Genomic DNA, 56,670 nt, shown 5'->3' on the forward strand with positions numbered 1-56,670 from the left:
CTGTCCGGCCCGGGCCTGGCCGCCGAACACGGCCGACGCCATGGCGGCAGCCTCACCGCCGAGGCGATCGTCGCCGCCGCACGCACCGGCGACGCGCAGGCACGCGACACGCTCGCGACGCATCTCGACCGCCTCGGCCGCGCCGCCGCCCAGGTGGTCAACCTGCTCGATCCGGACGTGATCGTCATCGGCGGCGGCCTGTCCCGGATCCCGGAACTGATCGCCGGCCTGCCCGGGGCGATCGCCCCCCATGTCTTCTCCGACGCCTTCGACACGCCGGTGCGAGCGAGCTTGCACGGCGATGCCTCGGGCGTACGCGGCGCGGCCTGGCTCTGGGACGCGGAATGAGCGTCCGCCCCGGGCGGCGGCGGCGCGGCCGGCCCCCGACGCGAGATGCGAGCGATCGCGCCGTGCCCATGCACGCGGCCTTCCCAACACGATCCTGAACGGACTGCCATCTGCTACCCGATCAGCAGATCGCCCAAGTCATGCGACCTCGGTCGACAGCCGACTTGCATCTTGCTTCAAGTTTTTTGACATCATAACATTGGCAAAGCTTAGTGATTCGTTCCATTTTTCCGGTTTCATTGTCGCAATCCGGAACAGCATTCTGCTCGAATGCACAGAGATGCAGATATTTTAGCGCGACAGTCTGAAATTAGACGTCGTCAGGAGGAAAATCCAAGACGTGGCTCGACTCGATGATCGACGCCTTGGACACCCGTGATGCGCGTTCTCTTGGTTTCATCAGCCTTCAACAGCATGACGCAGCTGTTTTTTGTCGAGCTGTCTGATGCCGGATACGAGGTCGCGGTCGAGATCTACGGCGGTGACGAGCAGCGCCTTGAGGAGGCGTTCGCCGCGTTCCGGCCGGACCTGACGATCGCCCCGTTCCTGACCCGGGCGATCCCCGAGCGGATCTGGCGCGAGCATCTGACCCTGATCGTACATCCGGGCGTCGAGGGCGACCGCGGCGCCTCCGCCCTCGATTGGGCGATTCAGGAGAGATGGGACCAGTGGGGCGTGACCCTGCTGCAGGCGGAGGCCGAGATGGATGCCGGCCCGATCTGGGCGACGCGCAATTTCCCCCTGCGCCAGGCACCCAAGAGCAGCGTCTATCGGCGCGAGGCGATCGACGCCGCCGTCTCCTGCCTGTGGGAGGCGCTCGCCAATGTCCAGACGCCGGGCTTTCGACCCCGCCCCCTGGACTACGCCGCCCCGACCGCCCTGGGCCGCCTGCGGCCGTCGATGAAGCAGGCGGATCGCCGGATCGACTGGGGCCGGTGCGAGACGGCGGACGTGCTGGCTCGGATCCACGCGGCCGACGGCGTGCCCGGCGTACTCGACCAGATCTACGGCCTGCCGGTCTATCTCCACGCCGCCTGCGCAGAGCCGGAGCTGCGCGGCGCGCCGGGCGCGGTGATCGCCCGGTCCGAAAGCGGTGCGATCTGCCGGGCGACGGTCGACGGCGCGGTCTGGATTGGCCGGCTGAAGCCGAAGCTGGAGGGCGGCGGCGGGATCAAGCGCAGCGCCGTGGATACGCTGGGCGATCTGATCCCGGGCGACCTGCCCGTCGCCGCCACCAGGCTCGCCCATCCCAATCCGGTCGAGGAGGTGCGGCTCGATCGCATCGGCGACATCGTCCATCTGCACTTCGACTTCCACAACGGCGCGATGAGCACGGTGCAGTGTCGCCGGCTCCAGGCGGCGTTCCGCCAAGCGGCGGAGAGTTCCGCCAAGGTCATCGTGCTGGCAGGCGGCGACGACCTGTTCTCGAACGGCATCCACCTCAATGAGATCGAGGCCAGCGCCGACCCGGCCGCGGAATCCTGGGCCAACATCGTCGCGATGGACGATCTGATCCGCGAGATCATCACCGCCACCGACACGATCGTCATCGCGGCGCTCGGCCGCAATGCCGGCGCAGGTGGCGCGATCCTGCCGCTGGCCGCGGATTTCGTGCTGGCGCGGCAAAGCGTGGTGCTCAACCCGCACTACCGCAACATGGGCTGGCTCTACGGTTCGGAATACTGGACGTACCTGCTGCCCCGTCGGGTCGGCTGGGAGCGTGCCGTCCAGCTGACCGAGGCGTGCCTGCCGATCAGCGGCCGGCGGGCCGCGGAGATCGGCCTCGTCGACGAGGCGATCTCCGGCGACACCGAGCAGTGCGCCCGGGCCGTCCAGGCCTTCGCCGCCGCGCAGGCGGAGCGGCATGCCGCGCTCACCGACCGCAAGCTCCTGCAGCGCGCCGAGGACGAGGAGCGTCGACCGCTCGATGCCTATCGCGGGCAGGAGATGACGCAGATGTATCGCAACTTCTACCAGCCGGACGCGCCCTACCACCGCGCCCGCAGCGCCTTCGTCCAGAAGCGCCCCGCCTGCTGGTCCCCGCTCTCGGTGCGCATGCTGACCGCGTTGAAGCGCCTGGAGACGAACGGGTCGCCCGATCTCGTCCGGGAAGCGTCGGTCTAGGGGGCACGCTTCCGGCTTCGAGCCTCTCCGGACGGCTGTTCACGCCGTCATAGGGGGAGCGCCGGTCGACACAGGCCGGCCCGGCGGAAGCCCACACGAGCGCGTGTCCGGCAGGCCCCTTGTCGGCGCGCAAGGGGCAGGGCAGGAGAGCCCCGCCCTCGCCGCGAAGCCCCGATGATCGTCCGCACCCGGCCCAACCTGTTCACCCTGCTGTTCACCATGCAGGGCTCGATTCTGCCGCGCGTGGCCTGGAAGCTCGTCGGCATCGTCGCGGTCGCCTGCCTGGTTGTCTGGGCGGAGGCGCGCTGGCCCACCTTCTTTCCGGTGACGGCCGGGGTCGCGCCGTTCACCCTGGTCGGCCTCGCCCTGTCGATCTTCCTGAGCTTCCGCAACAACGCCTGCTACGAGCGCTGGTGGGAAGCCCGGAAGGCCTGGGGTAGCCTGATCGGCGAGGTACGCAACCTCGCCCGCCTCCTGCCGGCGCTGCTGCCGCCCGCCGAAGCAGCGCCGCAGCTGCGCCGCCTGTCCGCCTTCGCGCATGGCCTGCATGCGCGCCTGCGCGGCCTCGACGAGGCCCTGGCGGTGGACGGCAAGGCCCCCGGGGCGGATCTCGGCGGCCCGAATCCCACCGATTCGGTCCTGGCCGCGCTGACCCACGATCTCGCCGGGCTGATGCAGGCCGGCCGCCTCACCGACATCCAGTTCGGCCTCCTGGAGGCGCGGATCGAAGCGCTGTCCGGCGTGCACACGGCCTGCGAGCGGATCGCCAATACGCCGCTGCCCTTCGCCTACACCCTGCTCGTTTACCGAACCGCCTGGCTCTACTGCCTGCTTCTGCCGGTGGGGCTCACGGGCTCGCTCGGCTGGGCGACCCCCGTGGTGGTGGCGCTGGTCGGCTACACCTTCTTCGGCCTCGATGCCCTCGGGGACGAGTTGGAGGAGCCGTTCGGCACCGAACCGAATGACCTGCCCCTCGATGCGATGGTCCGCGCCGTCGACCGCATCGTCCACCATGCGCTCGGTGAGCCGATGCCGGTGCCGCTTGCGCCGGATGGATACTGGTTGCGGTAGGGCAGGGATCAGCCGGCCCAATTGCACAGAACCGGTTCGCCGCACTCATGCTCGTAGCCCAGCACACCAACGCTGGTTTTCCCGAGCACCCGTTGCACACCGCCCTCTGGCGGCAGGCCGATCCAGCGGGCGGCGCGCACGCGCAGGACATGCGCCCCGCCCGCTGCTCGCCGTCGACGCATCTGCGCCGACTCGGCACCGTGCGAGCGAGTCAGCGCGCCGCAGCCGAAACATCACCCTTGCGCGCTTGGAGAAACGGACATAAACATATCTTTATGTCTAACGCTGAGAGTCGCGCCGCGGGATTGATCCCTTTTCCGGAAGCCCTGGGTGTTCTGCGCGCCGCGGCCGAGGAGACGCGCCTGCGCATCCTGGCGCTTCTTACCGAAGGGGAGCTGTCGGTCTCTGACCTCACCGACATTCTCGGCCAGTCGCAGCCGCGCATCTCGCGGCACCTCAAGCTTCTAGTCGAGGCCGGTCTGGTCGAGCGCCACCGCGAAGGCGCCTGGGCGTTCTTCCGGCTGTCCGAGGCTCGCGCGGGCCTCGCCGACCCGCTCCTGTGCGGGCTCGACCGGGCCGCACCGCCGCTTTCGGAGGATCGGGCCCGGCTGGATGCAGTGCGCACTCAAAGGGCCGACGCGGCCCAGACGTTTTTCGCCCGGCTGGCGCCGAAATGGGACGAGCTCCGCTCCCTGCACGTCCCCGAAGCCACCGTCGAGGCGGCGGTGCTCGACGCTCTGGGCGAGCGCCCCCTCGGCAGCCTGATCGACCTCGGCACCGGCACGGGCAAGATGCTTGGCCTTCTCGCCCCCCGGGCCGCACGTGCGACCGGGCTCGATTCGAGCCACGCCATGCTATCCGTCGCACGGGCCAACCTGGAGCGTCAGGGCCTGTCGCGGGTGGACCTGCGCCAGGGCGACATCCATGCTCCGCCCTTCGCCCGGGCGAGCTTCGACGTGGTGGTGGTGCATCAGGTGCTCCACTATCTCGATGATCCGGCCCGCGCCTTGCGGGGCGCCGTGCGCCTCGTGGCGCCCGGAGGCCGGCTCTTGGTCGTTGATTTCGCCCCGCACGACCTCGAATTCCTGCGAACGAGCCAAGCCCACCGCCGGCTCGGGTTCTCCTCCGACCAAGTGTCCCACTGGCTGGCCGAGGCCGGGCTCACGACGGTCGCGACCCGCGATCTGGTGCCCCGGGAGGCTGGCCAGCTCACTGTCACGCTTTGGCTGGCACAGGAGGCGGGCCTTCAGCAGGCGGGCCTCGCCCGCGACGCGGCACCGCTTCAGCGCGCAGTCGCCTGACCTTCGGGCCGGACGACATCCACACAACTCTCTTCACCCAATTCGTCTGAACCGATCGACATAGAGGACGAGACCCGATGCGTCGCTCCACCCACCGCGCCAGCCGCGACGGCTACCACCCGATCCGCGTCTCGATCGAATTCTTCCCGCCCAAGACCGACGAGATGGAGAAGGTCCTGTGGTCCTCCATCGAGCGGCTGGCACCGCTCCAGCCGAAATTCGTCTCCGTGACCTACGGCGCCGGTGGCTCGACCCGGGAGCGCACCCACAACACGGTCGCCCGGATGATCCGCGAGACCACCCTCAAGCCGGCCGCGCACCTCACTTGCGTTGATGCCAGCCGCGAGGAGATCGATGCGGTGGTGCAGGCCTACTGGGATGTCGGCGTGCGCCACATCGTGGCCCTGCGGGGCGATCCGGCCGACGGCGTCGGCCACGCCTACAAGCCGCATCCCGAGGGTTACGCCACGACCGCCGAGCTGGTCGAAGGGATTAAGCGCATCGGCGATTTCAAGGTGTCGGTCTCGGCCTATCCCGAGAAGCACCCGGAGGCCGCCTCGCTCGACGCCGACATCGACGCCCTGAAGGCCAAGGTCGATGCGGGTGCTGACCAGGCGATCACCCAGTTCTTCTTCGAGAACGAGGTCTACCTGCGCTACCTCGAGAAGGTCCGGGCCGCCGGGATCACGATCCCGATCATCCCGGGCATCCTGACGGTGCAGAACTTCAAGCAGTCGGCCAACTTCGCCCGCCGCACCGGCGCCTCGGTGCCGTACTGGCTGGCCGCCCGGTTCGAAGGTCTCGACAACGACGTGGAGACCCGCCGCCTCGTCGCCGCCGCCGTGGCGGCGGAGCAGGTGCTCGACCTGGTGGACGAGGGCGTCCAGGACTTCCACTTCTACTCGATGAACCGCTCCGACCTCGTCTACGCGATCTGCCACCTGCTGGGCCTGCGCGCGCAGGCGCCGAAGCTGGCGGCGGAAAAGGCGGCGGCCTAAATTCATCTGCACCCACACGGCGCAGCAGGGGGCAGGACCATGGCTGAACCGCAGGATCTAATTCTTCCGCTTCTTCGGGAGATGCGGACCGACATTCGAGAACTCGGGCAGAACACTGCGCGCGAGTTCACTGTCGTTAAGCAGCGCCTGGATCAGATCGAGGGGCGACTGGCGAATATGCGCGAGGCAATCAACGGCGAATCAGTCCTTGGCCGCTACGCGGCCGCCGAGGTCGAAGAACGCCTCGACGCCATCGAAAAGCGGCTCGCCGTCTTGGAAAAAGCGGGCTGACCCGGGCGATTTCCCGGGCCGGTCCGAAACCAAAAATCCCACCCTCCGCCTCATCCTGGGTGCCGCGCAACGGCCTCGCAGGAAGGCTCCAGGGACCGATAAAAAATCTGGACGCCTCCTTCGAGGCCTCCGCTTCGCTCCGGCACCTCGGCTTGAGGTGGTCTGTTGGGACCGATCATGACTGACTTCCCCCCCGTCGACGGCACCGAGATCGCATCCGCGCTGCGTCAGCGCGCGTCAGAAAAGATCCTTGTCCTCGACGGGGCGATGGGCACCGTGATCCAGCGGCTCGGGCTGACCGAGGCGGATTTCCGCGGCGATCGCTTCAAGGATCACCCGAACGATCAGAAGGGCAACAACGACCTCCTGATCCTGACGCAGCCGGACGCGATCCGGCAGATCCATCTCGATTACTTCCTCGCCGGCGCCGATGTCTGTGAGACCAACACCTTCTCCGGCACCACGATCGCGCAAGCCGATTACGGTCTCGAATCGATCATTCCCGACCTGAACCGGGAGGGCGCGCGCCTCGCCCGCGAGGCCGCGCAGCTCGCCGAACGCCAAGATGGCCGCCGCCGTTTCGTGGCCGGCGCCATCGGCCCGACGAACCGCACGCTGTCGATCTCGCCGGACGTGAACAATCCCGGCTACCGCGCCGTGACCTTCGACCAGGTCAAGACGGCCTACATGGAGCAGGTCCACGGCCTGATCGCCGGCGGGGCCGAGCTGATCCTGATCGAGACGATCTTCGACACGCTCAACGCCAAGGCGGCGGTTGCCGCCTGCTGGGCCGTGTTCGAGGAGACCGGGATCCGCCTGCCGATCCAGATCTCCGGCACGATCACCGACCTGTCGGGCCGGACTCTCTCGGGCCAGACCCCGGCGGCGTTCTGGAATGCGCTGCGCCACGCGGACCCGCTGACCTTCGGCCTCAACTGCGCGCTCGGCGCCCGCGAGATGCGCGGGCACATCGCCGAGCTGTCGCGGATCTGCGACACCCTGGTCTGCGCCTATCCGAATGCCGGCCTGCCCAACGAGTTCGGTCTCTACGACGAGAGTCCGGAGGCCATGGGGAAGCTCGTCGGCGAATTCGCCGAATCCGGCTTGGTCAACATGGTCGGCGGCTGCTGCGGCACGACGCCGGACCATATCCGCGCGATCAGCGAAGCGGTCGCCGGCAAGACGCCACGGCAGATCCCCGAGATCCCGCGTCTGATGCGGCTGTCGGGGCTGGAGCCCTTCGTGCTGACGAAGGAAATCCCGTTCGTGAACGTCGGTGAGCGCACCAACGTCACCGGCTCGGCCAAGTTCAGGAAGCTCATCACCAACGGCGACTACGCTGCTGCGCTCGACGTGGCCCGCGACCAGGTCGCCGCCGGCGCCCAGGTGATCGACATCAACATGGACGAGGGCCTGCTCGACTCGCAGAAGGCGATGGTCGAGTTCCTCAATCTCGTCGCCGCTGAGCCCGACATCGCCCGGGTGCCGGTGATGGTCGACTCCTCGAAGTTCGAGGTGATCGAGGCCGGCCTGAAATGCATCCAGGGCAAGGCGATCGTGAACTCGATCTCCATGAAGGAGGGCGAGGAGAAGTTCATCGAGGCCGCCCGCGTCTGCCGCTCCTACGGCGCCGCCGTGGTGGTGATGGCCTTCGACGAGCAGGGCCAGGCGGACAGCTACGAGCGCAAGGTCGAGATCTGCACCAAGGCCTACCGGATCCTGACCGAGCAGGTCGGCTACCCGCCGGAAGACATCATCTTCGATCCGAACATCTTCGCGGTCGCCACGGGCATCGAGGAGCATAACGGCTACGGCGTCGCCTTCATCGAGGCGACCCGGACGATCCGCGAAACCCTGCCGCACGCCCATATCTCGGGCGGCGTCTCGAACCTGAGCTTCGCGTTCCGGGGCAACGAGCCGGTGCGCGAGGCGATGCACGCGGTGTTCCTGTACCACTGCATCCAGGCCGGGATGGATATGGGCATCGTCAATGCCGGCCAGCTCGCCGTCTACGACGAGATCCCGGCGGAGCTGCGCGCGCTGTGCGAGGACGTGGTCCTCAACCGCCGTGACGATTCCACCGAGCGCTTGCTGGAATCGGCCGAGCGCTTCAAGACCGGGGCCTCAGCCCAGGCCAAGACCGCCGACCTGACCTGGCGCGAGGCCCCGGTGGCCAAGCGCATCGAGCACGCCCTGGTCAACGGCATCACCGAGTACATCATCGCCGACACCGAGGAGGCGAGGGCCGGCGTCGAGCGCCCGCTCCACGTCATCGAGGGCCCGCTGATGTCCGGCATGAACGTGGTCGGTGACCTGTTCGGCGCCGGCAAGATGTTCCTGCCGCAGGTGGTGAAGTCCGCCCGGGTGATGAAGCAGGCGGTGGCCTATCTCGAGCCGTTCATGGAAGAGGAGAAGCGCGCCAATGGCGGCGACGGCAAGCGCCAGGCGGCCGGCAAGGTGCTGATGGCTACGGTGAAGGGCGACGTCCACGATATCGGCAAGAACATCGTCGGCGTCGTGCTGGCCTGCAACAACTACGAGATCATCGATCTCGGCGTGATGGTACCGGCTGCCAAGATCCTCGACGTGGCGCGCAAGGAGAACGTCGACATCGTCGGCCTGTCCGGTCTGATTACGCCTTCGCTCGACGAGATGGTCCATGTCGCGGGCGAGATGGAGCGCGAGGGTTTTTCCGTGCCGCTGCTGATCGGCGGGGCCACCACCAGCCGTGTCCACACGGCGGTCAAGATTCACCCGGCCTACGCGAAGGGCCAAGCCGTCTACGTCACCGATGCGAGCCGCGCGGTCGGCGTGGTGTCGAGCCTGCTGTCCAAGGAGACCCGCGACACGACGATCGAGAAAGTGCGCGCCGAGTACGCCAAGGTCTCGGCCGCCCATGCCCGGTCGGAACTCGACAAGCAGCGCCTGCCCCTGGCCAAGGCCCGGGCCAACGCGTTCAAGGTCGACTGGTCGGGCTACGCCCCGAAGAAGCCGGCCTTCACGGATGCCCGGGTGTTCGGCTCCTACGAGGTCGCCGACCTCGTGCCGTATATCGATTGGACGCCGTTCCTGCAGACCTACGAGTTCAAGGGCCGCTTCCCGGCGATCCTGGACGACCCGGACCAGGGTCCGGCCGCCCGCGCCCTCTACGAGGACGCGCAGGAGATGCTCAAGCAAATCGTGGCGGAGCGCTGGTTCAACCCGAAGGGCGTGATCGGCTTCTGGCCGGCCAACAGCGTCGGCGACGACATCGTGCTCTACAAAGGCGAGAGCCGCAGCGACCGGCTTGCGACCTTCCACGGCCTGCGCCAGCAATTGTCCAAGCGCGACGGACGGCCGAACACCTGCCTGTCGGACTTCGTGGCGCCCAAGGAGACCGGCATCGCCGATTATGTCGGCGGCTTCGTGGTCACGGCCGGCCTGGAGGAGGTGCGGATCGCCGAGCGGTTCGAGCGGGCGAACGACGATTACCGGGCGATCCTGGTGAAGGCGCTGGCCGACCGGATCGCCGAGGCCTTCGCCGAACGCATGCACGAGCGCGTCCGCAGGGAATTCTGGGGTTACGCGGCGGACGAGACCTACACGCCCGCCGAACTGACAAGCGAGCCCTATGACGGCATCCGCCCGGCCCCCGGCTACCCGTCCCAGCCCGACCACACCGAGAAGACGCAGCTGTTCGATCTTCTGAAGGCCGAGCGGCGGATCGGGGTGAAGCTCACCGAGTCCTATGCCATGTGGCCGGGTTCCTCGGTCTCAGGCCTCTACCTGGCGCACCCGCAGGCGCACTATTTCGGCGTCGCCAAGGTCGAGCGCGATCAGGTCGAGGACTATGCCCTGCGCAAGGGCATGGATATCCGCGAGGTCGAGCGCTGGCTCGGGCCGATCCTGAACTACGACCCGACGCGGTATCTGGCCGAAGCCGCGGAGTAGGGGGCTCGGCAGGCATCGATCGTCCGCGATGCCTGCCGTGCTTGGACACCCGCCCTGTCGTTCCGGGGCTCGCTGCAGGCAAGAACACGGAATGATGGAGCATCTCAGCTCCGTCGACGCGACTTAGATGAGCCGGATCAGCATGTCCCGGCGCCGCGGGTGTTGACGTAGAGCGCGTAGACCGCGTGCGAAGCGGTCATCAGCAGCAGGTTGCGGTTGAGGCCGCCGAAGCACAGGTTGGCGCAGCGCTCGGGCAGGCGGATCCGGCCGATCGGCTTGGCCTGCGGCGACAGAACGAGCACGCCGTCCTCGGTCTCGCTCATGCCCCAGCCGCACCAGAGGTTGCCGTCGACATCGACCCGGAACCCGTCCGGCGTGCCAGTGCCGGCGGCAAAAAAGACCCGGCCGTTGGCAGTCTTGGTGCCGTTCTCGACCATGTCGTAGACGCGGATCAGGCGGTTCGGCTTGGCGCGGGCCTCGATGACGTAGAGCTTCGACTCGTCCGGGGAGAAGGCCAGCCCGTTCGGTCCCGCGAGGCCCCCCACCGCGAGGCTCGCCTGCCCAGTAGCCGGGTCGATCCGGTAGACGTTGCCCGGAAGCTCCGGAGATGCCATCGACTCATGGGGGTTGGGGCCGAAGGTCGGATCGGTGAACCAGATCGCGCCGTCGGAATGGCAGACCACGTCGTTGGGCGCGTTGAGCGGCTTGCCGTCGAACCGATCGAGCAGCGTGGTGATCGAGCCGTCATGCTCGGTCCGGGTGACGCTCCGGGTCTTGTGCTGGCAGGTGACGAGACGCCCCTGCCGGTCCCGGGTGTTGCCGTTGGCGTAGGAAGAGGGTTTGCGGAACACCGTGAGCGCACCGGACGCCTCATCCCAGCGCATAATCCGGTCGTTGACCACGTCGCTGAACAGCAGCGCTCCCATGTCGCCGAACCAGACCGGCCCCTCGGCCCAACGGAGACCGGTGGCGACGCGCTCCACGGTGGCGGAGACCAAGCGGTACTTGGCGAAGGCCGGGTCGAGCACCTCGACCGCCGGATCGGGCACGCGCTGCGAGGGCTCCCATCCCGCTCCGACCGCCCGGACCGCGCCGAGCAACGCCGCGCCCGCGAGCAGCCCCCTGCGTGCGATCATCGCCATGTCTCCTCCCTGTCCGTTCGGTCGGCGAATGTCGCCACGACTCGCGGATCGTTGTTTCGTCGCGCTGGCTTGCGCCGGGCTGAGACGGCTTTCGGGCAGGACGCGCGCAGATCAGTGGATCTCGGGTTCGGGGATGCCGCCCGCGCCCTCCAGGAAGTCGAAGTCGCAGCCCTCGTGCGCCTGCCTCACGTGCTGGGCGAACAGGCGGTTATAGCCGCGCGGATAGGCCCGGTCCGGCGGCACGAACGCCGCCACCCGCGCGGTGATCTCGGCCTCGTCCAGGTGCAGGTGGATGCGCCGCTCGGATACGTCGACGGTGATCAGGTCGCCGTTGCGCACGGCCGCCAGCGGGCCGCCGGCCGCCGATTCCGGCGAGACGTGCAGGATGCAGGCGCCGTAGCTGGTGCCGCTCATGCGCGCGTCCGAGATCCGCAGCATGTCGCGCACGCCCTGCCGGAGCAGCACCTTCGGGATCGGCAGCATGCCCCATTCGGGCATGCCGGGACCGCCGATCGGGCCGGCATTGCGCAGGACCATGACGTGGTCCGGGGTGACGTCGAGGTCGAGGTCGTTCACCGCCGCGCTCATGGCATCGTAATCGTCGAACACCAGGGCCGGACCGGTATGCTTGAGGAAGCGCGGGTCCGCGGCCGGCGGCTTGATCACGCAGCCATGCGGCGCGAGGTTGCCGTACAGGATCGCGGTGCCACCGCTCGCGACGATCGGCTTGTCCAACGGGCGGATCACGTCGTCGTTGTAGACGCTCATGCCGGCGAGCCCGTCGCCGATCGTGCCGCCGGTGACCGAGCGGGCGTCGAGGTGGAGGAGGGGGGACAGCCGCACCATCAGCGCCCGGATGCCGCCGGCGATATGGAAATCCTCCATCAGCCACTGGCCCGAGGGCCGCAGGTTGGCGATCACCGGCACCGTCTGGGCGAAGTCGTCGAACTCGGACAGCTTGATCGGGATCCCGGCCCGGCCCGCCATCGCCACCAGGTGGATCATCGCGTTGGTGGAGCCGGCCAGCGCGTTGTGGACCACGAGGGCGTTCTCCACCGAGCGCCGGTCGAGGATGTCGGACGGCTTCAGGTCCTCCCAGATCATCTCGACGATGCGCCGGCCGCAGGCGCTCGCCATGCGCGGATGGTCGGCATCGGCCGCCGGGATCGAGGCTGCGCCGGGCAGCGACAGGCCGAGCGCCTCGGCGATCGACGTCATGGTCGAGGCGGTGCCCATGGTCATGCAGGTGCCGAAGGTGCGGGCGATGCCCGCCTCCATGTCGTTCCACTGCTGCGTGGTGATGGTGCCGGCTTCCTTCTCGGCCCAGTATTTCCAGACGTCGGAGCCCGAGCCGAGGATCTTGCCGCCGGAATGCCCGCGCATCATCGGCCCGGCCGGCAGGAAGATCATCGGCAGGTTCATGGAGATGCCGCCCATCACCGTGCCGGGCGTGGTCTTGTCGCAACCGCCCATCAGCACCGCCCCGTCCACCGGGTGCTGGCGCAGCAATTCCTCCACCTCCATGGCGAGGAGGTTGCGGTAGAGCATCGTGGTCGGCTTGACGAAGTTTTCTGACAACGAGAGCGCCGGCAGCTCGATCGGGAAGCCGCCCGCCTGCCACACGCCGCGCTTCACTTGCTCGACCCGCTCGCGGAAGTGGAGGTGACAGGGGTTGATGTCGCTCCAGGTGTTGATGATGCCGACGATCGGCTTGCCGGTGAAGTCGGCGCGCTCGTAGCCCATCTGGAGCATGCGCGAGCGGTGGCCGAAGCTGCGCAGGTCGGTGGCGCCGAACCAGCGCTGGCTGCGCAGGTCGCCGAGGGTCTTCCTGTGTGCGGTCATCAGACGGTCTCCGGTCTCACGCGCTCGGTCGCGGCGGCCGGTCGGCCAGCCGTGCCGTTCCGGCTCCCCTTCGCGCCCGGCGGGACCGCCAGGACGGTGATCGTCGCGGAGGCGAGCGCACAGGCGGCGAGGAAATACAGGCCGGCCTCATAGGTGCCGGTGGCGTCCTTCAGCCAACCCAGGACGTAAGGCCCGACGAAGCCGCCGAGATTGCCGATGGCGTTGATCAGGGCGATGCCCCCGGCCGCGGCCGGCCCCGACAGGAACTCCCCTGGCATCGCCCAGAAGGCGGGCTTGGTGCCGTAGAGGCCGACCGCCGCCACCGACATCGCCGTGAGCGCCCAGAGGCTGCCCAGCATCGGTCCCGCGGCGACGAGGCCAAGCGTGGCGATCACGCCGGCGACCACGAAGTGCCAGCGCCGCTCGTTGCGCCGGTCCGACGACCAGCTCCAGGCGATCATGCCCACCGTGCCGATGACGTAGGGGACCGCCGTGGCGAGGCCGGTCTCCCAGTCACTGAGCTTGAGGCTTTTCAGGATCGGCGGCAGGAAGAAGGTGATGCCGTAGGTCGCCGTGCCGATGCAGAAATAGATCGCCGCGAGCGACAGAACCCGGCCATCGGTCAGCGCCTGCTTGAGGGTGAAATGCCCGTGCGTCCGGACCGTGCTCCGGCGCTCGGCTTCCAGGGTATCCTCCAGCCAGGCCCGCTCCTCGGACGTCAGCCAGTCCGCCTTGGCGGGCCGGTCGGTCATCAGCGCAAGCACGACGAAGGCCAGCAGGATCGAGGGCACCGCTTCCAGCAGGAACAGCCATTGCCAGCCATGCAGGCCCAGCACCCCGTCGAGCTGGAGCAGCGCCCCCGAGATCACCGCCGTGAGGGCGTTCGAGCCCGGCACCGCCAGGAACAGGGCCGCCACCACCCGGGCCCGGTAGCGCCGGGGGAACCAGTAGGTGAAGTACAGGATCATCCCCGGGAAGAACCCGGCCTCGGCCACTCCCAGCAGGAAGCGCATCGTCAGGAAGCTCACCGGACCGGTGATGAAAGCCATCGCGCCCGCGACGAGGCCCCAGGTGACCATGATCCGGGCGATCCAGAGCCGCGCCCCGTTGCGCTCCAGGAGGAGGTTGCTGGGAATCTCGAAGATGACGTAGCCGAGGAAGAAGATCCCCGCGCCCCAGCCGTAGACGGTCGCCGAGAATCCAAATTCCCGGTTCAGCCCGAACGAGGCGAAGCCGACATTGGTGCGATCCATGTAGGCGATGAAGTAGATCAACACGATGAGCGGCAGCAGCCGCCACGAAACCTTGGCGACCGTGCGCCGCTCGATCTCGGGCAATGCTGAGACCGTCGATATGCCCCCCGACATAGCGCTCCCCCACCCCTGAATGTTTTGCGCCGGCGATTCGCCGATCTGTATCGAGCGCCGTCAGCGCCCGTTCTGCTTCCGCCACGCGGCGAAGTCGGCGAGACTCTGCTCGTCGGTGGCTGGATAGAGGCCGAGGATCGAGCGGCCCTTGCGCACCTCCTCGGTGACGAAATCCTCGTAGGCGGTCATCTCGACGGCCTCGTCGGCGATCGCGTCGGCGAGATGGGCCGGGATCACGGCCACGCCGTCGCCGTCGCCGACGATCACGTCGCCGGGGAAGACCGGGGCGTCGCCGCAGCCGATCGGCACGTTGATGTCGATCGCCTGGTGGTGCGTGAGGTTGGTCGGCGCCGAGGGGCGCACGTGGTAGCTCGGCATGTCGAGCCGGGCGATCTCGTCGGCGTCGCGGAAGCCGCCATCGGTGACGAGCCCGGCGCAGCCCCGCACCATCAGGCGGGTCGCCAGGATCGAGCCGGCCGAGGCCGCCCGGGCATCCTTGCGGCTGTCGATCACGAACACGGCGCCGGGCGGGCACTCCTCCACCGCCTTGCGCTGCGGATGCGCCCGGTCGCGGAACACCGTGATCGGGTTCAGGTCCTCGCGGGCCGGGATGTAGCGCAGGGTGAACGCCTCGCCGACCATCGTGCCGCCGCCGGTCTTCAGCGGGCGGACATCCTGGATCATCTGATTGCGCAGGCCGCGCTTGAACAGGGCGGTCATCAGCGTCGCCGTGCTGACCGTCTTGAGCTTGTCGCGGGTTTCCTGGGACAGCCCGGGCATCCGCATCTCCTCCCCCTGAAGGCGGTCGCCGTCGATTCCGGATCGTCGAGGATCCGGCCGGCGCGGATGCACCCTGGGCGACACCTGATATCTCAGGGCTTGAGTAGGACGCTGCCTGCATCCATTGTCAACTGCAGCAGGCAAGAGCTTCGAGACAGGCGAGGGCGGGTTGGCCGAAGCGCGGATTCCGACGGCAGGCTCCAAGGCGAGCGGAGCCATGGCCGACGCGAGGCGGCCGCGATCCCTCGCCGAGACTGCCTACGACGCGATCGAGCAGATGATCATCAGCCGGCACCTTGCGCCGGGCGCGATGGTGTCGGAGGGCGAACTCGGCGAGGAATTGGCGCTCGGGCGCACCCCGGTCCGCGAGGCGCTGGCCCGGCTCAAGACGATCGGCTTCGTCGAGGTCCATCCGCGCCGCGGCGTGCTCGTCACCCCGGTCGACATCATCAAGCATCTCGAATTGCTCGAAGTCCGGCGCCCGCTCGACGAGACGGTGGCCCGCTGCGTGATCGCCCGCGCCTCGGATCAGGATCTAGCGACTCTGCAGGCGCAGACCGAAGGTTTGCTCGTGGCCGCTGCCGCGCGGGACCGCGAGGTCTATTTCCGCCACAAGCGCGCCCTGCACGAGGCGCTGGTCGGGGCGGCCTACAACCCGACCCTGACCAGCACCATGGGCCCGCTCCACGCCCAGTCCCGGCGCTTCTGGTACACCTACGAACCCACCGCCAGCTTCCTCGACTGCGCCGGCATCCACGCGACGATCGTGGCCGGCATAGCGGCCCGCGAGTCCGATCAGGCCCTTGCCGGAATCGGCACGCTGTTCGACCTCCTCGACCAGATAACCCGTCGGGCCCTCGACCGCCGGCCCTTGGTCTGACAGGTTGACCCGGCCACCCGCGGCCCTATCCTGGGACTGAGATATCAGTCGCATCCCAGGACACGGCAGCGGTCAGGTTCAAGGCCGCGACAGGACGGTCGGCTGCCCCTGGAGACATCCTCCGGGGGGCGCATCGCCAGGGAGAAACGGCTTGAGCGGATTGCCCCCACGCACCGGCGCGCAGGTGCTCGTCGATCAATTGCTCGTCCAGGGCGTCGAGCGGGTCACCTGCGTGCCCGGCGAGAGCTACCTCGCGGTCCTCGATGCCCTGCGCGACAGCGGCATCGACGTGCTCGTCTGCCGGCAGGAGGGCGGCGCCGCGATCATGGCCGAGGCCGCCGGCAAGCTCACCGGCCGCCCAGGCATCTGTTTCGTCACCCGCGGCCCCGGGGCTACCAACGCCTCGGCCGGAGTTCATATCGCCCGCCAGGATTCGACGCCGATGATCCTGTTCGTCGGGCAGATCGCCCGGGCGATGCGCGACCGGGAAGCGTTCCAAGAGGTCGATTACCGGCAGATGTTCGGCGGCCTGGCCAAGTGGGCGGTGGAAATCGACGATGCGGCCCGCATCCCGGAGATCCTGGCCCGGGCCTTCAGGGTTGCGCTCCAGGGTCGGCCGGGGCCGGTCCTGAGCGCCCTGCCAGAGGACATGCTCGACGACGTGGCGGCGGTCGCCGACGCCCCGCTTGTCGTTCCGGCCGAGCCTGCCCCGTCGCCGGCGGATGTGGAGCGGCTGGGCACGATGCTGGCCGCGGCTCGGCGCCCTGTAGTCCTGGTCGGGGGCGCGCGCTGGACAGAATCCGCCCGCGCCACCCTGGCCGCTTGGGCCGAGCGCCACGACGTGCCGGTGGCGGTCTCGTTCCGGCGCGCCAACCTGTTCTCCGCCGACCATCCTAATTTCGCCGGCGAGCTCGGGATCGGGCCGAACCCGGCGCTCCTGGCGCGGATCAAGGAGTCCGACCTGCTGCTCATGGTCGGCGGCCGCCTCTCCGAGATGCCGGCCCAATCCTACGGCCTGCTGGGCATCCCCGATCCCGGCCTGCCGCTGGTCCACGTTCATCCCGACCCGGCGGAGCTCGGCCGGGTCTATCAGCCGGCTCTGGCGATCCAGGCGACTCCGGAAGCGTTCTGCGCGGCGCTGCCCGCCTACGATGCGCCCCGGACCGGACGCGCCGCCGAGGCCCATGCCTCCTACCGGGCTTGGTCGGAGACCCCGGAACCGAAGCCCGGCGCGTTCCAGTACGGCCAGGCGATCACCTGGCTGCGGGAACGGCTGCCGCCGGAGGCGGTGATCTGCAACGGCGCCGGCAACTTCGCCACCTGGATCCACCGCTACTACCGGTTCCGTGCCTTCGGCACGCAGCTCGCCCCGACCTCGGGCTCCATGGGCTACGGGCTGCCGGCGGCCGTGATGGCCAAGCGCAGCCTGCCGGAGCGGATCGTCGTGGCGCTCGCGGGCGACGGCGACGTGATGATGACCGTGCAGGAATTCGCCACGGCCGTGCAGTACGGCATCGCCATCGTGGTCGTGGTCCTGGACAACGGCATGTACGGCACGATCCGGATGCACCAGGAGCGCGAATATCCCGGGCGCGTCTCGGCGACCGAGCTGCGCAATCCTGACTTCGCAGCCCTGGCCCGCTCCTGCGGCGGCCACGGCGAGCGCGTCGAGTGCACCGCGGACTTCGCCCCCGCCTTCGAGCGCAGCCTGGCCGCCGGGATCCCGGCGATGATCCACTGCCTCGTCGATCCGGAGGCGCTCACCCCGACCATGACCCTCGCGGCGATCCGCGCGAAGGCCCTGGCGGCACGTGAGGGCTGAGAGGCCCCCAACACCGACCCGGTGCGGAAGACCCGCACCCGTTTCGAACAGGAGTCGATTATGACCGTGCGTGGCGAAAACCTGATCGGCGCTCAGGCCCGGCGAGGCACGCAGGCCGCGTTCCAGGCCGTGGAGGCGGTCACCGGCAACACCCTGGAACCCGAGTTCCCGGGCGCGAGCCTCGAAGATCTGGACCTGGCCTGCGCCCTGGCGGATTCCGCCTTCGACACGTACCGCGAGACCGCGCCGGAGGCCCGGGCGGCTTTCCTCGAGGCGATCGCGGCCAACATCCTCGACATCGGCGATGATCTCGTCACCCGCTGCATGGCGGAGACCGGCCTGCCCCGGCCGCGGATCGAGGGCGAGCGCGGCCGGACCGTGGGTCAGCTGCGCCTGTTCGCCGGCGTCTTGCGCGAGGGCAGCGCCTTCCAGATCCGCATCGACCCTGCTCTGCCGGACCGCAAGCCGCTGCCGCGGCCGGACCTGCGCTTGCGGATGCTCGCCCTGGGACCGGTGGCGGTGTTCGGCGCCAGCAACTTCCCGCTCGCCTTCTCGGTGGCCGGCGGCGACACCGCCTCGGCGCTGGCGGCCGGCTGCCCGGTGATCGTCAAGGCACACCCGGCCCATCCCGGCACTTCGGAACTGGTCGGCCGGGCGATTCAGAAGGCTGTCGCTGCGAGCGGCCTGCCGGAAGGGGTGTTCTCGCTGCTGTTCGATGCCGGCCAGTCGATCGGGCAGGGGCTGGTGGCCGATCCCCGCATCGCCGCGGTGGGCTTCACCGGATCGCGCCGGGGCGGCACCGCCCTGATGGAGATCGCGGCCAAGCGTCCCCGCCCGATCCCGGTCTATGCCGAGATGAGCAGCATCAACCCGGTCCTGCTGTTCCCGGGCGCCCTGGCGGCCCGGGGCGAGGCGATCGGCCGGGCCTTCGCGGCCTCCCTCACGCTCGGCGCCGGACAGTTCTGCACCAATCCCGGCCTGATCCTGGCAATGCCCGGCCCCGGCCTCGACGCGTTCCTGGCCTCGGCCACGGCCGCCCTGCGCGAGAGCCCGGCCGCGACCATGCTGACCCCCGGGATCCACCGCGCCTATTGCGACAGTGTCGCGCAACTCGCCGGCCACGCCGCCGTCACGCGCCTCGCCGAAGGGCCCGAAGGTTCCGCGAACCAGGGCCGGGCGGCCCTGTTCGCCACCGATGCGGACGCCTTCGTGTCTGAGCCGGAACTGCAGGAGGAGATGTTCGGTGCCGCGGCCCTGGTGGTGCGCTGCCCCGACCTCGCGGCGATGCGGAAGGTCTTGGAGCATCTCGAAGGCCAGCTCACCGCCTCCCTGCACATCGCCCCTGAGGACCATGCGGCCGTGCGGGACCTGCTGCCGCTGCTGGAGCGCCGGGTCGGGCGCATCCTGGTCGACGGCTTCGGCACCGGGGTCGAGGTGGCGCCCGCCATGGTCCATGGCGGGCCGTATCCGGCGACCTCCGACGGACGAACGACCTCGGTGGGCAGCCTCGCGATCGACCGCTTCCTGCGGCCGGTGAGCTACCAGGACTTCCCCGACACCCTGCTCCCCGAGGCCCTTCAGGAGGCCAATCCCCTCGACCTGCCACGCCGGATCGACGGCACCCTCGAACGCCGCTGACAAGCCCCGGCGTGCGGGACCCGGCGCAGGCCGTCCACATCCGCGCGCCGTCGGCTCAAACGGTGCCCTTCGAACCCCATCGACCGCTTGCCGGGCCTGGGCTGCGCGTCTAGACAGCCCCGGCACATGGTGGGGCGTCGCCAAGTGGTAAGGCAGCGGTTTTTGGTACCGCCATTCCCAGGTTCGAATCCTGGCGCCCCAGCCAAATTCCTGGCCAATCGCTAGACTTCCGAGATCTGAGCCCAGTAGATCCGTCGCTAGTCTGGCGTCTCCTCAATCCTGCACAATCGGCCTTCGACGTCATTTTTGAGTTGCAGCGAAGCAGATCCACGGCGGTCGTGCTCTGTGTGAGTTCCTTGGCCTCGCGAAAGCGCGATGGCCATCCCAGGCTTGAAAGCCATCCGATCGAGCAGCTTTCCGCAGCCCGGACCGAACGCAGCTGATGCCTACCATAAATGCATCAAGATATTGGAAAACTTGGTGAACCAGCTGGTTGACGCGGTTTGCCTCGCTTCGACATGGTTGAACTTCTCCATCACGGCAATCGCCGCTTTTCGCTGGCTCTCGGGGATGGAGAACGTCTGATACTTGGAAGCTTTGCTGAGCGTCGGGGCGCCGGCGGAGCCGTGCGTACTCGCAGTGGGCGCAGCTGTGGGGTGAGGCGCGTTCGGCGCGCTGATTGGACTGTTGGTGGCAGACGCTGCGATCGTTGAGCTGCCATTCGACGCTTGGAAGTTCTGGTTAGCAACGGGTGAACGGGTTGCACCCGCAGCGCTGGCGAGCGCCGCCTGGGGGCTGTTGGTCGAGCCCGTCGCCGGACCGGTCGAGACGGTGGCCGCCGTCTGCACCGGGACCGCGGGCGTGCCGGGTGGATGGGTGGCCACAGTCGACGTGCTCGCGACACTGCTTGCACGGGTTGTTATGCCGCTCGAGCCAGAAGGCGCCGAGCTCGTCGCAATGGGGGCTGCGTTAACGGGCGTCGGCGAGCCGGGGGCGCTACCGCCGGCGGATGTGGAATCGCCGCCGGTCGAGGCCGCCATACCTGCAGAGCTCGGGGTCGTACTCGCTGCGCCGCTCGTGCTCGCCCCCGCGGTCAACGTGTTGTCCGTGCTGACGGCGGACGTGGTCGAGGGGGTGGCGCTCGCAAAGTTGGCGGATGAATGCGTGGCCGCGTTGGAAACGACCGTATTTGATGTGCTGGTCGCGCTTGCGGGAACGCTGGACGAAGTGGCCGAGCTCGAAGTCGTGATTGTCGTTCGCCCAGACGCCGCTGGCGGATTTACCGCCGAGGGCAGCGCCCCAGCCATGGCCGAAGGTGTGCTCCCCGTCGAACCGCTGTTCACCGGGCTGGTCGAACCCACCGACGCATTGGCTGGAGCAAGCGAGGCAGGAACGCTCGCGGGCGGAGTCGTGGTGGTGCCCGTGGAATTCGTGGATGACGCTGTGGCGGAGGGCGCCGCACCGGCTGCGTTCGAAGCAGCATTGACCGGAACCGGAGAAGCGGTGCCGCGCGCAGCCAGGCTGGTCGTACCGGCAGCGCCCGTTGTCGAAGCTGCAGCCGGAGATGTGGTGCCCGCATCAGCCAGTCGCGAACCTCCCGTTGTGCCGCCACTTGCCGCGTTCCGCGCGTCGGTAGCGCTGGGAGCGGTGCTGACTGAAGCCTTCGCGACGGTTGAGCTCGGCGTCGCGGTCGTCGTCCCCCCGGAGCCCGTTGTCGAAGCTTGTGTACCGACAGCCGAATTCGTTGTCCCCGGGACGGTGCCCGTTGCCGACGCGGTCGCGGGTTTGGCCGCCGTCGTGCCGGTCGTTGTCGCGGGGGCGGTCTGGCTGCCCGCGCTCTGCGTGGCACTGGCAGGTGTCGCAGTTACTCCAGCGCTCGTGCTGCTGGAAGGAGCGGCGCTTGTGGCAGCTGCAGTTGGCGTGGCCGAGCCAGCCGTGGTCGTCGGGTTGGTCGCGCTGACCGAACCTTTCACAGCACTTGCGGTGGTCGCGGCTGGGGTATTCGTCGACACCGCCGCGGACGTAGCACCGTACAGTCCTGGATCCGCTCCCGCTGGGCTGGAGACAGTATCCAGCCTGACGGCGACGGCGGCAGGATCTTTCGAATAGGCGCGGACGTAATCGATCTTCGATGTGATCGGCACGCCGGCGAGGTCGGCGTTGTTGCTGCCGCCGCCCTGCGTGGCCAGATTGACCAGCATGTACATCGGGCTATGCAGGTCCGAGGGGGTGGCCTGCGAGCCGGTGAGCTGACCGTCGACGTAGAAGCGGAGCCGGTCGGCCTGCCAGTCCAAGCCGTAGGTGTGATAGCCGGTCTCGTTCGGCATCACGCTGGTGACCTGGCGGTTCTGCTGCCAGGGAATGTTCGGCGTCTGGTCCGTGGTGTGGATCGTGCTGTAGACGGTCTTCGGCCCATCGCCGTACCGCTCGACGACGTCGAGTTCCTGGTGCTGGCCGGCATTGTTTGGATCCGGCTTCTGCTGGTTTGGTAGCAACCAGAATGCATCCCAGGCGCCGACCTGCTCGGAGAAGTCGGCCCGGATCTCGAAATACCCGTAAGTCTGCGAGAAATTGCCCTGGGTGGTCAGCAGGCCGGATTCCCAGCTACCGGGAACGCCCGACGAGGTCCTGTCCGGTACCGCCGTGATCGAGAGTGCGCCATTCTGGACCTGGAACGGGTCGTAACCCGAGCCTTTGTCCACGAAGGACGAGTGGCCGAAGCCGACATCGGCGTTCGCGTCGCCGCGATCCTGAGCGCGGATATCTGCCCAGGTTGTGCCGGCCCCTGTCTGCGAAATGCTGCGCGTGTTGAATTCGTCGTCGAAGGTCAGCTTGTAGCCGGTCAGATCGACCATAAATATTCCCCCCAGACTTGCAGCAAGGCGCGATTCTTCGATCGCAGCACAAGAACGCTTGCCTACGTAGATCAGGACCGTCGGTTGCCAGACGGGCCGATCAGCAATGTTTTCCTATTTTTAACCCTGTGGAAACATTACTTACGTGGTTGCGATGCTGTCAAGATTTGTATCTGAGCAGATTTCAGGATTCGATTTTTGATGTATGCAGATTAGGCACAATCGACGCCGTGTCGGGGATTGACAGTGGCAGGTATGCGTCAATCGCCAATATGCATATCATCCTACCATCGAGCCTGGCGGAGCCGTTGGGATGCCTGCCACGAGAGATGTCGGTGGAGGCGGCGCCCGATGGGCATTCGATATTGCGCGGACGGAACGCTAGCCGGTCGCGGCTTACGCAACAGGACCGTCGCACTGCATGAACGCCGCGAGGATCCGCTTCACCATTGTGCGGCTTGGACTCGTACGGGACGGGGTAGGCTCGGCAGGTCGGGGAGAGCGCCTAAATTTTGGGCCCGTAGTTTCCGTAGGCCTGTCACTTGATCAGGGCTGGGCGCAGGATCTCAATCCGTCGCCGCAAGACGCGGGCTCCGTTCAGGCTTCCGCCAGGAGGCGTTCGTACTCAGCCTCGGCCGGTCCGTAGGTGTCGCCGGCCAGATCCTTAAGCTTGTCGCGATTGAGCACAGTGATGCGCCCCTCGCTCGCCCGGACCATGCCGGCACCCGTCAGGACATATAGGGCAGCGGTCACACCGGTTCGGCGCACGCCCAACATCATGGCCATGAACTCGTGGGTGAGAGGCATCGCCCCGTCGTTGAGCCGGTCATGGGTCATCAGGATCCAGCGGGCGAGACGAGCCTCGACGTTCAACTCGGCGTTGGCGTAGACGGTACACCCCATCTGGATCATCAGGCTCAAAACGTAGCGGCTCAAAACGTTTCGAAGGGCGGGACTCGCGTCGATCGCCTCGCGCAAGGCACCTGCCGGAACGCGCAGCGCCTCGCCCCCGCCCTGCACGATCCCCAGGAAGGGACCGCGATCGGTCCCGAGGACCAGCGGTACGCCAGCCAGTCCCTCGCAGCCGATAAGGCCGATCTCGATCCGCCCCCCCTCGGTAGCCGCCACGAGCGAGACTAAGCCGGTCTCGACGAAATAGGCGTGTGACAGCGGTTCGTGAGCATGAATCAGCGTTTCGTGCAGGTGGAGTGGCAGCCTTTCCAAAGCCGGGGCCAGGCGGGCGAAATCCTCCGGGGCCAGGGCGCCGAGCAGCCGATTGCGACTATCGGATTGCCGAAGCTGAAACATGGCTCTGCTCCCAATCAGGGCAAGAGCACACGGTCTCCCAGTCGTCCGCGCCCAAAAATTCCGGCGGACAATCACACAATGATAGTACTATTTCACACAGAAAAATAAGTTTCTGATAAGGGTACGATTTCGGACACAGCGATATCCCAGCTATCGAAATCTGATCTAAATTCATTCAGCGGCTTTGTATATATGCGACGAACGATATTTGTTGATCCGATACTTGACGCCTGAATCATAGATAGACTGGACCGCACGAATGCTCACCGCTCGCCCGGCCGACCTGACGGCCTACGCGACCCATCCCAAGAGCCTCACGAACGAACTCGGATTTTCGCTGCGGGAGCGCGCGGTTCCGAAGCAGAACGAAATCCTGGTTCCGGGGTCTACGCCGAACGTCGCTCACCTGTTGCTGGCCGGCCATACATGCCGCTACCGTATGCTGCAGGACGGTCGACGCCAGATCACCGCCATCCTGGTTCCGGGTGATATCTGCGATTTGGAAGCGATCTTGGCGGGGCGCTCCAGCTATGCCGTCAGCACGCTCACCCGCTGCACGCTCGGCGAGATCCCGCTGTCGCGGTTCGCAACAACCAACGATCCCGCTCTCACGACATCTCTGCAACGCCGCCTGCGCCGCGACGAGGCCATAGCCCGCGAATGGATCGTCAGCCTGGGTCGCCGGGATGGGATCGAGCGTACGGCGCATCTGATCTGCGAATTACGCTGGCGGCTTGCTGAAGTCGGACAGGCGACGGAAGACAGCTACGAATTGCGCATCACCCAGCACGATCTGGCGGATGCGCTGGGCCTGACCTCCGTGCACGTGAACCGCGTGCTGATGAATCTGCGTGCCGAAGGGCTCATCCACCTCAAGGCCGGCCGACTGACGATCATGGACCGCACACGCCTAAAGCACTTGGCACAGTTCGATCCAGCTTATCTAATTCAGTGATTGCAGTCCTGACGGGCTGCATCGGCCTCGATCCTCCGGTGCATCCCGGCGCAAGTTCCGGGACGCACCGTCGATATCGGCCGGCTCGCATCAGCGGGTCGGCATCGCGGTCGCGGTGACGACCCGAGTCGCGGCCAGAGCGGTTGGAACCAGCCGCGGCGTGGTCGCCAGTTCGGTCGCAGGACGCACCACCGAGGTCGCGCGGGCCTGTTCGCGGTAGAGCGGTGGCGTCAGGGCAATGGCCTCATCCGCCAGGGCGGAGCCGATCATCGGCAGGAAGGCCAGGGTGGCGATCAGGAAGGGTCGCAGGGTCATCGTGTGAAAGCCTTTCGCTGTCCGGGTCCGAAGCCCGGTGTCGAGGCACTATTTACGTTGCAGCGCACCATGGTTCAAACAGATCCGATCGATATCAGAAATCGATTTGATCAATGATGCGTTGAGCCATGACGGTCGGCTCATGCGGCCCGCGTTCCGCCTTGAGGCTGATGCGGTTCTTGGACCATCATGGTAGGCGTCTCCGCTCCATCGAATTCGCACGGATACTGGTCCTCGAACCGAGACGTCGCATGCTGGGCTGGTTTCGTGCGCTGATGCCGAGGGAAGATCGTTTTTTCGACCTGTTCGAGCGTCATGCCGCAACGATCGTGGGCGGCGCAGCCGCTCTTCGGGCATTGCTTGACGGCACCGAGGACGTGCCGGTGGCCTGCCAGGCGCTCGCCGATCACGAGGACAAGGCCGACACTATTGCCCGAGAGACCCTCCTGGCCGTTCGCCGGACCTTCATCACCCCGTTCGACCGGGGCGACATCCAGGCCCTGGTCGGCTCCCTGGACGATGCCATCGACCAGATGCTCAAGACCGCCAAGACGGTCCAGCTGTTCGAGGTCACCGCCTTCGAACCGTCGATGCGCGAGATGGGCGCGGTGATCCAGGAGGCGGCTGCCGCGACCGCCGAGGCGCTCCCGAAACTCAGGGCGCTGGGCGAGAACGCCACCGTGCTGAACACCCTGACCGAGCGGGTCATCCAGCTCGAAGGCCGGGCCGACGATCTGCACAATGCCGGGCTGAAGGCGCTGTTCAAGGCGTCCCGGCAGGATCCCATGGCCTTCGTGGTCGGGTCCGAACTCTACGATCACCTGGAGAAGGTTATGGACAGGTTCGAAGATGTCGCGAACCAGATCAGCAGCATCGTGGTCGAGCATGTTTGAGCCGATCGCGTGACGCTCCTGATCGTCCTCATCGCCGTTGCCCTGTTCTTCGACTTCTTGAACGGCCTGCACGACGCGGCCAATTCGATCGCCACCATCGTGTCGACCCGGGTGCTGGCCCCCCGCTACGCCGTCATCTGGGCGGCGTTCTTCAACTTCGTTGCGTTCCTGATCTTCGGTCTGCACGTTGCCGGTACGGTCGGATCCGGCATCGTCGATGTGACCGTCGTGACCGACCGGGTCATTCTGGGTGCGCTCGGCGGTGCGATAAGCTGGAATCTGATCACGTGGTACGCGGGAATCCCATCCTCGAGCTCGCACGCGCTGATCGGGGGCCTGTTGGGGGCCGGCATCGCGAAGGCAGGTCTCGGCGCGATCGTCTGGCCCGGCGTGATCGCCACCAGCGCCGCCATCGTGCTCTCGCCGGCGCTGGGCTTCGGCCTCGGGCTTCTGCTGATGCTGGCCGTGTCGTGGATCTTCGTGCGCTCGACACCTCACGCCGTGGATCGGTTGTTCCGGGGGATGCAGTTCATCTCGGCCTCGCTCTACTCGCTCGGGCACGGCGGCAACGACGCGCAGAAGACCATGGGGATCATCGCTGTGCTGCTCTATGCGCACGGGGAGGGGGGCGGAGCGTTCCACGTCCCGCTCTGGGTGGTGCTTTCCTGCCAGACCGCCATGGCGCTCGGTACCCTGCTGGGCGGTTGGCGCATCGTCCACACGATGGGCTCAAAGATCACCCGGCTCACACCCATGCAGGGCTTCTGCGCCGAGTCCGGCGGGGCCGTGACCCTCTTCGCCGCCACCGCGTTCGGGATCCCGGTCTCGACCACCCACACGATCACCGGGGCGATCATCGGAGTCGGCGCGGCCAAGCGCGTATCGGCGGTGCGCTGGAACGTCGCCCAAGGAATCGTGGTCGCCTGGGTGATCACCATGCCGGCCGCGGCCCTGGTGGCGGCCCTGGTCTACGGCGCCTCGGACTTCGTGCTGCCCTGACTATTTCAGCCCTCGGAGGGCTGAGGGTCCCGCTGAACCGGCAGCGCCGACGCTGCGGCCGAAAATATTTGCCCTATCAAATTCACTAAATTTGCATCTGCAAATATGGCGGATTGCAAAGGATTGCGGTATAAATTTTACTGTTCTACCGTATAGGGGCCAGCTTGTTGCTTATCGCGGCCCTCTTATTCGTGGCTGGCGTTCTGGAAGGCTTGTACTACCGAGCCCAGATCGTTGTGGCCAGCTCGATACTCATCGCCCTGGTCTGCCTACCGCTCTGGGCGCTCACATCCGCGATTGACCTCGAGAAGGCCCTAATGCTGTTCGCCTATCTGACGGCGCATCAGTCCGGCTATCTTGTGGGCGCCTATGCCGGGGCCGGCACCCATCACGACCCGTGACACGGCTCACCAAGTCCAGACGACCCGGCCGGTATAGCGATAGATTACCACCCAGATCCCAATCGACACGAACAGCGATGCGACGACAACCGGGAAGGGTGGTTTCCAGCCTTCCACGCGGCGCAACCTCCCGAATGCGTCCTTCACCATCAGCCTCCCGGGCGCACCCTACGCAGCGAGCCCGAACGGAGGGGAACCGGAGAAAGTTTCAGGTTGCGGCTCTCGCGGCTCAGCGGCCGAACTGCACCGGGACGCTGAGGTCGGCGACTCCGGTTTCCGCCAAAAGCTCGGCCGGAGGAGCCGTGAACGGGCTCGCTCCCTGCACCGCCCGGAGCGCACGTTGGTCCAGACCGCGCGAGCCCGAGCTATGCTCGATCTCGACCTGACGCACCGAACCGTCGGCGGCGATCTCGACTCGTACTAGCACCGTGCCGGACGCCCCACGCGTGTTCCCGTGGCGGTCGGTGCGATCGACCGCGTCGATCCGCGTGACGAGGGCGGACAGCCAGTTGCGCACCGCGGGGGAGACACCTGTCCGGGCCTCCGCCAGCCAGGGCATCAGCAGGAGACCGAGGATGACGGTTCCGTAAGTCCACACGCGTGACGACATGCAGGAACAACGACCCTATGGCTGGTTGGTGGCCCGGTTATCCTTACCCTGAAGGGTTTACCGGTCGTCACCTCCGAGCCCAGGCCGCTGGCGTGCGAAATTCTCGCCCTGGCCCGGTTCGTCAGTTCGGCAGACGGATACCTTGATCCATGATGGGAAACCCGCCAAGCGTGACGCTTATGATGGTTGATCGTCCAGCTTCAACACAGGCCGTCGCCGCGGACTCCGGACCGGACGCGGGCCGCATGCGCGGTAGCGTTTGAAGCAACCTCGCCCAAGGGCATTCAGGCCCCCGGCGAGGCCGCCAACATCCCACCTTGATTGAGGAGTGAGCCTACATGACCCGATTGGCGGAGTTGCAGAGCGACCCGGCATTCCAGCAGGCCGTGCTCGCGGTCCGCGGCGCGGCCAGCACGCTGAGCGGCCGGGCCGTCACCGCGGAGGAAGCCAGCTTCTTGGTCGGTATCGCGCTAGCCACCTACGCCAATGCCGGCGGCCTGACCGAGCCGAGCGTTAGTCGCCTCGCCCGGTTCTCCGACACGCTGGGTCAGGATGAAACCCTCGACAGCCTGACCAAGCACTGAGAGCGGCGCAAGCCCCGAGCGTCGAATCGCGTTCGCAGCTACCGCAGCGCAAGGGCGGACCGGCTACAGAAAGCCCGTCCGCCGTGCCAGCATCACGCCAAAGGCGAGACAAGCGGCGAGGCTGACGACCAGCATGGCGAAATTCGTCCAGAACCGGACCGGCCGGCTGGAGCCCTCGATCCCGCTGGCACGCAGCCTGACCCAGGGCACATAGAGGAACAGCGCCACCACCGTCAGGATCATGAACGCGAAACTGGGAATTCGCCCGGAAAACAGCGCGATCCCGGCCAGGACGACCCAGCCGAGTACGATACCCGCCATTGTGAGAAGGGCCGTCATATTCACGTCCGCCTCATCCTCCCATCGGAAGTATCGGCGCGCAGCCGCCTGCAGGACGGAGGGCGGACCGGGCGTCTCGAATTGTCTTTCGCAGGGTCAAGGATCAGCGCAGGCGTTCAGACAGAAACGCCTGCAGAATGTGACCCAAATAGGCTGCTATCAGAATATCTGGTGCTGCGAGAGAGGATTGAACTCTCGACCTCTTCATTACCAATGAAGTGCTCTACCACTGAGCTACCGCAGCAAGCGCCGTGGCGACCCCGCTTGGGGGCGTGTCCGTCCGGCTGAGAGGGGCCATAAAGGATCGGCGGCGGCTTGGCAACGGTGGGTTACGCGTCTGGCACGTTTACTTGCTGGCAGGTGGCCCGAATGATCGCAGCGAGGCCGGGCTCGGACACGGCCTCGGCAGCTTCAGCAGGGGTGAACCAGCGCAGCTCGCGCTGATTCATTTCGGGGAAGGTCTTGAGCTGCTTGCGCACCTTGAGCGGAAACACCTTGACCTGGCAGAGGACGGCGTCGAGGTTCTTCAGGCGCTTCTGGTAAAAATAGTAGCCGAGCGGGCGCTTGCCGACATCGCCGCGCAGGCCGGCCTCTTCGTAGGCTTCTCGGGCTGCCGCTTCGAACGGCTTACGGCCCTTCATCGGCCAGCCCTTCGGGATGACCCAGCGTCGGCTTTCCCGAGACGTCACCAAGAGAATTCGGTTCTCGCCATCACGGCCCAGCTGGAACGGCAGGACGCCCACCTGCCGCCGGGGCTCGGCTTCGTCTTCGACCGCGCTCGTCACGGCTGCACCGGGCGGGCCGGAGCCCCTGTCGAACCCTGCCGGATCAGCGAAACGGCTGGGAGATAGAACGGAGAACAGATGATCGGACCCTCTGACGGCGGCTGGCCGTATCAGCAACAAAATACGCGGTATCAGCAACTTCCGTCAACATAACCGCGCGATGCGGGGAAACGTTCAGCCAAGACTGATATCTCCCTGCATCCTCTTCCATTGCTGGCTAACGCCACATCCGTCGTCTGATCATGCGGTCCGCCGCACTCCACCCGAGCTGGCGGCTGGAACCGCAGCGGCGGCCATGCCGGCAGAGACCGGATCGGCAGCCGGCGTCGCGGTCGTGTTCGTTGCCGGCATGATGGTGGGAAGCGGGGCAGCCGATGTCGGACCGGCCGGAACCAGCGCGGGCTGCGCCGCCTCAGGTTCCTCCGGCTCTACCACGGGGGCGGGTGCAGCCAGCGTGTTCGGCGGCTCGCGCCAAGCGAAAGCGTCGAGGCGACCGGTGACCGGCGAGACGGGCGCCCAAGTGTCGGAGGCGATACCGTCGGCGATCCAGACCGGATCGCGTGGCGCCCGGGCCGCGCGGGACAGCCACTCGCGGGCCTGCCCCGACGCCGCGCCGTGCTCAGCCTCTTCGATCGCTGCCATCATCAGGCTGGTGCGCACGGTGGGGCGGTCGGCAAGCAGCGGCTTCACCGCTTCCCGGGCGCGGCCGTAATCGCGCGCATCGAGCGCCGCCTGCGCCACGGCTATGCGTGCCTCTGGGTCCCAGGAGGACAATTTGGCCAGGGTCTCAGCACGAGCCAGGCGGTCGCGGACCGAGTCGCCGGTGCGTAGGCCGAGATAGACCATGGCCAGGTCCGGATGGGGGTTGGCCTTCCAGGCCGTCTCGACGATTTTCGCGGCCTTTCGGAGATCGCCGCGGCGGGACAGCAGCCGCCCTGCGATGCAAGCCGCCGGAACCAGATCCGGGGCGAGCTTGACCGCCTGCAGAACGCGCTCCGTGGCGAGTTCGGGTTCGCCGGCCTCGCGCTCGCCGGCGATCGCCGTCAGAAGCACCGCCCGCTGGCGGCGGGCGGTCGGCTTGTCGATCAGGCCGAGCGAGGAGCGCCGCTCGACCGTCTCCAGGGCCGAGGCCCAATCGCCGTCGGCCGAGTGTGCCTCCAGCACCGCTTCGTTGGCCCAGGTGACGCTCGGAGCAAGGCGGGCCGCTTCCACCGCGTAGGCACGTGCGGCGGTCTCGTCCTCGCGGCGGCGCGCTTCCACAAACAGGCCGCGCAGGCCGAGCACCCGGGTCTCGGGATCGTCGACCATGCGTTGGAAGGCGCTCTCAGCGGCATCCCGGTCGCCGGAGATCTGTGCGGCCTGAGCCTTGAGCAGCAGGGTCAGCGGCTCGGGGCCGAGCAGCCGCTCGGCGTCCCCGGCGTAGCGCCGGGCCGCGAGCGGATCGCCCGAACCCACCGCCACCATCCCGCGTGAGAGGGCGGAGAAGCCCTTAGCCCGACGGCGTTCGGCCGAGCCCCGGACTAACGCCTCGGGCAGGCCGATCACGCCGCGCACGATCGCCCAGAGCAGTCCCAAGACGATCGCAGCTGCGATGACGCCCACAAGGGCGACCGCGAGGCTGGTGCCGATCTGGTAGCCGTTCCAGACGACGGTGACAGTGCCGGGCCGGTCGGCGATCCAGACCGCCCCGAAGGCGGCAAGTGCGAGCAGGGCCAGGAAGGCGAGGGCGCGCCACATGAGGTCAGTGTCTCCTGTCGATGGCCGTCGGGCGGCCGCCGCTGGGTGCGGAAGGGGCGGAGCAGCTATGTGCCCGCCCGGCGTTGATGCAGCCGCGCGGCGCGCGGATCGGCGCCGTCACGCCTAGCGGCCGGGTGCCGCCACCGGAGCGGCACTGGCGGCCTGATCCGTCGGCAGAGCCTTGAACGCGCCAGCGAGCAGCGTCCGGATGGCCTCCTCGGCGGCAGCCCGGGCCTTCAGCTTGGCCGCGAAGTCGCCCGTCTGGTCCCGGATCTCGGCTGGCAGGGCTGCAAAGGCCGCGGACGCTCCCGGCAGGTCGCCACGGTCGAGGGCCGCCTGGACCTTGGCTTCAGGCTCGTCCGAGGCCTCCGGGGTGGAGGCGGGCGCGTCGACCTTGCGCACCTGCACGAGACCGTCGGCCATGCTCAGGAGCTTGGTGCGGAAATCGCCGGTTTCGGCCGCGCTCTTGGCCCGCAGCGACCAGCGCTTGGCGGCGATCTGCTCAGCGATCGGCCGGAAGTCGTTGGCGAGTTGGGCCGTGGTCGGCGCGCCGGTCTCGGCGTAGGGCGCGAGCGCCACCACCCGAGACTCCGCACCCGGATCGAGCTTGCGCAGGGTCGCCAGCGGCTCGGCGTAGGGCATGCCGGCCGCCAGGGCGGACGCCACCCGGTCGGCGACCACGACCCGAAGGGCTGCCTGAACGGTGGCGACCTCGGCGCGCTGGGCCAGCCCCTTGTCCAGAGCGGCGATCTTGTCCGCCTGCTCCTGCAGGCGGCGATCGACCGCCTTGGTGGCTTCGGCGGCCTGGGCCTGCCCGGCCCGGCTGGCGGTGCGGCTCGCCTGTGTCGCCGCCTGGACCGCCTCGGTCGCCGCCTTCACGCGGGCATCGAGGGCCTGCTGCAGACTGTCGAGACGCTGACCAAGGGCGGCATCGGCGTCCGCATTGGCCTTGGTCCGCTGCTCGACCTCGCCCTGCAGGGCAGCGATCTTTTTCGATGCCCCGGCGAGTTCGCCCTTGCCGGGCTGATCGGCTTCGAGCGCCTTCACACGCGCATCGAGATCGGCGACCTGCTTGGGATCGGCCGCCTGGGCAACGCCAAGTTTCGAATCGGCCTGTTGATCCCGGCCGGGCTCCTCCTGAAGCGCCGCAACACGCTGATCGAGGCTATCGAGGCGCGCAGCGAGATCAGCCGGCAGAGCAGACGCAGGGGAAACCGCTGACCCGTCCGTCGCGGCGGCGCCCGGCGCCGGAGCCTTCTCCAGCGCCTGCCGGGCCGCAGCTTCGGCGGCGGCGACGCGCTTGTCGAGATCGGCAACGGCAGCGCGTGGCGCGAGAGCGTCGACGCGCTTGTCGAGCGTCGCGACCTGCCCGGACAGGTTCGGATCGGTACCGTTCGGTCGCACGAAGCCGCCGAGTCCGGCGCGCTCGACACCGAACAGGGCGCTGGCCCCGATTAGGCCACCGAGCAGGCTGGCCGCCGCCAGGGAGCCGAACCCGGCCCGGGCGCGTCCGGGCGGCGCAATCGCCGCCGGGGAGGCGACGCCGGGAACCGGTCCTTTCGGAAGGCCCTTGGCAACGTCTTTCGGAGCGTCCTTGGGGGTTTCCTTGGAAGGCTCCTTTCCGGGTGTCGGCGGATCTGGAATGCGCTTGGCCTTCAAATCAAGGATCGGGCCGGCTGTCACCGCGGCGGCCGCGGCACCGGCCGCCGTCGCGCCGGGACGGGGACCGCTGCCCGGCTGCGGTCCTGTTCCCGGCTGGCCGGGCTTTGCGGGATCCGGTTTGGCACCCTCGGGCTTGCCGGGGTCGGGCTTGCCGGGGTCGGATTTCACGCCGGCGGCCATCGAAGCCGCCCTGGCGGATTCCGGACCGGACGAGGCCGTGGCGCCGGTCGGGGAGGCCTCGGTCTTGCCGAGACCCGAACCCCCGGGTGCTCCCCCAGCCAGCTTCGTGCCGCCCGCGGCGCCGACGCCGAAAGCGGGTTTGCCGGCTTCGGGCTTACCATCGGGGACACCGAGTCCACCCGGCTTGGCCGTCACAACCGGGTCGGTTGCCGGCTTGGGCGGCGTGGTCGGCTGGGTCCCGGAGGCGGGATTCGAAGCCTGATTCGAGGGCGTCTGCGCGGGCTTGGCGCCACCGACTGCGGGAGCCGGCGACTTCGCCTCGGGCTTGGCATCGCCTAGCTTGGCATTCGTCCGCGTGGGATCGGGCTGCGCGGGCGATGACGGGGTCGCCGCCGGCTTCGGGCTGCCGGCTCCAGGCTTGTCGGCGTCGCTGGGTGGTGGCGTCACGGGCAAGTCCTCCAACTCTTCGGCGTCGCCGCGCCCCCGTAGCACCACGGCGGCACCGGGCGCGAGGGCGAGATACGGCGGCTCTGTCTCGCTGTCACCGCGCGCCGTCACCACGGTATGACGCGAGGGCATCGAGCAGATCCGTTTCCCGCGGTCGTGCCGCGACGAAATGGACCGGGACACCGGCGGCTTCCAGGGGGAACGCGACATCAGCCGACAGGCAGTAATGCCTCAGGCGGCGGAAAGCTCCGCCGTGATTTGATCCGTCGGCCAGCGCGAGCGCGACGGCTGCGCTGCGGCGGGAATAGTGCAGGACGGCATCGAGCGCTCCGGCCGCGAGGGCATCCTGCGCCGAATTCGGCAGGGCGGGCAGCGCATCCGCCGCATAGGCGACGAAGAGAGCGACGGAAAACCCGGCGGCGGCCAGACTCGCCGCGGGCTCGGGTTTGCGCGCGGTCCCGGTGGCGTGGAGCAGGCGCGACCCCGCGGGCAGCACCTGCGCCACGAGAGCGGCGAGCCCGGCGGCGTCGCCCGGTCCCTCCCGGACCGGGCCGAGCCCGGCCTCGATCGCCAGCGCGGCGGTTCGGGCGCCGACCGCGAAGACCGGCAGGCCGCGTAAGGCAGCGACGTCCCGCAGCGCCGGCACCGCGTTGGCGCTGGTGAGCAGCAGGCCGTCGAAGGGCCCGTCCGGGGGCGGCGCATCGGTCGAACGAACCACCAGCACGGGTGCGACGAGGGGGATATGCCCGCGTGCCGCGAGAGCCGCGCCGGTTCGGGCGGCGCCGGGCTCGGGCCGGGCGACCCAGACGCGCAAGCGCTAGCCTTCCAGGCTCAGGCGGACGCCGTGGCGCGCCTGCGCCCCCGGCGGCAGCAGGCGTTGCGAATCGCGCGCTTGGAGCGGGCCGGAGAAATCCGCCCAGTCGGCGTAGCCGGTCCAGCATTCCAGCGACAGGAACGGCGCGGTCGGCTTGGTCCAGACGGCGAGGTGCGGGAAATCATCCATCTCCATGCGGATCGCCGTCTCGGGCCCGGTGAACCGCATCCACCGGCTCGTCGCGTTCCGGAGCACGAAGGCTTCGGTGAAGATCGCCGGGTCGAGCGGCAGGGTGTCGCCGGTCAGCGGGATCGGCTGCTCGTCGCGCAGCAGCAACCCGCCGGGGCCGACCTGAGGGGCAAACGGGCGCTCGGCCTGCTCGAATTCCACCGCGTAGCCGCCATCCCTGGCGCGCGTGCCGCCCGCGAAGGGCCACGGGAAGGCCGGGTGGAAGCCGAGCGCGTAGGGCAGGGGGGCGTCGCCGGGATTGGCCACGGTCACGGTGAAATCCAGGCCGGCCGGGCGCACCCGGGCGGCGATCTCGAGACGGAACGCGAACGGATAATGCGCCCGCGTCTCGGGGCCGTCGGTGAGCTGCAGGATCACCGCGTCGGCGCTGCGCTCCACCACCGCGAAAGGCAGGTCCCGGGCGAAGCCGTGCTGGGCCATCGGGTAGCTCTCGGACCCGACCCGCACCTGCCCGCCGGACGAGGCGCCGACCACCGGGAAGAGCCAGGGGGCGTGCCGGTTCCAGTGCGCGGGGTCGCCGCTCCACAGATACTCGGCCCCGCCGACCCGCCAGGAGACCGGCTCGGCCCCATGGGTGGCAAGTGTCGCCGTGGTCCCATCGGGCGCGGTCAGGTCGATGCGCGAACTCAAGCGGGCCTCCCGGGCGATCCTCGGACTGTCGAGGTAACGGACCCGGGCCGGGACGCAAGGGGCGCGGCGGAACGGATGGTCCGTCTCTCCGCCCCGTATCCCGCCCCGTATGCCGCCGACGCGCGGGATCGCGATCGGAGGCTTGCGACGGGTCCCGAGGCTCTAGGGAGCGTAAACACCTGTTCGTCCGCTTCCGTACAGGGACTGCGCAAGTGGAGCGGTCTGCGATAAGGTCACGGGGCGGATCGCCATCGCTCGGTAGCGAGAGACTTGGAGCGCGACAGCCTCGGTCGTCTCGTCGGACCGGCGGCCTGAGAACGGCGCGTCGCTCAAACCTGCAACCCAGCGCCTGCAGCAGCTACAACCCAAGATATTATAACGCGGCTTATTGGCACTCGCTTTCGCAGGATGCACTACGTGAGATTAACGGTCTGAACATGAGATAGCTATAGCCAGAGGGCGGCATCCCCTCCCTGGTTTAAGCTTATGCTGAAGGTCGCTGGTTGCTTCGTCGACTCCCATGATGTCTGGCTCGTCGGTCTGGCGGCTCTGACGTGCGCCCTGGCGGCGACCACGTGCATCGAGCTTCTGCGGCACGCCCGCAAAGCGATCCCGAGGATCCGCGCGGTCTGGCTCGGCGTCGCGGCGGTGGCTGGGGGATCCGGCATCTGGGCGACCCACTTCATCGCCATGCTGGCCTTCGAGCCGAACCTGCCGAGCGCCTACGCTGTCGGCCTCACGGGCCTCTCGCTCGTCTACGCCATCGCGTTGACCGGGCTCGGTCTCGCCATCGCGATCACCCCCACCCTGCCGTTCGCGGCCGCGCTCGGCGGCACCGTCCTCGGGCTCGGCATCGCGGCCATGCACTATACCGGCATGGCCGCGTTCGAGATCGCCGGGCACATCCGGTGGGATCGCGCCCTCGTGGCGGCATCCCTGATCTCCGGCGCGTCCTTCGGGGCGGCCGCCCTGCCGGTGGCGCTCGCCGTCGACCTCGACAGAGGGCGCATGACCGGCGCGCTGCTGCTGCTCATCGCGATCTGCAGCCACCACTTCATCGCCATGGGCGCGGTCACGATCGTGCCCGATCCGGGCGTCCTGATATCGGAGAGCGCCATCCCGGCGCGCTGGCTCGCCGCCGGCGTAGCCCTGGCGAGCCTGGCCATCCTGTTCCTGGCCGGTGCGGCGCTGACCCTCGACATCCGCGATCGCCGCCAGGCGGCGCTGGAACGGGAGCGGCTGCACAGCCTCGCCAACGCCGCGGTCGAAGGCTTGGTCGTGTGCCGCGGCGATCGCATCGTCAGCGCCAACGACAGCTTCGGCACCCTCGTGGGCTTCGCGGCCGCCGACCTGTCGGGAATCCCGCTGTCGCGGTTCCTGCCGGAAGCCGCGACGCGCCTCGCGCTGGCCACCCCGGCGGATCAGCCGGTGGAGACGGAGCTGCGGCACGCCGAAGACGCCTCCCAGATCCCGGTCGAGCTGATCATGCGGCCGGTCACCTACGGCAACCAACCGCATTACGCCATCGCGGTCCGCGATCTGCGTGCCCGGCGCCGGGCCGAGCGACAGATCGAGTTCCTGGCGCACCACGACGCGCTGACCAGCCTGGCCAACCGGGCGCGCTTCAACCAGCGCCTGGATCAGGAACTGAAGGTCGCCAAGGTCACCGGCCGGCGGCTCGCGGTGCTGTGCCTCGATCTGGACCGGTTCAAGGAAGTCAACGACCTCTTCGGCCACGCGGCCGGCGACACCATGCTGATCACGGTCGCGAAGTCGGTGAGCGCGCTCCTCGACAAGACCCAGCTGATGGCCCGGCTCGGAGGCGATGAATTCGCGATCCTCATGCCCTGCGATCAAGCGATCGCGGCCGGGCGCCTGGCCGAGCAGATCCTGGACGCCCTGCGCAACAGCGCCGAGGGAACCGGCCCGACGATCGCCACCAGCGTCGGCATCGCGCTCTTCCCCGACGACACGGATGAGCGGGCCTCGCTCCTGAGCTACGCGGACACGGCGCTCTACCGCGCCAAGTCCGAGGGCCGCGGCACCTACCGGTTCTTCGAGGCGCGCATGGGCGCACAGATCCGCGAGCGGGGCCTCCTCGAGCACGACATGCGGCATGCCGTGGCCCGCGGCGAGATGCACCTCGTCTACCAGCCGCAGACCGACGTGCGGGACGGGTCCGTGCTCGGCTTCGAGGTGCTGCTGCGCTGGCAGCATCCGCAGCGCGGCGCGGTGTCGCCGGACCTGTTCATTCCGATCGCGGAGGAGAGCGGCGCGATCCTGCAGATCGGCGAATGGGTGCTGCGGGAAGCCTGCCGCGAGGCCGCAGGCTGGCCGAACCCGCTCACCATCGCCGTCAACGTCTCGGGCCTCCAGCTCCACGCGCCGCACTTCGCGCAGCTGGTCCACGAGGTCCTGTTCCAGACCGGGCTGAAGCCCGAGCGCCTGGAGATCGAGATCACCGAGACGGCCCTGATCCGCGATCCCGCCCGAGCCCAATCCACCCTGCGCCAGCTCAAGGCCCTGGGGGTGCGCATCGCCATGGACGATTTCGGGACCGGCTATTCATCCCTGTCGAACCTCCGGACCTACCCGTTCGACCGGATCAAGATCGACGGCTCGTTCATCCGGGCGGTAAACGGCAACGCGCAGGCCGCCGCGATCGTGCGATCCGTCCTCGGACTCGGCCGAGGCCTGGGCCTTCCGGTCCTGGCCGAGGGCGTCGAGACGGAAGCGGAGCTCGATTTCCTGGTCAGCGAGCATTGCGACGCCGCGCAGGGCTACCTGATGGGCCGGCCTTCCGCGATCGCGGCGTTCACCGCGCACACGCACGGCACGGAACCCGATGGCGCGGGGCAGGCCCTGGTGGCCTGACCGCCTCCGCTCAGGCCACGGCTCCCAACCCCGGCAGGATCGTCTCCGGCGGGCCGGAGGCGACCAGCCGGCCGGCCTCCAGCACATGGACCGCGTCGGCCCCCTCCAGGGTGGACAGGCGGTGGGCGATCAGGATCAGGGTGCGCCGGCCCGACAGCGCCCGCAGGGCGCGCATCACCGCGGCTTGGGTCTCGTCGTCCAGCGCCGAGGTCGCCTCGTCGAACACGATCACGTCGGGGTCGTGGTAGAGCGCCCGGGCGATGCCGATGCGCTGCCGCTGGCCGCCCGACAGCCGCGCCCCGCGCTCGCCGACGCGCTCGCCGTAGCCCCGGGGCAGGGCGGCCACGAAATCGTGGGCGCCGGCGAGCCGGGCCGCGCGCTCGACCGCGGCCAGGTCCGGCGCGTCGAGGCCCAGCGCGATGTTCTCGGCCACCGTGCCGTCCACCAGAAACACATCCTGCGGGACGTAGCCGATGCGGTTCTGCCAGGCGGGGAGGGCGCTCGCGTCGAGCACACGCCCGTCCACGGTGATCCGGCCCGTCCCCGGAGTGAGCACGCCCAGCAGCAGCCCCGCCAGGGTCGACTTGCCCGAGCCGGTGCGGCCGGCGAGACCGACCGTGGTGTTGACCGGGATGGTCAGGTCGATGTCGGCCAGCGCCGGGCGGCCGGTGCCGTAATCGAAGCCGATGCCGTCCAGCCGGATCTCTCGGGCGAAGGGCAGGCGCTCGCCGGTGCGGGGCCGGGCCTCCCGTTCGTCGGCAAGCTCGTCGACGATCACCTGCACCACCGGGCTGTAGAACCGCATCAGCGAGACGGAGGTAAAAATGTTCTGGAAGGCCGGCAGCATCCGGTAGCCCGCAAAGGCGAACAGGCCGAGCAGCGGCAGGATCCCGGCGACGTCGAGCCCCTGGGCCAGGGCGAACAGCACCACTACGATCACCCCGCCGAAGGCCAGGGCCTCGATGACGAAGCGCGGCATCTGGCCGGTGAGCAGGCTCGCCGCCGTGGCGACCGCGTAGGCCCGGGCCGGGGCGTCGAACCGGCCGGCAAACGCCTCGGCCCGGCCGTAGAGCTTCAGCTCCGTCAGCGCTCCAAAGGTTTCCTGGACGATCCGGAACCGGGCCTCGTTGTCGGCCACCGAGCGGCCACCGAGCCGGGCGAGCCGGGCCCGCATGATCAGGTAGATCCCAACATAGAGCCCACCGAAGCCGCCCCCGAGGATCAGGGCGAGCTGCGGCGCGTAGGCCAGCAGGAAGGCGATCACCGCGAGCGCGGAGGTCGCCCGGGAGGCCAGCACGGTGGCCGGGGTCAGCACGCCGACCACCAGCCGGTCGGTCTCGGACAGGACGTTCTTGGCGAGCTCGGCGCTGTTGGCCTGGGCGAAGAACAGCCGCTCGCGGTCGAGGTAGCGGAACAGCAGCCGCCGGCCGAAGCCGTAGCCGGCCAGATGCGTGAACAGCAGCTGCGCGTAGGTGAGCCCGGCATTGACCACGGCCGTGGTCAGGATCGCGAGCAGTGCCGCCCCACCGGTGACCAGCAGAAAACTGCGCTCGTCGGCGAGGCCGAGGGCTTCGCGAGCCTGGGCGAGGTAGGGCACCCTTGTCGCCGCCGAGGGGTCGCCGACCAGGGTCAGGAACGGGATCACCGAGGCGACGCCGACCACCTCCAGCAGGGCCGCGACCGCGAGGCCCAGCGCAGCCGGGCCCAGCCGCCGCCGGTCGCGCGCGCGCATGAGGCGCACGAGGTCGATCAGCGCGCGCATGGTTCGGGACGGGTCGGCGGAGGGGCTCGCATGGCCGGGCCGGGCTTAGAGGGCCCGGCGCCGGAGGGGAAGGTGGTCGGGGGCGGTTGGGTGGTTCGAGCCCCAAACCTCCCCCTCATCCTGAGACCGGGTGAGGCTTTCGATCGGCTGCCCTTCGACACGCGAAGGCTGGCGGGGCCCGCTCGGGCCTGCGCGTCAGGCTGATCGGCGAAGCGCCACGCGCGCTCCTCCCCCTTGCGGGGAGGAGTTGGAGGTGGGGGTGGTCCCGGAAGAGGTGCAGCAATGCCTCCTGCACCGCCCCCACCCCTACCCCTCCCCGCAAGGGGGAGGGGAAAACGCGTGGTGTTTCCAGCGCTTGCTGCCGAGCGCGACGTGTGAATCCGCTGGTCCGCATGGGAGAGGCGGCCGTCGCACTCCGTCGTCGACCTCGCCTGCGAGCCGATGCGGACCGTCAGTCGAGCTTCTTCAGCGAGCCCAGATCCACGTCGCCGTTCTGGCTGGAGAAGGTCAGCGACTTGGTGCTGCCGTCCGATTGGGAGACGCCGCCGATCCGGTGGTCGCCGCTGTCGTAGGTCGAGACCTGGCCGTCGCGCTCGATCAGGAGCCGGTGCTTGTCCGGGAAGAACGCGTATTTCATCCCGTTCTGCGAGCCGCTGGTCGAGGGATCGCCCAGGTCCTTCGGCCAGAAGGGCTCCATGCCCTTCATCGGCTTCATCGGTTCCATGGGCTTCATGGGTTCCATCGGCTTCATCGGTTCCACGGCGCGCCTCCTGTCGAAGTGAGTGACAGGAGGACGCGGCAGGGCGGAAACGGTTGCATCACCCCGTCAGAGGCGGGCGCCCGGGACCGGCCGCTCGCGGACCTGGCCGTCGAAGCCGACATGGAGCTGGTGCTCACGCCCGTCGCGATCCTTGGCGGCGACCTCGAGGTGGCGCGGTCCGCGGCCGGTCACCCGCACGTCGCCGTAGCCGGCGGCCTGGACGGCGGCGGTCAGGGCCGGCACGTCCGGCGTCGGCCCGAGGCCGAGCTTGTCCTTGGCCCAGTCGAGGCTGCCGGTGGGCGGCCCGCCGGCCGGGCCGATCACCACCTTGCGGCCATCGCCGTGGGTCAGGACGCTGGCATGCAGGAACCCGGTCTCGAAGCGGCCCTGCACAGTCACGGCCTCGCCCTTGCTGACGAGCTTGCCGCTCTCGCCGGCGGGACCGGTCTCGACCAGCGCCCGGCCGGTGGGGTCCTGGACCACGAACTTGTTGCCGAAAATCTCGGCGACCTCGCCCTTGATCGCGGTGGCGCTCGACGGGGCGAGCGCCTGGATCGCCACAGGGTCCACCGGCGTCGGCTGGACGGCATTGCCCTGCGCCAGGGACAGGCCGGCCGCACCCAGCGCCAGGGGCGCGGCGATCGCGGCCACCACCCAGGTCCGCGCCGGGATTCTTTTGGCCGTCTTGGCGGCGGGCGCGGGCTCGCGGATCTCGCGGGCGGTGCCGTCGATGGTGTTTGTCTCGTCGCTCATCGGTGTCGTCCTCTTGAAGGGTTCGGGACCCGATCGGTCCGTGGCTCCTTCGTAAGGCGCGCCCGCCAATCCGGTCTGAACCACCCGGTTCAGCCCCGGTTAAACCCGCCCGCTTATGGCCGAGACGCGCGGGCGATCAGACACTTGGCGCCGCCGGCCGATCCGGGACGCCGGATTGATGGGCGGCGTGAGAAGCCGGCCCTAACTTGCCGCGGCGGCATGATTTCCGGCAAGCCGAGGTACGAGAGGGCGAACCTTTGAAAATCCTGCTGGTGGAGGACGACACGGCCCTGGCCACCGAATTGGCCAAGGTCCTGCGCGCGGAGAACTTCGTCCTCGACCGGGCCGCCACCGGCGAGGACGCGCAGCATCTCGGCGAGACCGAGGGCTACGACGCGGTGGTGCTCGATCTCGGCCTGCCCAGGGGCGACGGCGTCTCGGTGCTGCGCGCCTGGCGGGCGGCCGGGCGGACCCTGCCGGTGCTGGTGCTCACCGCCCGGGACGGCTGGAGCGACAAGGTCGCCGCCTTCAAGGCGGGGGCGGACGATTACCTGGTCAAGCCGGTGCGGGTGGAGGAGCTGGTGATCCGCCTGCGCGCCCTGGTGCGCCGGTCGCAGGGCGGCGGCGCCAGCCGGATCGCCTGCGGCCCCTTGAGCTTCGACACCGGCCTCGGGGCCTTCGAGCACGAGGGCCTGCCGCTCAAGCTCACGGGCCTCGAATGGCGGGTCCTGTCCTGCCTGATGCTCAACCGCGACGCGGTGGTGCCACGTCCGCACCTGATCGAGCGGGTCTACGAGGGCGACGCGGATGTCGATTCGAACTCCGTGGAGGTGATCATCACCCGCCTGCGCCGGAAGATCGCCCCGGCCCGGATCGAGAGCGTGCGCGGCCACGGCTACCGCCTGCATGCGGATCCGGCCTGATGCCGCCGACGAAGAAGCCCCCGCCACCGCACCGCTCCCTGCGGACCCGCCTGCTGGCCGCCGCCGCGGTGCTGGTGCTGGCCGCGCTCGTGGTCGCCGGTCTCGCCATCGGGGTGATCCTGCACCGCTTCGTCCGCGGGCAGATCGAGGGGCATCTCGACGCCCAGATCGTCGCGCTGCGGGCCGGGCTGGAGGCGGGGCTGCTGTCCCAGAATCGCGACGCGCCGCCCTTCGACCGGGACGGGCCCGGCTGGGCCTGGGAGGTGCGCCGCGGGTCCGAGACTTTCGGCTCGGACTCTCTGCGGGGCGGCCACATCACCGTCACCGCGCCGGGTCCCGACGACGATCCCGGCCACCCGCACCCGGCGGACGGCACCGGGCCGCGAGGGGAGCGGCTGATCCTGCGCGTGCTCACCGTGCCGGGCACGCCCCCCGCCACGATCGTCGCGGCTGCCCCCCAGGCGGCTCTCTACGGCCCCCTGCGCGAGGCCCTGACCAGCCTCGCGCTGGCCCTCGGGATCCTCGGCCTCTGCCTGATCGCCGGTTTGGCGCTGCAGGTCCGCCTCGGCCTGGCACCGCTGCGGCGCCTGCGGGCCGACCTCGCCGCCGTGCGCGCCGGGCGCCGGGAGCGGGTGCCGGAAGAGCAGCCCGCCGAGATCAAGCCGCTGGTCACCGAGCTCAACGCGCTGCTCGACCAGAACGCCCAGAACCTGGAACGCGCCCGCGGCCACGTCGCCAACCTCGCCCACGCCCTCAAGACCCCGCTGGCGACCCTGTCCATGGCCCTGGCCGATCCCGCCCGCGACCCCGACGGGGCGCTGCGCCTGCAGGTGGACGACATGGACCGGCGGGTCCGCCACCATCTGCGCCGGGCCCGGGCGGCGGCGCTTGCCGGCTCGGCCCGGGGACGGACACAACTGGCCCCCCGGGTCTCGGACCTGCGCGACGCGCTGGTGCGCCTGTACGCCGAGAAGGGCGTGGCGATCGATCTCGCCGTGCCCGACGACCTGTCGGTCCCGTGCGAGGGCCAGGATCTCGACGAGATGCTCGGCAACCTCGTGGACAATGCCTGCCGCTGGTGCCGCAGCCGGATCCGGGTCACGGCCGCCGGCGAGGCGGGCGGCATCATGGTGCGGGTCGAGGATGACGGGCCGGGCCTCGACGGCGCGGCCGCCGCAGCGGTCATGGAACGCGGCCGGCGCCTCGACGAGGGCGTGCCGGGCCACGGCTTCGGGCTGCCGATCACCCTCGAACTCGCCGAGGGCGTGGTCGGCGGCCTCACCCTCGGGCGCTCGGAGCTGGGTGGGCTGGAGGCGGAGCTGACCTTGCCGGCTTGAGGCCGGCGGCGGGTCGATGGCGCCTGTCCGCTGCGCCGCGCGTCGTCATCACGAGCAGGGGATGTGACCCAGGGTCTGAATACGATCCGCCTGGCCCCGGTGATGTCTCAGGAGGGTGGAAAACGGCCCTTCTCGCCACGGCTGCAACCGGACATTCACGCCTTTACCCAGTTCTCGGGCGGTTCTCTCCTAAGCCTACCGGCAAGAAGACTATCGGCGCACTTGCGCAGGAGAAAGCATCACCCCATCGAATAATATCTCTTGTGCGCTTAAGTATTTATAGAACTTCAACGGAAAGATTAAATAGAAAAATTAAAAACTAGAGCCCCGCATCTTGAGCGTGACTTCCATGCTCTTGCTTTACGGTCCATCGTCGCGATACGCCGAGGCATAGCCAAGCCACCCCAGCCGTCTCTCACAGGCAAAGCTCCATGCCTGCCGTCGATCCCGCCCATGATGGGCCTGCGAGCCGATTGGCGAGCCTCTATCGCAGCCATTGCGAGGCCTTGCTGCGGTTTCTGAGCCGAAAGGTCGGCCGGCACGAAGCGACCGACCTCATGCACGAGGCCTTCATCCGGGTGGCGCGGTCCGAGCAGGGACGGACCGTTTTTCACAACGAACGCGCCTTCCTGTTCCAGATCGCGGCGAACCTGGCCGTGGATCACAACAGAGCGCAGATGCGCCAGTCCCGGTTGCTCACGCCCGTCGAGATCGACGATCTTCTGGCTGTCGCCGACGAGGGACCGGGCCCGGACCGGCAGGCACAGGGCCGCCTCGACCTGCAGAGGCTCGGTGCGGCCCTGCGCGAACTCCCGCCCCGGCGCGCCGAGGCCTTCCGCCTCAGCCGGATCGAAGGCTTGAGCCACGCCTCCATCGCCGCGCGCCTCGGCGTATCACTCCGAACGGTGGAGGCCGAAGTCAGGATGGCGCTCGATCATTGTGCGGACCGTCTCCGAACAAGCCGGATCCCGGATTGATTGCGGGATGCGGCACATCGAAACGTCTTGCTGCAGGATGCTCTTTCCGTGCGATGGCGCGAAACGGATCCGCCGACCGGCGAGAGAAGAATGAGCGAGCCGAACCAACCGGACAGGACCACGAACGGCGACGATCGCAGCGTCCGGCAGCAGGCGCACGCCTGGGTTGTCCACCTGACCTCCGGAACGGCGACGCAGGATGACGCCGAGGCCCTCGCCGCCTGGCGCTCCCTGCCCGCGCACGACGCCGCATTCCGGGCTGCCGCCGGACTTTGGCGGCGGACGGGCGACGCCCTCGCGGTCACGTCCGGGCCGGCATCTGCCCGGGAGGCGCCCCGCGGGATGACCCGGCGGCGCATGCTGGGCCGAGTGGCCGCGGGCGGGGTCGCGTCGGCCTCCATCGCAGCCGCGGGCGCGACGCTTGCGTTGCGGTGGCCGACCCTGCGGGCTGCATACCGGACGGGAACCGGCGAGATCCGGACGGTGACCCTGCCGGGCGGCATCCGCATCGAGCTAGATGCCGAGACGGCCCTGGACGCTCACCGCAAGGACATGCGGCAGGACATCGTTCTGCATGCGGGCTCGGTGGCCGTCACCGTTCCGGCCACCCGCGCTGCCCTCACCGTGGTCGTGGGCGAGGCGCGCCTCGTCACTGAGCCGAGTGAGCCGGCGGAGGTCGTCGTTCGGTGCAGGCCTCGCGGAGGCCTGTCCGGCTGGGTCGGCGGCCAGGATGCCGACATGGCCTGCCTGGCCGGGCAAGTCACTGTCGTTCCCGCACCGGGCGTTGCTGCGACGCGCCTCGTGGCCGGTCAGGAGGTCGGGATCGGACCGGATGCGCGCGGTCCCCACGCCATCGACGTCGCCACCACGGCTGCCTGGAGGCGGGGCCTGCTTGTCTTCCGTGATACGCCCCTGTCGCAGGTCGTGGACGATCTCAATCGATACCGGCCGGGACGGATCGTCGTCGCCAGTTCGGCTACGGCCGCCCGGCGGGTGACGGGCGTGTTCCACCTCGCGCGACCGGAGGAGGCTCTCGGCAGCATCCGCACCGCCCTCGCCCTATCGGAGGTCAGGTTCGGCGACCGCCTCGTCGTCCTGCGCTGAGCGCCGCACGGTCGCGTCGGGCCGAGAAAGGACACGCAGTTTTTTTGCGGGCTCGCCACCCGGCGCGCGTCTGAGGAGTCAGACGGGCGATCACGACCCGTCGGACAGCGGTGACAAGCCGCAGGATGACGCGGGGCACGACGATGGCGCGAGGATGCGGGCGGCACCGGACGGGAGACGGCTTTCGGATGGTGACCGGATTGAGTGGGGTCGCGGCGCTCGTGTTGACCCTGCCGACGCAGACTGCGGCAGCCATCGCCCCCGCTGACCTGACCGGGGCGAGGGTCGAGGCGCGGATCGTCCGCGTGACATCGCCCAATCCGGATCTGGACGAGACCCTCGACTTCGCGATTGCCGGGCAGCCCCTTGACGAGGCTCTGGCATCCTATGGCGCCGTCAGCGGCGTGCAGCTGATCTACGACAGCAACGCCAGCCGCCGCCTGCGCTCGACGCCACTCTCCGGACGGTACGACCGGATGGGAGCCTTGCGGCAGCTGCTTGCGGGCACCGGCTTGGTGCCGCACTTCACGGCCAGGCGCGCGGCCACCATCGTCGGTCTCGTGGCCCAGGCCGACGTCGCCGGCCCTCAAGACGGCAGCGTGACCCTCGATGCCTTGGAGGTGACCACCGACACGGCTCTTGGGCCGGTCAATGGCTACGTCGCCAGACGCAGCGCGACGGCGACGAAGACCGGCACGCCGATCCTGGAAACGCCGCAGGCCATCAACGTGGTCGGCCGGAAGGAGATCGAGGATCGGCAAGCGCAGACCGTGCGCCAGGCTTTGCTCTACACCCCGGGCGTGCTCACGCAGTACGGCACGGACCTGCGCTACGACTGGCTCTACGTCCGCGGTTTCGTGCCCGGACGCTACCTGGATGGCCTGCGCCTTCCTTACGGCGCACGGGGCTACTCGCAGCCACTCGTCGAGACATACGGCCTGGAGCGCGTCGAACTGCTGAAGGGCCCTGCGTCAGGACTTTACGGGCAGAACTCGCCAGGCGGCTTACTCAACCTCGTCAGCAAGCGTCCGAGCGCGGTGCCGCTGCACGAGATCCAGCTCCAGACCGGCAGCTTCGGACGTGCTCAGGCCGCCTTCGACCTGTCCGGCCCCGTCGATCCGGAAGGCCGCGTCCTCTACCGGCTCACCGGGCTCGCCCGCACCACCGGAACCCAGCTGGATTACCTGGAGGAAGACCGGGTCTTCCTCGCCCCGAGCGTCACGTTCCGACCGGATGCGGACACGTCCTTCACGATCCTGTCGCAGTACCTGCACATCGACTCGCCCGGTGGCGGTGCGCCGCAAGGCCTCCCGACCCTCGGCACATTGTACACGAACCCGCGCGGACGCATCTCCACGAACCGCTTCATCGGCGAGCCGAACTACGATCGGTTCAAGCTCGACCAAAGCTTCATCGGCTACGCGTTCGAGCATCGTTTCGATGAGATCTGGACACTGCGCCAGAACCTGCGGTTTGCGCATGTCGAAGCCGACACGCAGCGCGTCCAGGCGAGCGGGCTTGCGGCCGACGGACGGACGCTGTCCCGCTACGCTTGGGCGTTCCCGGAACGCTCGAACCTCTTCAACGTCGACAATCAGGCGGAGGCACGCTTCCTCACGGGACCTTTCGCCCATACGCTCCTGTTCGGCGCAGATTATCTGCGTGAGGATGCACGCTACGACGAGTCGGACCTGACGGGCGTCCCCTCGATCGACATCTTCGCCCCGGTCTATGCCGGGACCGTCACCCGGCCGCCGCTCGGCACGCGGATCACACAAGGGCGCAACCAGACCGGCCTGTACGTGCAAGACGAGATCCGCTTCGGCGGCTTCGGTCTCACCCTCAGTGGACGTCAGGACTGGGCCGACGCCATCACCCGGACCCGAACGGTGTCGACCGGCGCGCTGGCGCAGGTGAAACAGGACGATGCCGCCTTCACCGGCCGTGTCGGCCTGAACTATCTTTTCGACGGTGGCTTGTCCCCATACGTGAGCTACGCGACGTCGTTCCAGCCGACCTCCGGCACCAACCGCTTCGGCGCACCCTTCGCGCCGACCACCGGTGACCAGATCGAGGGCGGCATCAAGGCCCAGCCGACAGGTACGAACCTCTTGCTGACCGGTGCGGTGTTCGATCTCACGCAGCAGAACGTGCTGACGCCGGACGCCCTCAACTTCCGGTTCAACAGCCAAGCCGGCGAGGCAAGGGTCCGCGGGCTGGAACTGGAGGCGAAGGCCAGCCTCACCGACAGCCTCGACATGGTCGCCTCCTACGCTGCGATGACCAGCAGGTTCACCAAGGCCAACGCCAACGCGGCCGGTGTCAGCATCGTCGGGAACGAACTGCCCTTCGTTCCACGCCAACAGGCCTCGGTCTGGCTCGACTACACGATCCGAACGGGGGAATGGGCCGGCCTCGGCCTGGGCGCAGGCGTGCGCTACATCGGCATCTCGGTCGGCGACACCGCCAATCTCTACCGAACACCTGCGGTCACGCTGGTCGACGCGGCTGTCCGCTACGATTTTGGGTATCGCTATCCCGTGCTGAAGGGCGTCGATCTTGCGCTCAACGCGACGAACCTCTTCGACAAGACTTACGTCACGACGTGCATTGCTGCGACCGGCTGCTTCTACGGAAACAGGCAGACGATCCTCGCGACACTGCGCTATCGCTGGTAACGATCTAAGAACGTCGCCGGAAATGAATGCGGAAGCGTGAGGTGCCGAGCACGGCTGGCGACCCTGATCACGCGGGAGGAAGCGAGATCTGGGGCCATAAACGTTCGCCCGTTCCGTCTAACGCCGGCGGGCGGTAGACGGGCTGCAAGAAACCAGTTGCTGCTGGACTATGCCTGCTCGGCCGGTCATTCGCCCGGAAGCAAAAGGCGGCACCTTACCTCACGCAATCGTAGGTCTTTGCACCTTATGATCCCCTGAGCGGACCTTCCCAATGTCTATAAACGGTCGAAGGCAGCAAATCTAAGCTCAAGCGGATCGGATATTGATCCATCCCCCCCCGCATTGCCAAAGGTGGCGCCGGGCCGGGTCGATGCGCTCGCACGGACGGGCCCCGCAGCGATCAAGCCAGCGCCCCGCGCAGGATCGGCCGGATGCGCGGGTCGGTGCAGTGGGCGACGTTGAAGCGCAGGTAGCCGTTCCAGTCGTCGGAGAGGCTGAACGCCGCCCCCGGGGCCAGCACCATGCCCTGCGCCAGGGCGCGGCGCGCCACCTCGGCGCCGTCGCGCCCGTCCGGCAGGCGCATCCACAGGAAGAAGCCGCCCCGGGGCTGCGCCCAGGGTTTCAGGCCGCAGGCGCCGAGCTCGGCCGAGGCCTGGACCATGGCGCCGGCGAGCCGCCGCTTGGTCTCGGCGAGGTGCCGGCGGTAGCAGCCTTCGGTGATCAGGCTGTGCACCAAAGCCGCCGTGACGTGGCCGTTGCCGAGGCTGAGCGCGAGCTTCAGATCGACCAGCGGCTCGACCCAGTCGCCCCGGAGCGCGATCCAGCCGCAGCGTGCCGCCGCCGACAGGGTTTTGGAGAAGCTGCCGATCTGGATCACCCGCTCCAGCCCGTCGAACCCGGCGAGCCGCGGGGCCGGCTCCGGTTCGAGGTCGCCAAAGATCTCGTCCTCGACGATCAGGGTGTCGTGCGCCTCGCACAGCTTCAGCAGCCGATGGGCGATGGCCGGGGCGAGGCTCGCGCCGGTCGGGTTCTGGAGCGCCGCGTTGGTCAGGTAGAAGCGCGGCCGGTGCCGCTCGAGCAGGGTCCCGAGAGCCTGCAGGTCCGGGCCCTCCGGGGTGAGCGGCACGCCGACCACCGACACCCGGTGTGCCCGCAGCAGCGCCAGGAAGTTGAAGTAACAGGGATCGTCCACCAGCACGGTGTCGCCCGGCTGGAGCAGGAACCGGCAGACGAGGTCGAGGGCCTGGGTGGCGGATTCGACGAGCACGATCTGGTCCGGCTCGGCGCCTACGCCCTTCTCGGCGATCTTGCGGGCGATCTGGATCCGCAGGGGCTCGTAGCCCAGCGGCCGGTCGTAATTGGTCATCTCGGCGAGATCCGCCCGCGCCACCCGGCGCAGGCCCCGCCGAATCGCCTCGTGCGGCATCCAGGAATCGGGCAGCCAGCCGGCCCCGGGCTTGAGCTGGTCCGCGCCGGCCTGCTGCGCTTGGCGGGTGATCCACAGCGGGTCGACGATCCGGTCGAGCCGGGGGCCCATCGCCTGGAGCGAGAGCGGCCGGGTCTTGCCGGCGACGTAGAAGCCCGAGCCCGGCCGCGCCACCAGGGTGCCCTCGGCGGCCAGCCGGTCATAGGCCTCCACCACGGTCGATTTCGACACCCCCATGGATTCCGCGAAGGCCCGCACCGATGGGATCCGGACCCCCGGCACGAGGTGGCGCGCCGCGATCCGCTCGCGGATCTCCCCGGCCACGATCTCCACGCGCGTCCCGGCGGGCTTGAGCGCGACCTGCATCCGTACCGCCTTTCCGACCGGACAATTCTTCGAAATCGTACCGAACTGTTCCTGTCGCCGCCAGTCCCGTGCGGTCAAGATCGCCGGGTTCCGGACAGACGGAGGATCGAATCATGGACCAATGCCTCACCGAGACCGCCCATGCCCCAGGCAGGCCGTCCTGGCTCGCCCGGTCCGTCCAGGCGATCGCCGCGGCCGCCGCGTAGGTGCGGGCGGGGCTGTCGCGCGCGGCGATGAACCGGCGCGTGCTGCACCGGCTCTCGACCCTGTCCGAGCGGGAGCTGAAGGATATCGGGCTGACCCCGCAGGACGTCGCCGACGCGGCCGTGCCGGGGCCCCGCGACGCCACCGACCTGCTGATCGGCCGGCGCGATGAACGCCGGCGGGCGCGGGGGGCCGGTCGCTGGCCTTCGGTTTGAGGCTCCGGTCAGCCGTGCGGTGACCATCGACTTGCGCACGCTCATCGCAAGCGCCAATCTCAGGAAATGTCGGTCGACTTCTCATACCTGCTGCGGAAAGAGGATACCGGGGCCACGTTTCGGGATCTCGACGACGTGGTCGTGCTGGCACCGGTCGTAACCGATGACGGCGATCCGATTCCGGCCGGCACCGAAGGCACCATCGTCGGCGTCTGGAAGGGCGGCGAAGCCTTTTTCGTCGAATTCCCGGAGCCAGCGGGTGCCCTCGCGACGGTGCTACCAGTCGATCTGAGACGCACTGGTCGCCATACGCCGTGAGTCGCGCAGGCCTGCCGACACTCCTGGGGTTGCGCATCCAGGGCGAGAAGATCGTCGGTTACTTGCTGAATCCTATGCACCCGAAAGGCGGCTCAAAAGCAAAGTTTTTGCTGCGCTTCGGATTCACAGCAGGTCAACCGAACATTCTGGCAGACGCCTTGGTAGACCATTATGTGTCCGCCCCGGACGTGCAGATGATTTTCGACGCGGTTGGGTCGAGGCGCATTGTCTGCGAAGGCCCAATCAAAGGTGTCGATGGCCGAGAGCCCTGGATTCGCTCCGTCTGGCTCATCGAAGAGGATCTTTACGGCCGCCTTCTTACCGTCATCCCGCTGCCTGCACGGCGCAACGCATCATCGTAGTTTTCCGTGTCAGGCTTTAACGCCATAACATCGCGAACTCGATGGAACGCCCCCGACATAGCCGGAGGGCAAATCCAAATTTCGATTTTAAGAAACTTATGGAAGTGGCGCGGGCGACGGGGCTCGAACCCGCGACCTCCGGCGTGACAGGCCGGCACTCTAACCAACTGAGCTACGCCCGCACGGCGTGGTCGCTTCGAAAGCCGATGGATGCGCTTCGAAGAGGGCGTTTCGCCCGGCGACGGGGCGGGGTTTATGGGCCAGGCGGGGGGCTGTCAAGCGTGTCCGTGATGGTTTTGCGCCGCGCCCGGCCAAAGGGGCTGCGCGCATGCGTCGTGTTGCAGGGCCGCCGCGCAGGCCCACATCCCTACACAAGACAAGACCTGCACTTTGTGCGACGCGGCAAGCCATTGTCAGGGGTCGGCGGCTCGACTAAGCCTCCGGCCGCGCGCATCCTGGCATAAGAACAATTCCACGGGCGAATCCGGTTCGGCGGCGCACCGCGGTTTCCCACGTCGATCGAGACGCTCTCGCGAGGCCCTGGCATGACCGGATTGTTGGCGGATTACCTTCCGCTCATCGTGTTCATCGGCGTGGCTCTGTTCATCGCCACGGCGCTGCTCGTCGTGCCCTTCCTGGTCGCCTTCAAGAGCCCGGATCCGGAGAAGCTCTCGGCCTACGAGTGCGGCTTCAACGCATTCGACGATGCCCGCATGAAGTTCGACGTGCGGTTCTACCTCGTGGCGATCCTGTTCATCATCTTCGATCTCGAGGTCGCGTTCCTATTCCCGTGGGCGATCACCTTCGGAGACCTTGGCTGGTTCGGCTTCTGGTCGATGATCGTCTTCCTGGGCGTGCTGACGGTCGGTTTCGTCTATGAGTGGCGCAAGGGCGCCCTCGAATGGGATTGATTCGCAACAGCAGCCTGCCCGCACCGCATTCCGAGTCGCCGATGGCCCTGATCACCGACACGACCCACAGCCTGTCCCGCGCCCCCGCGGTCGCGCCCCAGCCGAAAGGGATCATCGATCCCAACACCGGCCGGCCGATCGGCGCGGACGATCCGACCTTCCTGTCGATCAGCGACGAACTGGCCGACCGGGGCTTCCTGCTCACCACCACGGACGAGCTGATCAACTGGGCCCGCACCGGCTCGCTGATGTGGATGACCTTCGGGCTCGCCTGCTGCGCGGTCGAGATGATGCAGATGTCGATGCCGCGCTACGATTGCGAGCGCTTCGGCTTCGCGCCCCGTGGCTCGCCGCGCCAGTCGGACGTGATGATCGTCGCCGGCACGCTGACCAACAAGATGGCTCCGGCCCTGCGCAAGGTCTACGACCAGATGCCGGAGCCGCGCTACGTGATCTCGATGGGCTCCTGCGCCAACGGCGGCGGCTACTATCACTATTCCTATTCGGTGGTGCGCGGCTGCGACCGGGTGGTGCCGGTGGACATCTACGTGCCCGGCTGCCCGCCCACCGCCGAGGCGCTGCTCTACGGCGTGCTGCTTCTCCAGAAGAAGATCCGCCGGACCGGCACGATCGAGCGCTGAGGAGCGGCCATGACCAACGGCATCTCGATCCTGTCGCACACCCAGCCCGAGAGCGGCCCGGCCGCCCTCACGGCGCTGGCCGAGCGGGTTACCGGCGCGCTCGGCCCGGCGGTGGTGTCGCACGCCATCGCGTTCGGCGAGCTGACCCTGGTGGTCCAGGCCTCCGACATCATCTACGTGCTGACCTACCTGCGCGACGACCCGGCCTGCGCGTTCCGCAGCTTCATCGACATCTGCGGCGCGGACTACCCGCAGCGCGCGCAGCGCTTCGACGTGGTCTACCACCTGCTCTCGCTGCGCCACAACGCGCGCATCCGGGTGAAGGTGCAGACGGACGAGGTGACCCCGGTCCCCTCGGCGATCGAAGTGTTCCCGGCCGCGAACTGGTACGAGCGCGAGACCTACGACCTCTACGGCATCTTGTTCTCGGGGCATCCGGACCTGCGCCGGCTGCTCACCGATTACGGGTTCGAGGGACATCCCCTGCGCAAGGACTTCCCGCTCACCGGCTTCGTCGAGGTCCGGTACGACCAGGACGAGGCCCGGGTCGTCTACGAGCCGGTCCAGCTCACCCAAGAATTCCGCAACTTCGACTTCCTGTCCCCGTGGGAAGGCACAGACTACGTGCTGCCCGGAGACGAGAAGAAGACGTCGGCCTGAACCGCGGAGACTGTCAATGACAGAACACAACATCCGCAATTTCGCGATCAATTTCGGCCCGCAGCACCCGGCGGCGCACGGCGTGCTGCGCCTCGTGCTGGAGCTGGACGGTGAGGTGGTCGAGCGGGTCGATCCGCATATCGGGCTGCTGCACCGCGGCACCGAGAAGCTGATCGAGCACAAGACCTACCTCCAGGCGACGCCCTATTTCGACCGGCTCGACTACGTGTCGCCGATGAATCAGGAGCACGCCTTCTGCCTGGCGATCGAGAAGCTCGCGGGCATCGAGGTGCCGCGGCGCGCCCAGCTGATCCGCGTGCTGTTCTGCGAGATCGGCCGCCTGCTGTCGCACCTGCTCAATGTCACCACGCAGGCGATGGATGTCGGCGCCCTCACGCCCCCGCTCTGGGGCTTCGAGGAGCGCGAGAAGCTGATGATCTTCTACGAGCGTGCCTCGGGCGCCCGGCTCCACGCCAACTACTTCCGGCCGGGCGGCGTCCACCAGGACCTGCCGCCCAAGCTGATCGACGATATCGAGGCGTTCTGCGACCCGTTCCTGCAGGTCGTCCAGGATCTCGACGACCTCGTCATGGCCAACCGCATCTTCAAGCAGCGCAACGTCGACATCGGCATCGTGTCGGTGGACGAGTGCATGGAATGGGGCTTCTCCGGCGTCATGCTGCGCGGCTCCGGCATCCCGTGGGACCTGCGCAAGGCGCAGCCCTACGAGTGCTACGAGGAGATGGAGTTCGACGTGCCGGTGGGCCGGAACGGCGACACCTACGACCGGCAGGTGATCCGCATGGAGGAAATGCGCGAATCGGCCAAGATCATGAAGCAGTGCTGCGCCAAGCTGCGCGAGCCGGCCGGGCAGGGCCCGATCGCCGCTATCGACGGCAAGTTCGCGCCGCCGCCGCGCCGCGAGATGAAGCGCTCGATGGAAGCGCTGATCCACCACTTCAAGCTCTACACCGAGGGCTTCCACGTGCCGGAGGGCGAGGTCTACGCCGCCGTGGAGGCGCCCAAGGGCGAGTTCGGCGTCTATCTCGTGTCCGACGGCACCAACAAGCCGTATCGCTGCAAGATCCGCGCGCCGGGCTTCGCGCATCTTCAGGCGATGGATTGGATGTGCCGGGGGCACCTTCTGGCCGACGTGTCCTGTGTGCTCGGCACCCTCGACATCGTGTTCGGCGAAGTGGATCGGTAAGGCGTTAGCAGGATGGCAAACCGCAGACTCGCGCCGGCCTCTGAGCAGCCCGAGAGCTTTGCGTTCTCCCCCGAGAACGCCGCCTGGGCCAAGACCCAGATCGCCAAGTACCCGGAGGGCCGCCAGGCCTCCGCGGTGATCTCGCTGCTCTGGAAGGCGCAGGAGCAGAACGGCGGCTGGCTGCCGCGGGCGGCCATCGAGGCGGTGGCGGCCGAACTCGGCATGCCCAACATCCGCGTGCTGGAGGTGGCGACCTTCTACACGATGTTCGCCCTGGAGCCGGTGGGCCGCTTCTGGATTCAGGTCTGCGGCACGGTGCCGTGCGATTCCTGCGGCGCCCGGGGCCTGAAGGAGATGCTCGAGGCGCGCCTCGGCCCCCCCGGTCACGTCTCGGCCGACGGCAACTTCTCCTGGCTCGAGGTCGAGTGCCTGGGCGCCTGCTGCAACGCCCCGATGGTGCAGATCAACCAGGATTATTACGAGGACCTCACGCCCGAGTCCCTCGGCACGCTGATGGACGACCTGGCGGCCGGCCGGCCGGTCAAGGTCGGCTCGCAGATCGGACGCCAGGCCTCGGAGCCGCAGGGCGGCCCCGACACGCTCACCGACCAGACCCTGTTCGACGGATCGCGGATCGGAGCTTGGCGCAAGCGCTTCGAGGACACGGCCAAGCCCGAGGAGCAGGCCGCCAAGACCGGCGAGGCGGCCTCCAGCGAGCAACAGGCCGCCGTCAATCCGAAGCCGGCCAAGCCCGATGCCGGGCGACCGGTGGAGCGGACGGTCAGCGACGCCCCGGCCCAGCGTGCGGCCGAGGGCGAGACGCCGGTGAAGCCCGAAGATCGCGCCGACGCGGCCGAGCGCGGCCGCTCCACCGCCAAGCACGGCGCCGCCCGCCCGGGCGACGCGGACGTGCTCGACTCACCGGCCAAGCGCATCGCCGAGGGCGAGCCGGCCGCGGGCGAGCAGGGGAATCAGGAGACGCCCCAGCGCGATACGGTCCCCCAGCAGCCGGACGCCTCCGGCGCCAGCGCGGGTGAGGTCGCGGCGGAAGCCGAGGAGGCCCGCGTCGCCGGGGCGCTCGCTGCGCTGCCGCAGGATGCGACCCCGGAGCAGAAGGCGAACGCCGTCGGCACCCGTCCGCCCGGCCTCGACGCGGCCCGCGCCGGCCGGCCGGACGATCTCACCCGGATCCGGGGCATCGATCCCGACACCAGCCTGCGCCTCAACGGCCTCGGCATCCACCATTTCGACCAGATCGCCGCCTGGGCCCGCGACGAGATAACCTGGGTCGGCACCTACCTCGCGGTCCCAGGTCGCATCGACCGGGAGGACTGGGTCGGTCAGGCCAAGGCTCTATCGGCGCCGGCTCAGTGAGGACCTGACATGCTGTCGGATCAGGATCGCATCTTCACCAACCTCTACGGCCTGCATTCGCCGGGCCTGGAGGCTGCCAAGCAGCGCGGCGCCTGGGACGGGACCAAGTTCCTCCTAGAGCAGGGCCGCGACTGGATCATCGAGGAGATGAAGGCGTCGGGCCTGCGCGGCCGCGGCGGCGCGGGCTTCCCCACCGGCCTGAAATGGTCGTTCATGCCGAAGAAGTCGGACGGGCGCCCGCACTACCTCGTGGTCAATGCCGACGAGTCGGAGCCGGGCACCTGCAAGGACCGGGAGATCATGCGGCACGATCCGCATCTCCTGATCGAGGGCTGCATGCTGGCCTGCTTCGCCATGGGCGCGCATGCCTGCTACATCTACATCCGCGGCGAATACGTGGCCGAGAAGCACGCGCTCCAGAAAGCCGTGGACGAGGCCTACGAGGCCCGTCTCGTCGGCCAGTCGAACGTGCACGACTTTCCCTTCGACATCTACGTCCACCACGGCGCGGGCGCCTATAT

At 68.4% G+C, this 56,670-nt stretch carries 50 protein-coding genes and 3 tRNA genes (1 of these 53 only partly in view); 31 read left to right on the top strand and 22 right to left on the bottom strand.

The window, feature by feature from the left end:
* The 3 genes from AO398_RS11800 to AO398_RS11810 all read left to right on the top strand — a co-directional run.
* On the top strand, positions 1-348 hold a 348-nt coding region (locus AO398_RS11800; RefSeq protein ID WP_152997499.1), incomplete at its 5' end, for an ROK family protein.
* Between the two features lie 378 nt (positions 349-726).
* Positions 727-2,472 (top strand): enoyl-CoA hydratase-related protein, encoded by a 1,746-nt coding sequence (locus AO398_RS11805; RefSeq protein ID WP_058192245.1) that lies wholly within the window; start codon positions 727-729, stop codon positions 2,470-2,472.
* Positions 2,473-2,646: 174 nt separating this feature from the next.
* Positions 2,647-3,543, top strand: a complete 897-nt coding sequence (locus AO398_RS11810; protein ID WP_058192246.1) for a bestrophin family protein — start codon at positions 2,647-2,649, stop codon at positions 3,541-3,543.
* Positions 3,544-3,551: 8 nt separating this feature from the next.
* On the opposite strand, the gene AO398_RS28290 is transcribed toward AO398_RS11810, so the two are convergent.
* A complete protein-coding gene (locus AO398_RS28290) occupies positions 3,552-3,725 on the bottom strand; it encodes a hypothetical protein (RefSeq protein ID WP_201025750.1) in 174 nt (57 codons plus the stop codon).
* A 93-nt stretch (positions 3,726-3,818) separates the two neighbouring features.
* Between AO398_RS28290 and AO398_RS11815 the strand changes: the two genes are divergently transcribed.
* The 4 genes from AO398_RS11815 to metH all read left to right on the top strand — a co-directional run bounded on the left by AO398_RS11815 (position 3,819) and on the right by metH (position 10,063).
* Positions 3,819-4,844, top strand: coding sequence for a metalloregulator ArsR/SmtB family transcription factor (locus AO398_RS11815; protein ID WP_058192247.1), 1,026 nt, complete (start codon positions 3,819-3,821; stop codon positions 4,842-4,844).
* Positions 4,845-4,921: 77 nt separating this feature from the next.
* Positions 4,922-5,842: a methylenetetrahydrofolate reductase [NAD(P)H] gene (metF, locus tag AO398_RS11820; RefSeq protein WP_058192248.1), complete on the top strand. Its 921-nt coding sequence runs from the start codon at positions 4,922-4,924 to the stop codon at positions 5,840-5,842.
* Between the two features lie 39 nt (positions 5,843-5,881).
* Positions 5,882-6,133, top strand: coding sequence for a hypothetical protein (locus tag AO398_RS11825; RefSeq protein WP_152997500.1), 252 nt, complete (start codon positions 5,882-5,884; stop codon positions 6,131-6,133).
* A 177-nt stretch (positions 6,134-6,310) separates the two neighbouring features.
* On the top strand, positions 6,311-10,063 hold the full coding sequence (metH, locus tag AO398_RS11830; RefSeq protein WP_058192250.1) for a methionine synthase: 3,753 nt from the start codon (positions 6,311-6,313) through the stop codon (positions 10,061-10,063).
* Between the two features lie 137 nt (positions 10,064-10,200).
* Here the strand turns inward: metH and AO398_RS11835 are convergent, their stop codons facing one another.
* The 4 genes from AO398_RS11835 to AO398_RS11850 all read right to left on the bottom strand — a co-directional run bounded on the left by AO398_RS11835 (position 10,201) and on the right by AO398_RS11850 (position 15,194).
* Positions 10,201-11,205: an SMP-30/gluconolactonase/LRE family protein gene (locus AO398_RS11835; RefSeq protein WP_152997501.1), complete on the bottom strand. Its 1,005-nt coding sequence runs from the start codon at positions 11,203-11,205 to the stop codon at positions 10,201-10,203.
* A 111-nt stretch (positions 11,206-11,316) separates the two neighbouring features.
* Positions 11,317-13,047: an L-arabinonate dehydratase gene (gene araD, locus AO398_RS11840; protein ID WP_058192251.1), complete on the bottom strand. Its 1,731-nt coding sequence runs from the start codon at positions 13,045-13,047 to the stop codon at positions 11,317-11,319.
* Positions 13,047-14,414, bottom strand: coding sequence for an MFS transporter (locus AO398_RS11845; RefSeq protein WP_058192252.1), 1,368 nt, complete (start codon positions 14,412-14,414; stop codon positions 13,047-13,049). Before AO398_RS11845 ends, araD begins: the two co-directional genes overlap by 1 nt.
* Positions 14,415-14,474: 60 nt before the next feature.
* Positions 14,475-15,194, bottom strand: coding sequence for a ribonuclease activity regulator RraA (locus AO398_RS11850; RefSeq protein WP_058192299.1), 720 nt, complete (start codon positions 15,192-15,194; stop codon positions 14,475-14,477).
* A gap of 217 nt (positions 15,195-15,411) precedes the next feature.
* Between AO398_RS11850 and AO398_RS11855 the strand changes: the two genes are divergently transcribed.
* From AO398_RS11855 to AO398_RS11870, 4 genes are all read left to right on the top strand, one after another.
* Positions 15,412-16,074, top strand: coding sequence for a GntR family transcriptional regulator (locus AO398_RS11855; RefSeq protein WP_058192253.1), 663 nt, complete (start codon positions 15,412-15,414; stop codon positions 16,072-16,074).
* A gap of 151 nt (positions 16,075-16,225) precedes the next feature.
* Positions 16,226-17,896: a thiamine pyrophosphate-binding protein gene (locus AO398_RS11860; RefSeq protein ID WP_058192254.1), complete on the top strand. Its 1,671-nt coding sequence runs from the start codon at positions 16,226-16,228 to the stop codon at positions 17,894-17,896.
* A gap of 60 nt (positions 17,897-17,956) precedes the next feature.
* The gene (locus tag AO398_RS11865; RefSeq protein ID WP_058192255.1) at positions 17,957-19,534 is read left to right on the top strand and encodes an aldehyde dehydrogenase (NADP(+)); all 1,578 of its coding nucleotides are present in this window, start codon (positions 17,957-17,959) and stop codon (positions 19,532-19,534) included.
* 130 nt (positions 19,535-19,664) lie between these two features.
* Positions 19,665-19,739, top strand: a tRNA-Gln gene (locus tag AO398_RS11870).
* 241 nt (positions 19,740-19,980) lie between these two features.
* Here the strand turns inward: AO398_RS11870 and AO398_RS29050 are convergent.
* Both AO398_RS29050 and AO398_RS11880 read right to left on the bottom strand, forming a co-directional pair.
* Positions 19,981-22,389 carry a family 16 glycosylhydrolase gene (locus tag AO398_RS29050; RefSeq protein ID WP_082643245.1) on the bottom strand — a complete coding sequence of 803 codons (2,409 nt, stop codon included), beginning with the start codon at positions 22,387-22,389 and terminating at the stop codon, positions 19,981-19,983.
* A gap of 597 nt (positions 22,390-22,986) precedes the next feature.
* Positions 22,987-23,697 (bottom strand): Crp/Fnr family transcriptional regulator, encoded by a 711-nt coding sequence (locus tag AO398_RS11880; RefSeq protein ID WP_058192257.1) that lies wholly within the window; start codon positions 23,695-23,697, stop codon positions 22,987-22,989.
* A gap of 259 nt (positions 23,698-23,956) precedes the next feature.
* Between AO398_RS11880 and AO398_RS11885 the strand changes: the two genes are divergently transcribed.
* Entirely contained in the window at positions 23,957-24,652 is a 696-nt protein-coding gene (locus AO398_RS11885) for a Crp/Fnr family transcriptional regulator (protein WP_058192258.1), read from the top strand.
* Positions 24,653-24,742: 90 nt separating this feature from the next.
* Here AO398_RS11885 and AO398_RS11890 read toward each other — a convergent pair whose 3' ends face one another.
* Positions 24,743-24,967, bottom strand: a complete 225-nt coding sequence (locus AO398_RS11890) for a hypothetical protein (protein ID WP_058192259.1) — start codon at positions 24,965-24,967, stop codon at positions 24,743-24,745.
* Between the two features lie 251 nt (positions 24,968-25,218).
* Between AO398_RS11890 and AO398_RS11895 the strand changes: the two genes are divergently transcribed.
* The 3 genes from AO398_RS11895 (at position 25,219) to AO398_RS11905 (ending at position 27,260) form a co-directional block, all read left to right on the top strand.
* The gene (locus AO398_RS11895) at positions 25,219-25,860 is read left to right on the top strand and encodes a DUF47 family protein (RefSeq protein WP_058192260.1); all 642 of its coding nucleotides are present in this window, start codon (positions 25,219-25,221) and stop codon (positions 25,858-25,860) included.
* 9 nt (positions 25,861-25,869) lie between these two features.
* Positions 25,870-26,859 (top strand): inorganic phosphate transporter, encoded by a 990-nt coding sequence (locus AO398_RS11900; RefSeq protein WP_058192261.1) that lies wholly within the window; start codon positions 25,870-25,872, stop codon positions 26,857-26,859.
* Positions 26,860-27,095: 236 nt separating this feature from the next.
* Positions 27,096-27,260: a hypothetical protein gene (locus AO398_RS11905; protein WP_244498741.1), complete on the top strand. Its 165-nt coding sequence runs from the start codon at positions 27,096-27,098 to the stop codon at positions 27,258-27,260.
* Positions 27,261-27,266: 6 nt separating this feature from the next.
* Here the strand turns inward: AO398_RS11905 and AO398_RS28815 are convergent, their stop codons facing one another.
* Together AO398_RS28815 and AO398_RS11910 are read right to left on the bottom strand one after the other, a co-directional pair.
* On the bottom strand, positions 27,267-27,410 hold the full coding sequence (locus tag AO398_RS28815) for a hypothetical protein (protein ID WP_160329329.1): 144 nt from the start codon (positions 27,408-27,410) through the stop codon (positions 27,267-27,269).
* A gap of 79 nt (positions 27,411-27,489) precedes the next feature.
* Entirely contained in the window at positions 27,490-27,870 is a 381-nt protein-coding gene (locus AO398_RS11910; protein ID WP_058192262.1) for an energy transducer TonB, read from the bottom strand.
* Between the two features lie 338 nt (positions 27,871-28,208).
* Here AO398_RS11910 and AO398_RS11915 point away from each other — a divergent pair, with 338 nt between their 5' ends.
* The gene (locus AO398_RS11915) at positions 28,209-28,454 is read left to right on the top strand and encodes a hypothetical protein (protein ID WP_058192263.1); all 246 of its coding nucleotides are present in this window, start codon (positions 28,209-28,211) and stop codon (positions 28,452-28,454) included.
* Between the two features lie 63 nt (positions 28,455-28,517).
* Here the strand turns inward: AO398_RS11915 and AO398_RS11920 are convergent, their stop codons facing one another.
* The 7 genes from AO398_RS11920 to AO398_RS11950 form a co-directional block, all read right to left on the bottom strand.
* A complete protein-coding gene (locus AO398_RS11920; protein ID WP_243961452.1) occupies positions 28,518-28,793 on the bottom strand; it encodes a hypothetical protein in 276 nt (91 codons plus the stop codon).
* Between the two features lie 169 nt (positions 28,794-28,962).
* Positions 28,963-29,037, bottom strand: a tRNA-Thr gene (locus AO398_RS11925).
* Positions 29,038-29,122: 85 nt separating this feature from the next.
* A complete protein-coding gene (locus AO398_RS11930) occupies positions 29,123-29,578 on the bottom strand; it encodes an NUDIX hydrolase (RefSeq protein ID WP_058192265.1) in 456 nt (151 codons plus the stop codon).
* 240 nt (positions 29,579-29,818) lie between these two features.
* A complete protein-coding gene (locus AO398_RS11935; protein WP_058192266.1) occupies positions 29,819-31,315 on the bottom strand; it encodes a heme biosynthesis HemY N-terminal domain-containing protein in 1,497 nt (498 codons plus the stop codon).
* Positions 31,316-31,438: 123 nt separating this feature from the next.
* On the bottom strand, positions 31,439-33,736 hold the full coding sequence (locus AO398_RS11940) for a hypothetical protein (RefSeq protein ID WP_058192267.1): 2,298 nt from the start codon (positions 33,734-33,736) through the stop codon (positions 31,439-31,441).
* Positions 33,699-34,418 carry a uroporphyrinogen-III synthase gene (locus tag AO398_RS11945; RefSeq protein WP_058192268.1) on the bottom strand — a complete coding sequence of 240 codons (720 nt, stop codon included), beginning with the start codon at positions 34,416-34,418 and terminating at the stop codon, positions 33,699-33,701. The genes AO398_RS11940 and AO398_RS11945 overlap by 38 nt, the downstream gene beginning before the upstream one ends.
* 3 nt (positions 34,419-34,421) lie before the next feature.
* Positions 34,422-35,297: an aldose 1-epimerase family protein gene (locus tag AO398_RS11950; protein WP_058192269.1), complete on the bottom strand. Its 876-nt coding sequence runs from the start codon at positions 35,295-35,297 to the stop codon at positions 34,422-34,424.
* 486 nt (positions 35,298-35,783) lie between these two features.
* On the opposite strand from AO398_RS11950, the gene AO398_RS11955 reads away from it, so the two are divergent.
* Positions 35,784-38,171, top strand: a complete 2,388-nt coding sequence (locus AO398_RS11955; RefSeq protein ID WP_058192270.1) for an EAL domain-containing protein — start codon at positions 35,784-35,786, stop codon at positions 38,169-38,171.
* Between the two features lie 10 nt (positions 38,172-38,181).
* Here AO398_RS11955 and AO398_RS11960 read toward each other — a convergent pair whose 3' ends face one another.
* The 3 genes from AO398_RS11960 to AO398_RS11970 form a co-directional block, all read right to left on the bottom strand.
* The gene (locus tag AO398_RS11960; RefSeq protein ID WP_058192271.1) at positions 38,182-39,933 is read right to left on the bottom strand and encodes an ABC transporter ATP-binding protein; all 1,752 of its coding nucleotides are present in this window, start codon (positions 39,931-39,933) and stop codon (positions 38,182-38,184) included.
* Positions 39,934-40,384: 451 nt separating this feature from the next.
* Positions 40,385-40,693, bottom strand: a complete 309-nt coding sequence (locus AO398_RS11965; protein WP_082643247.1) for a hypothetical protein — start codon at positions 40,691-40,693, stop codon at positions 40,385-40,387.
* Positions 40,694-40,759: 66 nt separating this feature from the next.
* Entirely contained in the window at positions 40,760-41,446 is a 687-nt protein-coding gene (locus AO398_RS11970) for a hypothetical protein (protein WP_058192273.1), read from the bottom strand.
* Between the two features lie 257 nt (positions 41,447-41,703).
* Here AO398_RS11970 and AO398_RS11975 point away from each other — a divergent pair, with 257 nt between their 5' ends.
* The 5 genes from AO398_RS11975 to AO398_RS11995 all read left to right on the top strand — a co-directional run bounded on the left by AO398_RS11975 (position 41,704) and on the right by AO398_RS11995 (position 48,465).
* Positions 41,704-42,369, top strand: a complete 666-nt coding sequence (locus AO398_RS11975) for a response regulator transcription factor (protein ID WP_058192274.1) — start codon at positions 41,704-41,706, stop codon at positions 42,367-42,369.
* Complete coding sequence (locus AO398_RS11980) at positions 42,369-43,706, top strand: sensor histidine kinase (protein WP_058192275.1); 1,338 nt, start codon at positions 42,369-42,371, stop codon at positions 43,704-43,706. Before AO398_RS11975 ends, AO398_RS11980 begins: the two co-directional genes overlap by 1 nt.
* Positions 43,707-44,137: 431 nt before the next feature.
* Positions 44,138-44,683 carry a sigma-70 family RNA polymerase sigma factor gene (locus tag AO398_RS11985; protein ID WP_058192276.1) on the top strand — a complete coding sequence of 182 codons (546 nt, stop codon included), beginning with the start codon at positions 44,138-44,140 and terminating at the stop codon, positions 44,681-44,683.
* A gap of 90 nt (positions 44,684-44,773) precedes the next feature.
* Positions 44,774-45,787 (top strand): FecR domain-containing protein, encoded by a 1,014-nt coding sequence (locus tag AO398_RS11990; protein ID WP_058192277.1) that lies wholly within the window; start codon positions 44,774-44,776, stop codon positions 45,785-45,787.
* Between the two features lie 188 nt (positions 45,788-45,975).
* Positions 45,976-48,465: a TonB-dependent siderophore receptor gene (locus tag AO398_RS11995; protein WP_244498742.1), complete on the top strand. Its 2,490-nt coding sequence runs from the start codon at positions 45,976-45,978 to the stop codon at positions 48,463-48,465.
* Positions 48,466-48,865: 400 nt separating this feature from the next.
* On the opposite strand, the gene AO398_RS12000 is transcribed toward AO398_RS11995, so the two are convergent.
* Positions 48,866-50,257 carry a PLP-dependent aminotransferase family protein gene (locus AO398_RS12000; RefSeq protein ID WP_058192278.1) on the bottom strand — a complete coding sequence of 464 codons (1,392 nt, stop codon included), beginning with the start codon at positions 50,255-50,257 and terminating at the stop codon, positions 48,866-48,868.
* 206 nt (positions 50,258-50,463) lie between these two features.
* Here AO398_RS12000 and AO398_RS29375 point away from each other — a divergent pair, with 206 nt between their 5' ends.
* The 3 genes from AO398_RS29375 (at position 50,464) to AO398_RS28300 (ending at position 51,356) form a co-directional block, all read left to right on the top strand.
* Positions 50,464-50,676 (top strand): DUF1127 domain-containing protein, encoded by a 213-nt coding sequence (locus tag AO398_RS29375; RefSeq protein ID WP_280139124.1) that lies wholly within the window; start codon positions 50,464-50,466, stop codon positions 50,674-50,676.
* A 66-nt stretch (positions 50,677-50,742) separates the two neighbouring features.
* On the top strand, positions 50,743-50,994 hold the full coding sequence (locus AO398_RS12010) for a hypothetical protein (RefSeq protein WP_058192279.1): 252 nt from the start codon (positions 50,743-50,745) through the stop codon (positions 50,992-50,994).
* Positions 50,995-51,023: 29 nt separating this feature from the next.
* Complete coding sequence (locus AO398_RS28300) at positions 51,024-51,356, top strand: DUF6883 domain-containing protein (protein ID WP_152997502.1); 333 nt, start codon at positions 51,024-51,026, stop codon at positions 51,354-51,356.
* A gap of 105 nt (positions 51,357-51,461) precedes the next feature.
* On the opposite strand, the gene AO398_RS12015 is transcribed toward AO398_RS28300, so the two are convergent.
* Positions 51,462-51,538, bottom strand: a tRNA-Asp gene (locus AO398_RS12015).
* A gap of 363 nt (positions 51,539-51,901) precedes the next feature.
* Between AO398_RS12015 and AO398_RS12020 the strand changes: the two genes are divergently transcribed.
* The 6 genes in view from AO398_RS12020 to nuoF are tightly spaced (at most 41 nt apart) and all read left to right on the top strand, a layout consistent with a single transcriptional unit that may run on beyond the window.
* Positions 51,902-52,267 carry an NADH-quinone oxidoreductase subunit A gene (locus AO398_RS12020; protein WP_007560754.1) on the top strand — a complete coding sequence of 122 codons (366 nt, stop codon included), beginning with the start codon at positions 51,902-51,904 and terminating at the stop codon, positions 52,265-52,267.
* 41 nt (positions 52,268-52,308) lie between these two features.
* Positions 52,309-52,908 (top strand): NADH-quinone oxidoreductase subunit B, encoded by a 600-nt coding sequence (locus AO398_RS12025; RefSeq protein ID WP_007560753.1) that lies wholly within the window; start codon positions 52,309-52,311, stop codon positions 52,906-52,908.
* A 9-nt stretch (positions 52,909-52,917) separates the two neighbouring features.
* The gene (locus AO398_RS12030; RefSeq protein WP_058192280.1) at positions 52,918-53,568 is read left to right on the top strand and encodes an NADH-quinone oxidoreductase subunit C; all 651 of its coding nucleotides are present in this window, start codon (positions 52,918-52,920) and stop codon (positions 53,566-53,568) included.
* Between the two features lie 16 nt (positions 53,569-53,584).
* Positions 53,585-54,775 (top strand): NADH-quinone oxidoreductase subunit D, encoded by a 1,191-nt coding sequence (locus AO398_RS12035; RefSeq protein ID WP_058192281.1) that lies wholly within the window; start codon positions 53,585-53,587, stop codon positions 54,773-54,775.
* A gap of 12 nt (positions 54,776-54,787) precedes the next feature.
* The gene (gene nuoE, locus AO398_RS12040) at positions 54,788-56,149 is read left to right on the top strand and encodes an NADH-quinone oxidoreductase subunit NuoE (RefSeq protein WP_058192282.1); all 1,362 of its coding nucleotides are present in this window, start codon (positions 54,788-54,790) and stop codon (positions 56,147-56,149) included.
* Between the two features lie 9 nt (positions 56,150-56,158).
* On the top strand, positions 56,159-56,670 hold the 5' portion of the coding sequence (nuoF, locus tag AO398_RS12045; RefSeq protein ID WP_058192283.1) for an NADH-quinone oxidoreductase subunit NuoF. Its footprint extends 790 nt past the window's final position; the window shows 512 of its 1,302 coding nt (coding positions 1-512); it begins with the start codon at positions 56,159-56,161; its stop codon lies off the right edge, out of view.

Origin of the sequence: Methylobacterium sp. GXS13, from assembly GCF_001455965.1 — a bacterium.
Lineage (GTDB): Bacteria > Pseudomonadota > Alphaproteobacteria > Rhizobiales > Beijerinckiaceae > Methylobacterium.

What these genes read in the sequence shown, in the direction of transcription:
- AO398_RS11990 (WP_058192277.1), top strand. Translation starts at nt 44,774, where the DNA reads ATGAGCGAGCCGAACCAACCGGACAGGACCACGAACGGCGACGATCGC.
- nuoE (WP_058192282.1), top strand. Translation starts at nt 54,788, where the DNA reads ATGGCAAACCGCAGACTCGCGCCGGCCTCTGAGCAGCCCGAGAGCTTT.
- AO398_RS11910 (WP_058192262.1), bottom strand. Translation starts at nt 27,870, where the DNA reads ATGTCGTCACGCGTGTGGACTTACGGAACCGTCATCCTCGGTCTCCTG.
- AO398_RS12025 (WP_007560753.1), top strand. Translation starts at nt 52,309, where the DNA reads ATGGCCCTGATCACCGACACGACCCACAGCCTGTCCCGCGCCCCCGCG.
- AO398_RS11845 (WP_058192252.1), bottom strand. Translation starts at nt 14,414, where the DNA reads ATGTCGGGGGGCATATCGACGGTCTCAGCATTGCCCGAGATCGAGCGG.
- AO398_RS28290 (WP_201025750.1), bottom strand. Translation starts at nt 3,725, where the DNA reads ATGCGTCGACGGCGAGCAGCGGGCGGGGCGCATGTCCTGCGCGTGCGC.
- AO398_RS11835 (WP_152997501.1), bottom strand. Translation starts at nt 11,205, where the DNA reads ATGGCGATGATCGCACGCAGGGGGCTGCTCGCGGGCGCGGCGTTGCTC.
- AO398_RS11825 (WP_152997500.1), top strand. Translation starts at nt 5,882, where the DNA reads ATGGCTGAACCGCAGGATCTAATTCTTCCGCTTCTTCGGGAGATGCGG.
- AO398_RS11850 (WP_058192299.1), bottom strand. Translation starts at nt 15,194, where the DNA reads ATGCCCGGGCTGTCCCAGGAAACCCGCGACAAGCTCAAGACGGTCAGC.
- AO398_RS11940 (WP_058192267.1), bottom strand. Translation starts at nt 33,736, where the DNA reads ATGCCCTCGCGTCATACCGTGGTGACGGCGCGCGGTGACAGCGAGACA.
- AO398_RS11915 (WP_058192263.1), top strand. Translation starts at nt 28,209, where the DNA reads ATGACCCGATTGGCGGAGTTGCAGAGCGACCCGGCATTCCAGCAGGCC.
- AO398_RS11855 (WP_058192253.1), top strand. Translation starts at nt 15,412, where the DNA reads ATGGCCGACGCGAGGCGGCCGCGATCCCTCGCCGAGACTGCCTACGAC.
- AO398_RS28815 (WP_160329329.1), bottom strand. Translation starts at nt 27,410, where the DNA reads ATGGTGAAGGACGCATTCGGGAGGTTGCGCCGCGTGGAAGGCTGGAAA.
- AO398_RS11970 (WP_058192273.1), bottom strand. Translation starts at nt 41,446, where the DNA reads ATGAGCGACGAGACAAACACCATCGACGGCACCGCCCGCGAGATCCGC.
- AO398_RS11865 (WP_058192255.1), top strand. Translation starts at nt 17,957, where the DNA reads ATGACCGTGCGTGGCGAAAACCTGATCGGCGCTCAGGCCCGGCGAGGC.
- AO398_RS11920 (WP_243961452.1), bottom strand. Translation starts at nt 28,793, where the DNA reads ATGACGGCCCTTCTCACAATGGCGGGTATCGTACTCGGCTGGGTCGTC.
- AO398_RS11890 (WP_058192259.1), bottom strand. Translation starts at nt 24,967, where the DNA reads ATGACCCTGCGACCCTTCCTGATCGCCACCCTGGCCTTCCTGCCGATG.
- AO398_RS11985 (WP_058192276.1), top strand. Translation starts at nt 44,138, where the DNA reads ATGCCTGCCGTCGATCCCGCCCATGATGGGCCTGCGAGCCGATTGGCG.
- AO398_RS12030 (WP_058192280.1), top strand. Translation starts at nt 52,918, where the DNA reads ATGACCAACGGCATCTCGATCCTGTCGCACACCCAGCCCGAGAGCGGC.
- metF (WP_058192248.1), top strand. Translation starts at nt 4,922, where the DNA reads ATGCGTCGCTCCACCCACCGCGCCAGCCGCGACGGCTACCACCCGATC.
- AO398_RS11960 (WP_058192271.1), bottom strand. Translation starts at nt 39,933, where the DNA reads ATGCGCGCGCTGATCGACCTCGTGCGCCTCATGCGCGCGCGCGACCGG.
- AO398_RS29050 (WP_082643245.1), bottom strand. Translation starts at nt 22,389, where the DNA reads ATGGTCGATCTGACCGGCTACAAGCTGACCTTCGACGACGAATTCAAC.
- AO398_RS11935 (WP_058192266.1), bottom strand. Translation starts at nt 31,315, where the DNA reads ATGTGGCGCGCCCTCGCCTTCCTGGCCCTGCTCGCACTTGCCGCCTTC.
- AO398_RS12020 (WP_007560754.1), top strand. Translation starts at nt 51,902, where the DNA reads ATGACCGGATTGTTGGCGGATTACCTTCCGCTCATCGTGTTCATCGGC.
- AO398_RS11995 (WP_244498742.1), top strand. Translation starts at nt 45,976, where the DNA reads ATGGTGACCGGATTGAGTGGGGTCGCGGCGCTCGTGTTGACCCTGCCG.
- metH (WP_058192250.1), top strand. Translation starts at nt 6,311, where the DNA reads ATGACTGACTTCCCCCCCGTCGACGGCACCGAGATCGCATCCGCGCTG.
- AO398_RS12010 (WP_058192279.1), top strand. Translation starts at nt 50,743, where the DNA reads ATGTCGGTCGACTTCTCATACCTGCTGCGGAAAGAGGATACCGGGGCC.
- AO398_RS12000 (WP_058192278.1), bottom strand. Translation starts at nt 50,257, where the DNA reads ATGCAGGTCGCGCTCAAGCCCGCCGGGACGCGCGTGGAGATCGTGGCC.
- AO398_RS11880 (WP_058192257.1), bottom strand. Translation starts at nt 23,697, where the DNA reads ATGTTTCAGCTTCGGCAATCCGATAGTCGCAATCGGCTGCTCGGCGCC.
- AO398_RS11980 (WP_058192275.1), top strand. Translation starts at nt 42,369, where the DNA reads ATGCCGCCGACGAAGAAGCCCCCGCCACCGCACCGCTCCCTGCGGACC.
- AO398_RS11885 (WP_058192258.1), top strand. Translation starts at nt 23,957, where the DNA reads ATGCTCACCGCTCGCCCGGCCGACCTGACGGCCTACGCGACCCATCCC.
- AO398_RS11805 (WP_058192245.1), top strand. Translation starts at nt 727, where the DNA reads ATGCGCGTTCTCTTGGTTTCATCAGCCTTCAACAGCATGACGCAGCTG.
- AO398_RS12035 (WP_058192281.1), top strand. Translation starts at nt 53,585, where the DNA reads ATGACAGAACACAACATCCGCAATTTCGCGATCAATTTCGGCCCGCAG.
- AO398_RS11895 (WP_058192260.1), top strand. Translation starts at nt 25,219, where the DNA reads ATGCTGGGCTGGTTTCGTGCGCTGATGCCGAGGGAAGATCGTTTTTTC.
- AO398_RS11810 (WP_058192246.1), top strand. Translation starts at nt 2,647, where the DNA reads ATGATCGTCCGCACCCGGCCCAACCTGTTCACCCTGCTGTTCACCATG.
- AO398_RS11955 (WP_058192270.1), top strand. Translation starts at nt 35,784, where the DNA reads ATGCTGAAGGTCGCTGGTTGCTTCGTCGACTCCCATGATGTCTGGCTC.
- araD (WP_058192251.1), bottom strand. Translation starts at nt 13,047, where the DNA reads ATGACCGCACACAGGAAGACCCTCGGCGACCTGCGCAGCCAGCGCTGG.
- AO398_RS11815 (WP_058192247.1), top strand. Translation starts at nt 3,819, where the DNA reads ATGTCTAACGCTGAGAGTCGCGCCGCGGGATTGATCCCTTTTCCGGAA.